This window comes from Rhodococcus sp. SJ-3, from assembly GCF_051918125.1.
GTDB lineage: Bacteria > Actinomycetota > Actinomycetes > Mycobacteriales > Mycobacteriaceae > Rhodococcus.
In genome coordinates this window covers 2,063,339-2,118,941 of record NZ_CM123306.1, presented here as the reverse complement: position 1 = coordinate 2,118,941, position 55,603 = coordinate 2,063,339, and the positions used below count along the sequence as shown (strand labels likewise).

At 65.1% G+C, this 55,603-nt stretch carries 54 protein-coding genes, 1 tRNA gene and 1 pseudogene (2 of these 56 cut by a window edge); 22 read left to right on the top strand and 34 right to left on the bottom strand.

Translation table 11 applies throughout. From position 1 onward, the window contains the following. From ACTDXD_RS09665 to ACTDXD_RS09625, 9 genes are all read right to left on the bottom strand, one after another. On the bottom strand, window positions 1-675 hold the 5' portion of the coding sequence (locus ACTDXD_RS09665) for a benzoate/H(+) symporter BenE family transporter (RefSeq protein ID WP_440126827.1). 588 nt of this gene lie to the left of the window's left edge; the window shows 675 of its 1,263 coding nt (coding positions 1-675); its start codon is at window positions 673-675; its stop codon lies off the left edge, out of view. 15 nt (window positions 676-690) lie between these two features. After that, complete coding sequence (locus tag ACTDXD_RS09660) at window positions 691-3,378, bottom strand: AAA family ATPase (RefSeq protein WP_440127596.1); 2,688 nt, start codon at window positions 3,376-3,378, stop codon at window positions 691-693. Between the two features lie 11 nt (window positions 3,379-3,389). Beyond that, window positions 3,390-4,733, bottom strand: a complete 1,344-nt coding sequence (locus tag ACTDXD_RS09655; RefSeq protein WP_440126826.1) for an MFS transporter — start codon at window positions 4,731-4,733, stop codon at window positions 3,390-3,392. 101 nt (window positions 4,734-4,834) lie between these two features. Further along, window positions 4,835-5,632 (bottom strand): 1,6-dihydroxycyclohexa-2,4-diene-1-carboxylate dehydrogenase, encoded by a 798-nt coding sequence (locus ACTDXD_RS09650; RefSeq protein ID WP_440126825.1) that lies wholly within the window; start codon window positions 5,630-5,632, stop codon window positions 4,835-4,837. After that, window positions 5,629-7,248 (bottom strand): benzoate 1,2-dioxygenase electron transfer component BenC, encoded by a 1,620-nt coding sequence (gene benC, locus ACTDXD_RS09645; RefSeq protein WP_440126824.1) that lies wholly within the window; start codon window positions 7,246-7,248, stop codon window positions 5,629-5,631. The genes ACTDXD_RS09650 and benC overlap by 4 nt, the downstream gene beginning before the upstream one ends. A 32-nt stretch (window positions 7,249-7,280) precedes the next feature. After that, complete coding sequence (benB, locus tag ACTDXD_RS09640; protein ID WP_054717146.1) at window positions 7,281-7,784, bottom strand: benzoate 1,2-dioxygenase small subunit; 504 nt, start codon at window positions 7,782-7,784, stop codon at window positions 7,281-7,283. Between the two features lie 14 nt (window positions 7,785-7,798). Then, window positions 7,799-9,181, bottom strand: coding sequence for a benzoate 1,2-dioxygenase large subunit (gene benA, locus ACTDXD_RS09635; RefSeq protein WP_440126823.1), 1,383 nt, complete (start codon window positions 9,179-9,181; stop codon window positions 7,799-7,801). A 304-nt stretch (window positions 9,182-9,485) separates the two neighbouring features. Continuing rightward, a complete protein-coding gene (locus ACTDXD_RS09630; RefSeq protein WP_440126822.1) occupies window positions 9,486-10,478 on the bottom strand; it encodes an FAD-binding oxidoreductase in 993 nt (330 codons plus the stop codon). Between the two features lies 1 nt (window position 10,479). Next, on the bottom strand, window positions 10,480-11,691 hold the full coding sequence (locus tag ACTDXD_RS09625) for a cytochrome P450 (protein WP_440126821.1): 1,212 nt from the start codon (window positions 11,689-11,691) through the stop codon (window positions 10,480-10,482). 161 nt (window positions 11,692-11,852) lie between these two features. Here ACTDXD_RS09625 and ACTDXD_RS09620 point away from each other — a divergent pair, with 161 nt between their 5' ends. Next, window positions 11,853-12,779 (top strand): AraC family transcriptional regulator, encoded by a 927-nt coding sequence (locus ACTDXD_RS09620; RefSeq protein WP_440126820.1) that lies wholly within the window; start codon window positions 11,853-11,855, stop codon window positions 12,777-12,779. An 85-nt stretch (window positions 12,780-12,864) separates the two neighbouring features. Here the strand turns inward: ACTDXD_RS09620 and ACTDXD_RS09615 are convergent, their stop codons facing one another. The 3 genes from ACTDXD_RS09615 to ACTDXD_RS09605 all read right to left on the bottom strand — a co-directional run bounded on the left by ACTDXD_RS09615 (window position 12,865) and on the right by ACTDXD_RS09605 (window position 15,677). After that, window positions 12,865-13,356, bottom strand: coding sequence for a hypothetical protein (locus ACTDXD_RS09615; protein WP_440126819.1), 492 nt, complete (start codon window positions 13,354-13,356; stop codon window positions 12,865-12,867). Window positions 13,357-13,453: 97 nt separating this feature from the next. Then, the gene (locus tag ACTDXD_RS09610) at window positions 13,454-15,064 is read right to left on the bottom strand and encodes a 4-hydroxyphenylacetate 3-hydroxylase family protein (RefSeq protein ID WP_440126818.1); all 1,611 of its coding nucleotides are present in this window, start codon (window positions 15,062-15,064) and stop codon (window positions 13,454-13,456) included. 49 nt (window positions 15,065-15,113) lie between these two features. Next, window positions 15,114-15,677 carry a flavin reductase family protein gene (locus ACTDXD_RS09605; protein ID WP_440126817.1) on the bottom strand — a complete coding sequence of 188 codons (564 nt, stop codon included), beginning with the start codon at window positions 15,675-15,677 and terminating at the stop codon, window positions 15,114-15,116. A 200-nt stretch (window positions 15,678-15,877) separates the two neighbouring features. On the opposite strand from ACTDXD_RS09605, the gene ACTDXD_RS09600 reads away from it, so the two are divergent. Beyond that, window positions 15,878-16,813 carry an AraC family transcriptional regulator gene (locus tag ACTDXD_RS09600; RefSeq protein WP_440126816.1) on the top strand — a complete coding sequence of 312 codons (936 nt, stop codon included), beginning with the start codon at window positions 15,878-15,880 and terminating at the stop codon, window positions 16,811-16,813. Window positions 16,814-16,828: 15 nt separating this feature from the next. On the opposite strand, the gene ACTDXD_RS09595 is transcribed toward ACTDXD_RS09600, so the two are convergent. Further along, window positions 16,829-17,626, bottom strand: a complete 798-nt coding sequence (locus tag ACTDXD_RS09595; RefSeq protein WP_440126815.1) for an IclR family transcriptional regulator domain-containing protein — start codon at window positions 17,624-17,626, stop codon at window positions 16,829-16,831. Between the two features lie 206 nt (window positions 17,627-17,832). Here ACTDXD_RS09595 and catA point away from each other — a divergent pair, with 206 nt between their 5' ends. The 7 genes from catA (at window position 17,833) to ACTDXD_RS09560 (ending at window position 25,282) form a co-directional block, all read left to right on the top strand. Further along, window positions 17,833-18,684: a catechol 1,2-dioxygenase gene (catA, locus tag ACTDXD_RS09590; protein ID WP_440126814.1), complete on the top strand. Its 852-nt coding sequence runs from the start codon at window positions 17,833-17,835 to the stop codon at window positions 18,682-18,684. Window positions 18,685-18,795: 111 nt separating this feature from the next. Beyond that, window positions 18,796-19,923 (top strand): muconate/chloromuconate family cycloisomerase, encoded by a 1,128-nt coding sequence (locus ACTDXD_RS09585; protein WP_440126813.1) that lies wholly within the window; start codon window positions 18,796-18,798, stop codon window positions 19,921-19,923. A gap of 30 nt (window positions 19,924-19,953) precedes the next feature. Then, window positions 19,954-20,235 carry a muconolactone Delta-isomerase gene (catC, locus tag ACTDXD_RS09580; RefSeq protein WP_440126812.1) on the top strand — a complete coding sequence of 94 codons (282 nt, stop codon included), beginning with the start codon at window positions 19,954-19,956 and terminating at the stop codon, window positions 20,233-20,235. A 234-nt stretch (window positions 20,236-20,469) separates the two neighbouring features. Further along, a complete protein-coding gene (locus tag ACTDXD_RS09575; RefSeq protein WP_440126811.1) occupies window positions 20,470-21,021 on the top strand; it encodes an NADPH-dependent FMN reductase in 552 nt (183 codons plus the stop codon). A gap of 561 nt (window positions 21,022-21,582) precedes the next feature. After that, window positions 21,583-22,719, top strand: a complete 1,137-nt coding sequence (locus tag ACTDXD_RS09570) for an alkaline phosphatase family protein (protein ID WP_440126810.1) — start codon at window positions 21,583-21,585, stop codon at window positions 22,717-22,719. 105 nt (window positions 22,720-22,824) lie between these two features. After that, entirely contained in the window at window positions 22,825-23,808 is a 984-nt protein-coding gene (locus ACTDXD_RS09565) for an alpha/beta hydrolase (RefSeq protein ID WP_440126809.1), read from the top strand. Between the two features lie 241 nt (window positions 23,809-24,049). Next, a complete protein-coding gene (locus ACTDXD_RS09560; protein ID WP_440127509.1) occupies window positions 24,050-25,282 on the top strand; it encodes an IS110 family transposase in 1,233 nt (410 codons plus the stop codon). 28 nt (window positions 25,283-25,310) lie between these two features. Here ACTDXD_RS09560 and ygiD read toward each other — a convergent pair whose 3' ends face one another. Further along, window positions 25,311-26,156 carry a 4,5-DOPA dioxygenase extradiol gene (ygiD, locus tag ACTDXD_RS09555; protein WP_440127595.1) on the bottom strand — a complete coding sequence of 282 codons (846 nt, stop codon included), beginning with the start codon at window positions 26,154-26,156 and terminating at the stop codon, window positions 25,311-25,313. A 21-nt stretch (window positions 26,157-26,177) separates the two neighbouring features. Continuing rightward, window positions 26,178-27,026, bottom strand: a complete 849-nt coding sequence (locus ACTDXD_RS09550) for a lysophospholipase (RefSeq protein WP_440126808.1) — start codon at window positions 27,024-27,026, stop codon at window positions 26,178-26,180. Between the two features lie 127 nt (window positions 27,027-27,153). On the opposite strand from ACTDXD_RS09550, the gene ACTDXD_RS09545 reads away from it, so the two are divergent. After that, window positions 27,154-27,891 (top strand): MBL fold metallo-hydrolase, encoded by a 738-nt coding sequence (locus tag ACTDXD_RS09545; protein ID WP_440126807.1) that lies wholly within the window; start codon window positions 27,154-27,156, stop codon window positions 27,889-27,891. Window positions 27,892-28,090: 199 nt separating this feature from the next. Further along, window positions 28,091-29,740 carry an ABC-F family ATP-binding cassette domain-containing protein gene (locus ACTDXD_RS09540; RefSeq protein WP_440126806.1) on the top strand — a complete coding sequence of 550 codons (1,650 nt, stop codon included), beginning with the start codon at window positions 28,091-28,093 and terminating at the stop codon, window positions 29,738-29,740. Between the two features lie 49 nt (window positions 29,741-29,789). Here the strand turns inward: ACTDXD_RS09540 and ACTDXD_RS09535 are convergent, their stop codons facing one another. From ACTDXD_RS09535 to ACTDXD_RS09520, 4 genes are all read right to left on the bottom strand, one after another. Beyond that, window positions 29,790-30,950 (bottom strand): iron-containing alcohol dehydrogenase, encoded by a 1,161-nt coding sequence (locus ACTDXD_RS09535; protein WP_440126805.1) that lies wholly within the window; start codon window positions 30,948-30,950, stop codon window positions 29,790-29,792. Window positions 30,951-31,055: 105 nt separating this feature from the next. After that, window positions 31,056-31,256 carry a hypothetical protein gene (locus tag ACTDXD_RS09530; protein ID WP_440126804.1) on the bottom strand — a complete coding sequence of 67 codons (201 nt, stop codon included), beginning with the start codon at window positions 31,254-31,256 and terminating at the stop codon, window positions 31,056-31,058. Window positions 31,257-31,359: 103 nt separating this feature from the next. Then, window positions 31,360-32,574, bottom strand: a complete 1,215-nt coding sequence (locus ACTDXD_RS09525) for an oxygenase MpaB family protein (RefSeq protein WP_440126803.1) — start codon at window positions 32,572-32,574, stop codon at window positions 31,360-31,362. Between the two features lie 104 nt (window positions 32,575-32,678). Further along, window positions 32,679-33,596: a LysR family transcriptional regulator gene (locus ACTDXD_RS09520; protein ID WP_440126802.1), complete on the bottom strand. Its 918-nt coding sequence runs from the start codon at window positions 33,594-33,596 to the stop codon at window positions 32,679-32,681. Between the two features lie 124 nt (window positions 33,597-33,720). On the opposite strand from ACTDXD_RS09520, the gene ACTDXD_RS09515 reads away from it, so the two are divergent. From ACTDXD_RS09515 to ACTDXD_RS09505, 3 genes are all read left to right on the top strand, one after another. Continuing rightward, entirely contained in the window at window positions 33,721-35,172 is a 1,452-nt protein-coding gene (locus tag ACTDXD_RS09515) for an NAD(P)/FAD-dependent oxidoreductase (RefSeq protein WP_440126801.1), read from the top strand. A gap of 200 nt (window positions 35,173-35,372) precedes the next feature. Further along, on the top strand, window positions 35,373-35,537 hold the full coding sequence (locus tag ACTDXD_RS09510; RefSeq protein ID WP_440126800.1) for a hypothetical protein: 165 nt from the start codon (window positions 35,373-35,375) through the stop codon (window positions 35,535-35,537). Between the two features lie 33 nt (window positions 35,538-35,570). Continuing rightward, window positions 35,571-36,608 carry an NADP-dependent oxidoreductase gene (locus ACTDXD_RS09505; RefSeq protein ID WP_440126799.1) on the top strand — a complete coding sequence of 346 codons (1,038 nt, stop codon included), beginning with the start codon at window positions 35,571-35,573 and terminating at the stop codon, window positions 36,606-36,608. 4 nt (window positions 36,609-36,612) lie between these two features. On the opposite strand, the gene ACTDXD_RS09500 is transcribed toward ACTDXD_RS09505, so the two are convergent. From ACTDXD_RS09500 to pcaD, 4 genes and pseudogenes are all read right to left on the bottom strand, one after another. Continuing rightward, on the bottom strand, window positions 36,613-37,029 hold the full coding sequence (locus ACTDXD_RS09500; RefSeq protein ID WP_132476880.1) for a DoxX family protein: 417 nt from the start codon (window positions 37,027-37,029) through the stop codon (window positions 36,613-36,615). A 72-nt stretch (window positions 37,030-37,101) separates the two neighbouring features. Beyond that, the gene (locus tag ACTDXD_RS09495) at window positions 37,102-38,313 is read right to left on the bottom strand and encodes an acetyl-CoA C-acetyltransferase (RefSeq protein WP_440126798.1); all 1,212 of its coding nucleotides are present in this window, start codon (window positions 38,311-38,313) and stop codon (window positions 37,102-37,104) included. 15 nt (window positions 38,314-38,328) lie between these two features. Beyond that, window positions 38,329-39,132, bottom strand: a complete 804-nt coding sequence (locus ACTDXD_RS09490; protein ID WP_440126797.1) for an IclR family transcriptional regulator — start codon at window positions 39,130-39,132, stop codon at window positions 38,329-38,331. A gap of 14 nt (window positions 39,133-39,146) precedes the next feature. Next, a pseudogene (gene pcaD / locus ACTDXD_RS09485) lies at window positions 39,147-39,902 on the bottom strand (3-oxoadipate enol-lactonase); the annotation flags it as partial. 150 nt (window positions 39,903-40,052) lie between these two features. On the opposite strand from pcaD, the gene ACTDXD_RS09480 reads away from it, so the two are divergent. Both ACTDXD_RS09480 and ACTDXD_RS09475 read left to right on the top strand, forming a co-directional pair. Continuing rightward, on the top strand, window positions 40,053-40,799 hold the full coding sequence (locus tag ACTDXD_RS09480) for a CoA transferase subunit A (RefSeq protein WP_169689512.1): 747 nt from the start codon (window positions 40,053-40,055) through the stop codon (window positions 40,797-40,799). Further along, window positions 40,796-41,440, top strand: a complete 645-nt coding sequence (locus ACTDXD_RS09475) for a CoA transferase subunit B (protein ID WP_440126796.1) — start codon at window positions 40,796-40,798, stop codon at window positions 41,438-41,440. Before ACTDXD_RS09480 ends, ACTDXD_RS09475 begins: the two co-directional genes overlap by 4 nt. An 18-nt stretch (window positions 41,441-41,458) precedes the next feature. Here ACTDXD_RS09475 and ACTDXD_RS09470 read toward each other — a convergent pair whose 3' ends face one another. The 7 genes from ACTDXD_RS09470 to ACTDXD_RS09440 form a co-directional block, all read right to left on the bottom strand. Then, window positions 41,459-42,598 carry an AI-2E family transporter gene (locus ACTDXD_RS09470; protein ID WP_440126795.1) on the bottom strand — a complete coding sequence of 380 codons (1,140 nt, stop codon included), beginning with the start codon at window positions 42,596-42,598 and terminating at the stop codon, window positions 41,459-41,461. Between the two features lie 35 nt (window positions 42,599-42,633). Beyond that, window positions 42,634-43,539 carry an alpha/beta fold hydrolase gene (locus ACTDXD_RS09465; RefSeq protein ID WP_440126794.1) on the bottom strand — a complete coding sequence of 302 codons (906 nt, stop codon included), beginning with the start codon at window positions 43,537-43,539 and terminating at the stop codon, window positions 42,634-42,636. An 8-nt stretch (window positions 43,540-43,547) separates the two neighbouring features. Then, window positions 43,548-44,630, bottom strand: a complete 1,083-nt coding sequence (locus tag ACTDXD_RS09460) for a PDR/VanB family oxidoreductase (protein ID WP_440126793.1) — start codon at window positions 44,628-44,630, stop codon at window positions 43,548-43,550. Next, window positions 44,627-45,559, bottom strand: a complete 933-nt coding sequence (locus ACTDXD_RS09455; RefSeq protein WP_440126792.1) for a metal-dependent hydrolase — start codon at window positions 45,557-45,559, stop codon at window positions 44,627-44,629. Before ACTDXD_RS09455 ends, ACTDXD_RS09460 begins: the two co-directional genes overlap by 4 nt. Window positions 45,560-45,682: 123 nt before the next feature. Further along, window positions 45,683-45,759: transfer RNA gene (locus tag ACTDXD_RS09450), tRNA-Met, on the bottom strand. A 51-nt stretch (window positions 45,760-45,810) separates the two neighbouring features. Then, on the bottom strand, window positions 45,811-46,524 hold the full coding sequence (locus ACTDXD_RS09445; RefSeq protein ID WP_440126791.1) for a FadR/GntR family transcriptional regulator: 714 nt from the start codon (window positions 46,522-46,524) through the stop codon (window positions 45,811-45,813). A gap of 28 nt (window positions 46,525-46,552) precedes the next feature. Then, a complete protein-coding gene (locus ACTDXD_RS09440; RefSeq protein ID WP_440126790.1) occupies window positions 46,553-48,220 on the bottom strand; it encodes an L-lactate permease in 1,668 nt (555 codons plus the stop codon). Between the two features lie 207 nt (window positions 48,221-48,427). Here ACTDXD_RS09440 and ACTDXD_RS09435 point away from each other — a divergent pair, with 207 nt between their 5' ends. From ACTDXD_RS09435 to ACTDXD_RS09425, 3 genes are read left to right on the top strand one after another with little or no spacing between them, the layout of a single operon-like run. Then, entirely contained in the window at window positions 48,428-49,180 is a 753-nt protein-coding gene (locus tag ACTDXD_RS09435; RefSeq protein ID WP_440126789.1) for a (Fe-S)-binding protein, read from the top strand. Next, window positions 49,177-50,715 carry a LutB/LldF family L-lactate oxidation iron-sulfur protein gene (locus tag ACTDXD_RS09430; RefSeq protein ID WP_440126788.1) on the top strand — a complete coding sequence of 513 codons (1,539 nt, stop codon included), beginning with the start codon at window positions 49,177-49,179 and terminating at the stop codon, window positions 50,713-50,715. The genes ACTDXD_RS09435 and ACTDXD_RS09430 overlap by 4 nt, the downstream gene beginning before the upstream one ends. Further along, window positions 50,712-51,332, top strand: a complete 621-nt coding sequence (locus ACTDXD_RS09425; protein ID WP_440126787.1) for a LutC/YkgG family protein — start codon at window positions 50,712-50,714, stop codon at window positions 51,330-51,332. Before ACTDXD_RS09430 ends, ACTDXD_RS09425 begins: the two co-directional genes overlap by 4 nt. Window positions 51,333-51,336: 4 nt before the next feature. On the opposite strand, the gene ACTDXD_RS09420 is transcribed toward ACTDXD_RS09425, so the two are convergent. Further along, window positions 51,337-51,948 carry a maleylpyruvate isomerase family mycothiol-dependent enzyme gene (locus ACTDXD_RS09420; protein ID WP_440126786.1) on the bottom strand — a complete coding sequence of 204 codons (612 nt, stop codon included), beginning with the start codon at window positions 51,946-51,948 and terminating at the stop codon, window positions 51,337-51,339. A gap of 123 nt (window positions 51,949-52,071) precedes the next feature. Here ACTDXD_RS09420 and ACTDXD_RS09415 point away from each other — a divergent pair, with 123 nt between their 5' ends. Further along, window positions 52,072-52,434 (top strand): MmcQ/YjbR family DNA-binding protein, encoded by a 363-nt coding sequence (locus tag ACTDXD_RS09415; protein ID WP_440127594.1) that lies wholly within the window; start codon window positions 52,072-52,074, stop codon window positions 52,432-52,434. Window positions 52,435-52,448: 14 nt separating this feature from the next. Here the strand turns inward: ACTDXD_RS09415 and ACTDXD_RS09410 are convergent, their stop codons facing one another. Genes ACTDXD_RS09410 through ACTDXD_RS09400 form a run of 3 tightly spaced genes read right to left on the bottom strand, consistent with a single transcriptional unit; the run spans window position 52,449 to window position 54,199 of the window. Further along, complete coding sequence (locus ACTDXD_RS09410) at window positions 52,449-53,066, bottom strand: LON peptidase substrate-binding domain-containing protein (RefSeq protein WP_440126785.1); 618 nt, start codon at window positions 53,064-53,066, stop codon at window positions 52,449-52,451. Continuing rightward, on the bottom strand, window positions 53,066-53,539 hold the full coding sequence (locus ACTDXD_RS09405) for a DUF309 domain-containing protein (protein ID WP_440126784.1): 474 nt from the start codon (window positions 53,537-53,539) through the stop codon (window positions 53,066-53,068). Before ACTDXD_RS09405 ends, ACTDXD_RS09410 begins: the two co-directional genes overlap by 1 nt. Before the next feature lie 9 nt (window positions 53,540-53,548). Next, on the bottom strand, window positions 53,549-54,199 hold the full coding sequence (locus ACTDXD_RS09400; RefSeq protein WP_440126783.1) for a TetR/AcrR family transcriptional regulator: 651 nt from the start codon (window positions 54,197-54,199) through the stop codon (window positions 53,549-53,551). Between the two features lie 127 nt (window positions 54,200-54,326). On the opposite strand from ACTDXD_RS09400, the gene ACTDXD_RS09395 reads away from it, so the two are divergent. Further along, window positions 54,327-55,502, top strand: a complete 1,176-nt coding sequence (locus ACTDXD_RS09395; protein WP_440126782.1) for an acyl-CoA dehydrogenase family protein — start codon at window positions 54,327-54,329, stop codon at window positions 55,500-55,502. Window positions 55,503-55,551: 49 nt separating this feature from the next. Next, on the top strand, window positions 55,552-55,603 hold the start of the coding sequence (locus ACTDXD_RS09390; RefSeq protein ID WP_440126781.1) for an acyl-CoA synthetase. The gene runs 1,484 nt beyond the window's last position; the window shows 52 of its 1,536 coding nt (coding positions 1-52); the start codon lies at window positions 55,552-55,554; the stop codon falls past the right edge of the window.

Here is a 55,603-nt window from a genome sequence, read left to right as displayed (position 1 = left end):
ACTTCCACTGCCGGGCTGCGGTTCGAACCGGCCGGAGAATGCGACCGCGATCGCGCCGGCGAAGAGAGCCCCCAGGATCGGCGGCATCCACCGGCCCAGTGCTCCTACCGTGCTGAGCAGCAGGAACACCACAATCATGGGCACTGCGATCGCGAAATCGGAGCCCAGGGCCTTCACCAGGTTCGTCCCGAACGACAGGAACACACCCGCGACCATGGCCATCACGATGGGCATGGGGAGCGCTTCCATTGTGCGGCGGACGAGGCCCGTCACTCCCAGCACGGTGATCAATGCGGCCGTGGCGAAGAACGCCCCGACCACCTCGGCCCAGCTCAGGTGGGTGAGGGACCCGCCGACGAGAATCGTGCCGGGGATCGTCCAGAAGAAGCCGAGCGGCTGCCGGTAGGCGAGGCTCATGGCGATCGTGAGGATGCCGTTGAGCGCGAAGACCCCGAAGATCCACGACGCCAACTCCGCCTGTGACAGCCCCCCGGTGGCGCCTGCCGCGAGAATCACGGCGACAGGCCCTGTGCACGAGAAGATCAGTCCGATGAGCCCGTTCGATACGTACCTGGGTCCGAAGTCACGCAACACCTCCGCGGGCCGGAGCCATGGCCGAGGGGGCCGCTCGAACAGGTCGGTGTCGGGGCGTGTGACGTCGTCGACAGCTGTCATCGGGCTGCTTCTTCCTTACTCTTCTTGGCGGAAACGTGCTGCGAGTTCGCTGCGTGAGCGGATGCCGAACTTCGCATAGACGCGGGTCAGGTGGTACTGGACGGTCTTGACCGAGAGAAACAGTTCTCCCGCCACCTCCTTGTTGGTGTGGCCCGACGCGACGAGTGTGGCGACAGCACGTTCCTGCGGTGTCAACGCGGACACGTCGGTGTGATTCCGAATGCTCACCGCGTCGCCGGACTTCAACCCGCCCGCTTTGAGCTCGCGGTCGCAGCGCGCGACGATCGAGCCCGCGCCGAGCACGGCATACAGCTCCCGCGCGGTGCGGATCACACTGTCTGCGTCGCGTCGCCGTCCGGCGCGGCGCAAGGTCTGCCCGTACGCGAAATTGATGCGTGCGCGATCGTACGGCAATGGGAGGGCAGCGATTTCGGACAATGCACTCTCGAAGGAGTCGCGGGCCGAATCGATGTCACCCCGCGCGCCGTGAATGCGTCCGCGCACGTACCCGAGTCGTGCTTTCGCGGAACGGTGACCTCGCTCGGCGGCGCGTTCTTCGTGGGGGCGCAGGAAGACGTCGGCGTCGTCGACGCGTCCGGTCATCACCAGCGCGTTGCCGTAGAGGTCGGGCCACGGCCAGAATCCGGGTTCGTCGAGGGCTTCTCTGTGCCGCAGGGTCACGAGGGGGTCGAGCTGGCGGAGCACCCCGTCGTAATCTGCTGCTACCTCTGCGCATTGGGCTGCGGAGATGCAGGAGGGGACGAGCATGAGCGTGTAGTCGTTGCTCCCGGCGCGGCCGCGCCGAAGGTGCTCGCGCGCGGCATCCCAGTTGCCGCGCAGTGCATGTACCTGGGCTCCAGTCCAATGGACAAGTGGCCGCAGCAGATCCAGGCCGGTCGAATCGAGTTGTGCAGCGGCCCGGTCCACGGTGCGCAGGGCATCGCTCCACGCCCCCAAGGTGAACTGTGTGCGGGCGAGCCACGCTTGCGCCCACAGTGAGATCCGGAGCGAGCCACCGCGGAACGTGGTGGGTTCGGAGGCTTCCAGTTCGGTACGGGCACGATCGGGCGCATCCAACGCCAACGCGAGCCAGCCTTCTGCCATGCGGATACGCTGGCTCTGCGCTCCGAGGCGGACGTGGTCGGCAAGGCCGGCGTATGAAGCGCGCGCCTCGTCGATGCGTCCTGTCATGCCCAGACCGAGGCCTCGGATGGCGTTGGACTCCACGACAGCGGGTGCATCGCCCGGGACCAGCGACGAGGCACGATCGGACCAGGCCACGAGTTCGTCGCCGCGCATCCTGGCCAGCGAGTGCAGAACCATCCGCTGGCAGATCATCGCTGCCAGTTCGGGGTCGGTATCCGACTCGTCGACCATGGTCCAGGCTTCGGACAGCAGATAGTGCGCCTCGGCGGCGCGGCCCCGCTGGATTGCGAGGTAGCCGAGGACGGCGTTGCGCATCGGGCCTCCGGGGGCGCTTTCGATCTCGGGAACGAAGGTCTGTGCCTGGGGGAGATCGGCGGCGCCGGTGAGTGCATCGACCCCGCGGATCAAACGTTGTGTGCGGAGGTCGCGTTCGGGCGTGATGCGGCCTGCCGTGATGAGCGCCTCGGCGGCCTGCGCCCATGCACCGTCGGCAGCGCGTTGCCGAGCGAACCGATCGAGTTTGTCCGCGAGAGTGCCGTCGGCGGCGGGTGTGGCCGACACCAGATGGAACAGCGCGTCGCCCTCGTCGTCGACAAGTGTGGCCGCTCGCGCATGCAGTTCGCGCCACCGCGCCGGCCCGATCTCGTCGGTGACGGCGGCGCTGGTCATCGGGTCGGGGAACAGCAGGGTGACGATGCCCTGCCGTTCCCGCATCGTCAGCAGACCGGCGGTGTGTGCTTCGTCGAGCAACGGTGTGGGGTCGTCGACTTCGGCAAGTGCGGCAGCCGGAGCGAGCGGCGATCCGGTGCCCAGGATCGCCGCTGCTTCGATGAGGGCGCGTGTGTCGGGTGAGCAGGCGGTGAGGGCTCGCCGTACTGCTGCGGCGTGTTGCGCAGGTGCGGGGAACCGCGCCTGCCACCGCTGCCATTGGGCGCGCGGGATCTCGTCGAGGAGCTGTAACACCGGCCGGGGACTCCCGAGTGTGTGCTCGTGCAGGCGTTGAGCCGTCCAGGGCGAGAGGTCCACGCCCGCGCGGAGAAGCGCGAGCTGGGCGACATCGCCGGAGGTGAGGGCGCGGACATGGATGGTGTCGGCCCGATGCGACGACAGGATTCGTGCGGTGGTGTCGTCGATGCCGTCGGGCAGGACGTCGGGGATCACCCACAACATCAGGATCGGGCGTTGGTGTGCGCGGCGGATCATCGACGAAAGCGACTGCAACGACTCGATATCCGACCAGTGGGCGTCATCGACGACGATGATCGTGGTGCTGTGGATCGTGTCCAGGTACGCATGCGCAGCATCGATGGGGTCGGCCCCCGGCTCAGGGGCGTGAGTCAACTGTTCGAGCACCGCCCACGGATGGTCCGACTCCCACGGCGCCCCTGATGCGAACTGTGCGTGTATATCACGGTGCCTGCTCGTGAAAGCTCGGACGAGAGCGCTTTTTCCGATGCCGGGTGGACCCTCGACGAGGGCGAGCACGGGAGACCCGGCGCGCGCCCCGTCGAGTAGTCGGTCGAGCTGAGAGAGCTCGGTTTCACGTCCTACCAGCATCGAATTGTCCGTCACGCATCCACGGTAGTCCCGGTCGAGGCGTCCGGGACGTCGATCCGCGTGTTGTGCTGCAGCGGTCGGGGAACGAAGAACGTGACGAGGCCACCGGCGAGAGCGATCACCGCGAAGATGTAGAAGTTCACGTTGTTCGCGAAGCCGGCGCCGATCAACAGGCCACCGATGATCGGGCCGAAGATCCCGCCGAGTCGGCCGAATCCGGCGCACCACGCGACACCGGCTGCGCGAGCGGGGGTGTCGTAGTAGTTCGACACGAAGCCGTAGACGAGCACCTGCGTACCGATCGTGCCGACGCCGGCGATCGCGACGGCGGTGAGGAGCACGGGCAGCGGGAACCCGAGGGTGAGCATCACCAATGCGACGGCAGCGAGGAAGAAAGTGGTGACGATGACGGACTGCGGACCGCGACCGTCGGCGATCTTCGATGCGATGAGGCCGCCGATGATGGCACCGCCGTTGAGGACGAGGAGAAATGCGAGCGAACCGTCGGCGTTGTAGCCGGCGTCGGCCATGATTTTCGGCAACCATGTGTTCAGGCCGTAGGTCAGGAGCAGGCCGGCGAAGCTCATCAGGCCGAGCAGACCGGTGCCGAGCGCGTACTTCCTGGTGGCGAGCGCAGCGAAACCGACCTTCTCGGTGGGTGCGGCAGGCGCGGCCGTGGGCATCGGGAAGCCGAACTTGTCGCAGGTGGATTTCGCTTCGTCGAGGCGCCCGCGGGAGGCCAGCCACGCGGGCGATTCGGGGAGCTTGGCCAGCGCGAGTGGGAACAGGATGACGAGCGGCAGAGCGCCGATCAGGAACAGTCCACGCCATCCGATGACGTCACGCAGCAGGATCGCGAGCAGCGATGCGAGGACACCGCCTGCGGGGACGCCGCTGTAGACGATGGCGTTGAACAGGTTGCGCTTGCCGGGTGGGGCGAACTCCGCGACGACGGCACCGGCGGTGGCGACCAGGCCGCCGACACCGATACCGGTGAAGAACCGGAGGCCACCGAACATCGCGATGCTGGTCGAGAACGCTGCTGCGCCCATACCGACCGAGAACCACACGATGTTGATCAGCATCATCTTGCGGCGGCCGACGCGGTCGCCGAACGCGCCGGTGACGAGAGCACCGACCATGACACCGATCAGGGCGTAGGAGCCGAGTGCCCCGGCCTGCTGCGCGGAGATCTCGCCGAGCTGGGTGGGGTCGCCCATGAGTGTCGGAAGAACAGTTCCGTACACGACGAGGTCGTATCCGTCGAAGATGATCGCGACGGTGGCGAGAGCGACGATCCAGATGACGCTTCGTTTGTGCTGTGGACTGGCCCAGGTCTGTGTGGTTCGGGTCATGACTTGCTCCGGTTTGTGTGAGGGGTCACAAATGAATTCGGGCAGAAAAGTGGCCTCACCAGCAGGGAAAGGCCCACTGGTGAGGCCCGGTCGAACGGCTGTCAGCCTTGATCGCCTCCGGCTACGGGAAGTACCGAACCGGTGATGTACGAGGCCTCATCGGAGGCCAGGAAAGTAATCGCCGCGGCTTGCTCCTCGAGCGTGCCGTACCGCTTGAGCAGCGAAGAATCGACGGTCTGGTCCACGATCTGCTGGTACCAGGCCTTCTCCTGCTCGGTCTGCGGGGCAGGCCCCCGCGCGACCCGCCGCTCCGGCGCGACGGTCCCGCCCGGCGCGGTGGCGACGACGCGAACGCCGTACTGCGACAGCTCGAGCGCAAGCGCGGAGGTGATGGCGTTGACGCCACCTTTCGCGGCGGCATACGGAACACGGTTCACCCCGCTCGTCGCCACGGACGACACGTTCACGATCGTGCCGGAACGCTGGTCTATCAGGTACGGCGCAGCCGCGCGGCACGACCACAACGTGGGGAACAGCGACCGGCGGATCTCCTTCTCGATCTCATCGGGCGCGTAGTGCTCGTACGGCTTGGCCCAGATCGTTCCGCCGACCACATTGATGAGCACGTCGAGTCGTCCGGCAGATCGGGTCGCGAACGCGAGCGCCTCCTCCGCTCCCTCGAAGGTCTCGAGATCCGCAGTCACCGAGTGGGCCTTACCGCCCTCGGCGCGCAGCGTCTCGGCGACTTCGTGGACGATCTCGGCACGGTCGACGAGGACGACCTCGCCGCCTTCCGCCGCGACACGGGACGCAACCGCGAGACCGATGCCCTGTGCGGCGCCGGTGATCGTCAGGCACTGGCCGTCGAACCGCCCGGGGAAGAACTTCGCTTCGCTCATCGTGCACCCGCTGCCGCGCCCTCGGCGATCGCTCGCCGCATCGTCTCCTTGGCGTGGCCGGAATGCGCGACCATCAGTTCGCGGGCTGCGGCCTTGTCGCCCTTCTCGAACGCCTCGACGAGCTGCAGGTGTTCGTCGATGATGTGTCCCTCGATCCAGTGCGCGTCGCGGAGCACCTGGTACATCAGCTGTGTCACCTCGAGGCGGTTGTAGGCCTCGAGCAGTACCGGATTGGTGCAGCAGCGGAACAGGTACTCGTGGAACGCCGCGGTGGTGTCTGTGAACGCGGCGGCGTCCGTGAAGTGGTCACCTTCGACGGACGCGCCGGATGCCTCGGCGAGAATCCGGAACTCCACGAGCTGCTCGGGGGTGAGCCGGCCGATGGTGAGCTCGAGGACACCGAGTTCGAGCGCCATGCGGGCGTCGAACTGCTCGTCGGACTCGGCGACAGGCGGGTGCTCCTCACCGATCTCGTAGTTTCCGGGGTCGGCGGGTGTCTCGAGCGCAACGGGACGGCCGGTCTCGGCAGCGGCCTTCTCGGCAGCAGCCTTCTCCGCGTCGGTGGGGGCCGGGGTGGTCGCCCCGCCCGGAGTGGCGGAGGTGTTGAACTTCTCGAAGTAGAAGTTCACGGGTGTGATGCTGTTCTCCGACAGGTGATTACGCACCGCTTCCACCATCGGCGGTGGGCCGCACAGGTAGATGTCGACGTCGCCGTCGTTGAGGTGCTGCGGCTCGAACAGTCCGGTCACGTAGCCCTTGTTCGGGGCCGACGAATCCTTGTCGGCGACACAGTAGTCGAACGTGAAGTTCGGCAGAGACTCCGCATAGGCCTGGAGCTTCTCGAGTTCGACGAGGTCGTGGTCGAACGTGACGCCGTAGATGAGGTGCACCGGATGATCGGTGCCCTCGCTCTGAATCTTCGACAGGATCGACAACAGCGGGGCGAGTCCGGTCCCGCCTGCCAGCAGCAGCGACGGGCGCTTGCGCTCGCGGAGGAAGAAGCTACCGAAGGGGCCGGTGAATTCGAGAGTGTCGCCCACCTGAGCGCGGTCGCGCAGATATTCCGACATCAGGCCGCCCTCGGTGATCTTCACCAGGAACGCCAGCGAATTGTCGTGGGGGCCGGTGCTGAACGAGTACGACCTGCTCGCCTGCTTGCCGGTGCCGTCGTCGCTACCGGGAACCCCGATGTTGACGTACTGCCCGGGCAGGAACACCAGGTCGTCCCGGTTGTCGATCTCGACGGTGAAGCCGACGACGCTCTCGGAGAAGCGATTGAGTTCGGTGATCGTCGCGGTGTACGAGGCCGCGGCGGTCTTCGCGACATCCGACGTGCTGGCGATCTGCACCACCAGATCCGACTCGGGCATCATCTGACACGGCAGGCAGTAACCCTGTTCTGCTTCCTCGTCGGTCAGCGCATCCTCGATGTAGTCGCCGCCGTCGTAAGTGCCCGATTCGCAGAACGCCTTGCAGGTGCCGCACGCGCCGTCGCGGCAGTCGAGGGGGATGTTGATCCGCGCCTTGTACGACGCGTCTGCGACGGTCTCGTTCGGCTTGACCTTGATGAAGCGGGTGACCCCGTCCTCGAAGCTCAATGCCACCTGGAATGTCATGGTGCCCAAGCCTCCTCTCGTGATTCCGGGTATTAGACGACGTAGACGTCGACGATGTGGTGGATGTAGTCGTTCTTCAGAACGATCTTCTTCTTCTTGATCACCGGCTGATCACCCGAGACATCGAGAGTGAGGAATGTGGTGCCGAAGTAGGTATCCGTCGTGTTGTAGCGGAAGTACAGCGAGAACCAGTTGTGGCGCAGGTCGATTTCGGTGCCGCGGCGCTCGAGGATCTCGACGTTGGTGATGTTGTGTCCGGTGCGAGGTTCGGGCAGTGACGTCGACGACGACCGGTCGGTGCGGATTCGGAACACACGGTCTTCGAGCCCACCGCGGTTCGGATAGTAGATCAATGAGATCTCGGACTGCGGATCTTCGGTGAGCTTGCCGTCGTCGTCCCATGCCGGCATCCAGTACTCGGCGTCGGGGTGGTAGCACTCGATCCACTTCTCGAATTCCCGATCGTCGAGCAGGCGTGCTTCCCTGTAGAGGAACTGTTCGATGTCGGTCTGCGTCAACTCTGTTGCAGTAGTCATGGTTTCGGTTCCTCTCAGAGCGCGGTGGGTTCGCCGGCGGCGGCAGCTGCGGCTTCGGCGTCGACGGCATTGCGCATCGTGTCGAGCCAGTAGCCGTGCTGGATCGGGTACAGGCCCTCGTCCTCGGTCTTCACACCACTGGACAGGACACCATCCATGCCCAGATCTTTCGCGACCTGATCCGGCCCGTTGAGCACGTGAGTGGCGCCGCGGCTCATGTCGTTCCACGGTGCAGACGACGCCATGTACGTCTTCTGGCAGGAGCGGAACTCTTCGAGGTCGTCGGGGGTTGCCATGCCGGTGGCATTGAAGAAGTCCTCGTACTGGCGGATTCGGTTGGCGCGGGCCTCGGCGCTCTCGCCCTTCGGGGCGATGCAGTAGATCGTCACCTCGGTCTTGTCGACCGAGATCGGGCGCAGGTGCCGAATTTGCGACGAGAACTGATCCATGATGTACACGTTCGGGTACAGGCACAGGTTGCGCGACGCACCGACCATGAACTCGGCCTTCTTCTCGCCGTGCTCCTTCATGAGCTCTTCTTTGCGCGGGTAGAGCGGGCGGTCTTCGGGGTTGCCCCACCACATCCACAGCAACAGGTGCCCGTGGTCGAACGAGTAGTAGCCGCCGCCCTGCTTGCCCCACGTGCCGGCGTCCATTGCCTTGGTCTCGTTTGCGGACTCACCGGCGCCGCGGCGTGCCGTGGTCGCGGCGTAGTTCCAGTGGGTCGCCGACACGTGGTATCCGTCAGCCCCGTTCTCCGCCTGGAGCTTCCAGTTTCCGTCATAGGTGTAGGTGGACGAGCCGCGCAGCACCTCGAGTCCTTCGGGGGACTGGTCGACGAGCATGTCGATCATCTTCGTGGTGTCGCCGAGGTGTTCGTCCAGCGACTTGACGTCGGGGTTGAGCGAGCCGAACAGGAACCCGCGGTAGCTCTCGAACCGGGCGACCTTCGTCAGATCGTGGCTGCCGTCGGTGTTGAACTGTTCCGGGTAACCGGCGTCGCGGGGGTCCTTGACCTTGAGCAGCTTGCCGTTGTTCCGGAAGGTCCAGCCGTGGAAGGGGCACGTGAAGGTCGTGCGGTTATCGGTCTTGCGGCGGCACAGCATCGCGCCGCGGTGGCTGCACGCGTTGATCAGGGCGTGAAGTTCACCCTCTTTGTCGCGGCTGATCACGACGGGGGAACGGCCGATGTTGGTGGTGAAGTAGTCGCCGACATTCGGGATCTGGCTCTCGTGAGCGAGGTACACCCAGTTGCCCTCGAAGATGTACTTCATCTCCAGTTCGAAGATCTCTTCGTCGGTGAAGACATCGCGACGGACCTGATGCCGTCCGGTCGCGGGGTCTTCGACGAGAGCTCCGTCGAGGTGGGTGCGCACGTGTTCCACGATGTCGGTCATAGGGATCCTCCAGTGTCGGCGTAGTTCCCGGGACGAACAGCGTCGGTGTCCGATTCCGGTCCGAACACAGTTGCCGTGGCGGCGGTCGGACAGGCTGTGTCGGGGTGGGGCTCGGACGGGCTGTGTCCGGCATTACTACTACCCTGACAGCCTGTGTTTGCGGTCACACCGGGTAAATGCCTAGTGATACCTAGGACCCGAGGCTCGAGGGACGAAGTGCTCTGGACGAGCGGAATGGCCGAATGTCACCTTCATGAGCTCGAGCTGCATGAAGGTGACATTCGGTCAACCGGCGAGCGGGACCCTACCCGGCTGCGGTGAACTTTTCGCGCCGGATCCGACGCGGCGACATCCGGCGTCGTTTGAACGACTTCACCGCGGCTTCGACGAACTTCTCCGACCCGCAGACGTAACCGGTGAATTCCTTCGCCGAGGCAACGTCCTCGGCGAAGGCATCGGTGACATAGCCCTCCCGGTCGCCCCCGTTCTCACGGCTTACGCAGGTGACGTACCGCAGCCCGGAGTGCTTGTCCTCCAGTTCACGGAAGAAGTCGGCGTCGTACACATCAGCGCAGGTCCGCACCCCGTGGTACAGCAGGATCTCCCGCTGCGGATCCAACGCGAGCGCATGACGGACGATGCCCTTGAGCGGTGCGAGTCCGGTGCCGCCACCGAGCAGCGCCATCGGTCCCGTCGACTTCTCGTCGAACGTGAAATCGCCGTAGGGACCTGTCATATCGATCCGGTTACCCACCTCGATCGATCCGAATAACCATTCGGAGGACACTCCGCCGGGGTGTCGTCGTACGTGCAGTTCGAGCAGTTTCGGCTCGGTCGGCGGGTTGGCCAGGGAGTACTGACGTCTCGTCGATGTTCCCGGAACGGTGACGTCGACATACTGGCCCGCGGAGAACGTGAGAGGAACATCGAGGGTCAGCAGCACACGTCGGGTATCGGAGGCGATATCACGCACCTCGGAGACCGTGGCGAGGAAGTCGTGCAACACATGCGTAGGCGTGATTTTTTCGGCGATCGGTGGGTCGATCGTGGTGTCACTGCACGGCGTGGCCTGGCAGGCCAGTGCAAAGCCCGCGATGCGTTCGTGCTGCGGAAGCGTGTTCTCGGGGGAGTTTCGGTGGTCGACCGAACCCGAGCAGACCTTGATCTTGCATGTGCCGCAGGTTCCCTGGTTGCACGAGTTGGGCATCCACACACCGCTGCGCAGGAACGCGTCGAGAACCGGTTGATCGGGACCGCAGTCGACGGCCGTCGAGCCGGTGGTGACGGTGTACGACATGTCAGACCTCCCAGGTCGCGTGCAGTGAGGTGGGACCGCGGAAGCCCCAGCCCCAGAACTCGACGTCTGCGCCGGTGTCACGTTCGAGGTTGGGGATGGTTTCGAGCAGTTCCTCGAGCCCGATACGGCAGACGTGGTTCGCGAAGTAGATTCCGGCGCATGCGTGGTTGCCGGTGCCGAACGCGAGGTGCGGAAGCGGTGGTCGCGTCATGTCGTACTCGGTAGGTGCGTCGAACGTGTCGGTGTCGTGATTGGCCGATCCGTAGGAGAGGATGACCACCGATCCCGCGGTGACCTCTATTCCGGATACCACTGTGTCGCACTTGGCGATTCGTGCGGTCCCTGACCAGATCGGCGACGTCCAGCGCATTCCCTCGGCGATGGCACGGGGAATCAGATCGGGCTCGTCGACGATGGCCTCGAACTGCTCCGGGCGGCTGAACAGACCGGCCAGTGTCGACGACATTGCGTGCCCCGGCTCCTGCATGGCGCCGAGGAGGAATACGTACAGGGTGGGGTAGATGTAGTCGCGGTCGCGGGTCTGCCCATCGGGCATGCCGTCGTGCAGCCAGTGCGAGATGGCGCTGTCGTCCGGATGTTCGATCCAATGGTCGATCAGCGGGTCGACGATCGACTGGATCTCGGCTTTCGCAGCGTCACCCTCGTCGAACCGTTGCTGATCGGTGAAATTGCCGTCGGCGTCGACTGCGGCATTCGTGAACGAGTCGGACAGCTTGTGGAACCAATCGCGAAGCATGTCCGAGCTGACATCTTTCAGGCCGAGCAGATCTCCGAGCGCGCGGACACTGAGCGGTTCGCAGTACTGGGTGACGAGGTCGGCCTTACCGTCCGATTCGAATTCTTCGAGGTAACGCCGGGCGATCGGTCGGACGAGGTCCTCGATCCACCGGTCCACTTCGCTGGGCTGCAGAGCCGGCTCGACCATCGATCGCAAGTCTTTGTGGATATCGCCGTTTACCCCGATAATCGCGGGATGCCCGAATGTGCGGCCACCGGCAGGGGTGATGATCCCCTCGAAGTCGTCGCTGTTCGCAATCGTGCGGCACGCCTCCGTTGTCGACGCCACGAACGCCCCCAACACGGGCAGGAAAGCGACAGGCGCCTCGGCTCGAAGACGCTCGTAGATCGGGTACGGATTGCGCTCGAGCTCGGTCATGGTGACTTCGTCGATCCAGGAGAGAGTGCTTGTCATGGGATGCTCCTCGGGTGGGTCGTGGGGCCCGTCTCGCGCGGACCTTCCGTACTCTGTGAAGAGGACCATATGATCCAGGTCACTCAGGTTCTATGCCGATTGCGCGGAGTCGATACGAATCGCGCGGAAATGTGGCCTGGTAGGGGTCGCGGAGGTGGAAGGTGTCAGGATTCGAGGGCTGGGAGCACGCCTCCCGAGTGGTCGCCGACGTGTACTTCCCGCACGAATTGACCGTGCTGTCGGGAGCTGAAAAGCCCGAATTACAATTGTCCTCGGTGGATTTCGGCCCGGTCATGATCGGCAGACTCGCCTGGGGCGTCGACGTGGCCATCGAGTGCGAGTATCCGGCGGCCTACGAGATCAACATCCCTCTCGCAGGCAGTCTCGAATCCCGGGGCCGCGGCGGTGACGTCATCTCCGGGCCGGGGCAGGCCACCGTGTTCAGTGCAGATACTCCGAATCGCATCACACGCTGGGACGCAACATGTTCTGTTCTCGGCGTAAAGTTCGAACGCGACCACCTCGAGCGAGAGGCCGACCGGATTCTGGGTGCGCCGCTGCGTTCCCGGCTCGTGCTGCCTGATCAGATCGATCTCACCGGGTCGGCCGATGATTGGCGCCGCCTGGTTGCCTCATTATCGGACCAGTTCTCCGGGGGCACCGGCTCGCTTTCCAACCCACTTGTGTCGCAGCAACTTGCGGGCGCGGTCACGGCCGCGTTCGTGCTGGCGGTGGCGCCCCCGGTCGAGGATGCTGCTCCGGCGCCGAGGCCGGGGATGGTCCGCCGCGTCCTCGATGTCTTGCACGACGATCCCTCACGTCCATGGACCGCAGCCGATATGGCAGAGATTGCAGGCACCAGCGTGCGGCGGATGCAAGAGACATTTGCAGAGTATGTCGGAAGCAGTCCTTCCGCAGTGCTTCTCGATATCCGGCTGGATCGCGCACGCGTCGAACTCGCGGCAGGCGACTCCGGCCTCACGGTGGCCGATGTTGCGTTCCGATGGGGATTCAGCAGCCCCGGCCGATTCGCGGCGGCGTTCAAGAAGAGATACGGGACGACGCCCTCGGCGATGTTGCGGCAGTGATGAAAGCGGAACTTCAGCTGCAACGGAATTGGACAGATACACACCGTTTGACGGTGTGCATCTGTCCAATAGGTGTGTATCTGCGTTACCCGACCCACATGACCGGGGTCGGACGGTCGAACGACAACTCGGGATAGTCGTCATCGGCGACCGGTGTGCGTAGCCGCCGTTCGACGTAGTCGTGGCCGTGCGTGCGCATGTACTCGATGCACGCCACCGTGTAACCGAGGGAATCGATTCGGTCGGTGCCTACCGGGCGGAACAGGTTGGGAAATCCGTGCGCGGTCACGGCGGCAGGATCGATGGCGGTGGCCTCACGCCCAAGCAGGTGGATCGTCCCGTCGCCATCGATCACGAACTTGGCGCGCGCGATGACGAACCTTCCTACGTGGAATTCCCAGCGATTGTCGATGTCGTCGTATGTGGCCGAGGTTGCGCTGACCAGCTCACAGACCGACAGACGTAAGTCGTCACGAAGGCGGCCTGCCGCGCGCTGGGATGCGAAGGAACGCCCGAGGATCACGGCGTCGAACTCCGGAATGGGGGCAGGGGCACCGGAATTCGAAGCGGCGGACATCTCGGACGCTCCTTCGCGTGGGGTGGATGATTGGGTACCGCGCGCAGGCGGGGTAGGTGGGGGGTCGTCCGCCCGCGCGCGGTGGTGTGGGGTGTCGTTACTTGTAGAACGCGGAGACGTCGGCGTTGCTGATCAGGTCGGGCACGGTCCAGCCGTCGAGGTCGTACTCGCTCATGAACTGCTCGGCGAAGCCCTTCATGGAGGCCACGTCACCGCGGGTCTCGGCTGCGAACAGCAGTTCGGCCTTGACGTTCTCGTGGTTGCCTGCGTAGTTCCGCTCGTACAACTCGTGACGGCCACCGAACTCGGATCCGATCGAATCCCACAGTGCCTTCATGACCTTGACACGGTCGACGGCCTGAATGCCGTCGGATCCGCGGACGTACTTGTCCAGGTAGGGGCGCACCTCGGGGTTCTTGAAGTCGGCGGCGGACGAGGGAAGGTAGATCAGGCCCGAGGCGACGTCCTGCTCGATGATCTCCTTGATGCGCGGGTAGCCCTGCATCGCGAACATCCGGTACGTCAGGCCGTATTCGAGCTTCGGGATGACGGTGTCGCCGATCCACGGTTCGGGATTGTTGACCATGGAGTCGGTCAGCGACCAGAACAGGTTGCGCCAGCCGATGACCTCACCGACGCGGGTCTGTACTCCTCGGAATCCACCGGCGCCGGTGGCGTCGAGTGCCTTCATGAGCAGGCCGGCGATGAAGTCGAGTTTCACGGCGAGGCGGGTGCAGCCCTGCAGCGTGAAGCGCTGCAGGAAACCGGAACCCGGCAGGAACTGGTTGATCTTCTCGACGTCCCCGTACATGAAGACGTTCTCCCACGGGACGAGGACCTTGTCGAAGATGAAGATGGCGTCGTTCTCGTCCATGCGGCTCGACAGCGGGTAGTCGAACGGCGAGCCGACGATGTTGGCGTTCTCCGAGTAGGAGGCGCGGGAGATCAGCTTGATGCCGGGTGCATCCATCGGCACCGTGCAGATCAGCGCGAATTCCTTCTTCTTGATCGGCAGGCCGTAGTGCGCGATGAAGTTGTAGTTGGTGATGGCCGAGCCGGTCGCGACGACCTTCGCGCCGGAGACGATGAGGCCGGCGTCGGTTTCCTTCTCCACCTTCATGAACACGTCGCCGACCTGGTCCGGGGGCAGCTGACGGTCGACAGGCGGGTTGATGATCGCATGGTTCCAGTACAGAACCTTCTCCTGCGATTCCCGGTACCAGCGCTTCGCGTTGTCCTGGAACGGGTTGTAGAACTCGTCGTTTGCGCCGAGTGTTCCGAGGAAAGAGGCCTTGTAGTCGGGGGAGCGGCCCATCCAGCCGTAGGTCAGACGTGCCCAGGTGGCGATGGCATCGCGGTCCTTGACCAGGTCGGCGGAGGATTTCGGGGTGCGGAAGAACGGCATCGTGACGCCGCCGTTGCCAGTGTCGGTCGGGGTGGTGAGTGCGTCGACGTGCTCACCGGTGTGCAGCGCGTCGTAGAGGCGCGCGGTCATCCGGATGGAGTTGCGGAACGCCGGGTGGTTCGTGAAGTCCTTGACCTTCTCGCCGTGCAGGAAGATCTCGCGGCCGTCGTCGATCGAGGCGATGTACTCGTCGCCGGTCATGGGGCGGGTCGCGAAATTCTTCGTCCGGTTCGCTTCGCACTCTGCGGCCACGTTGACCTTGGAGCGGTCGAGAGTGTCGGGGCGCGGTTCGGTGGTGGTCATGGAATTTCTCCTAGTCCGGTGGGGCAGGGATTCGCTGTGTCAAGGGATGTCAGGCCGGGGATGTGGCCAGGTGGAGCGGAGTGAACTTGGTCTGGGCGTCGAACCATCCGCTGTGCGGATCGTCCAGGCTGCCGTTCCATGCCGCAGACGCGCTGGGAGCGCCGAGGTCGTGGAAGGTGCTGCGGAAGAAGAGGAGGGGATCGACGTCGCGGCTGGAGGCATCGACGATCTCGCCGATGTAGATGACATGGTCACCGCCGTCGTATTCGCGCCACGGGATGCACGAGATCGTCGCGGCGGTGCCGGCGAGGACCGGGGCAGTGGGGCCGTCCTCCCATGTCGGTTCGGGCGACTGCGGCCTGCCCGCGAAGTGCATTGCGGTGTCGACCTGGTCGGCGGCGAGGACGTTCACGGCGAACGGTGCGCCCGACAGGAAGCCGCACGCCTTCGATGTGCGGGTCAAGGTGACCTGGCACAGTCGCGGCTCGAGCGACACTGCGGTGAACGCGGTGACGGTGGCGCCGTGCGGTTCGCCGTCCCGGTTGGCGCAGGTGATGACTGTAACGCCACTTGCGAACTGTCCGAAGATGTTTCGCAGGTCTCGCTGTTCCATGTCTGCGTCCTCCCTGTCCCGGTTCGATCTGGTGTGACACAAACCATATGGATGCGAAAGGGGGTCCGCGATCCAGTGAGCGCGGTCACTATCCGGTTAGCGCGGCGGGTAGGTATAAAGTCCTTGTTTGCCAGGGCGAGTGTCCCTGATCACACTGATATGAAGACCCCCGATATCCGGTGAAGGTGGGTGGATCGCAGATGGCAGAGGATTCGACTCGGCACCCGTCCGACTGGGGCGAGGTGGAAGAGGTGGTGTCGCATGCGTACTTCTCCCATGACCTCACCCCTCTCGAGAAGGTCGAGCCCCGCCTCAATCTGCGCACATTGCCTTTGGGGCCGGTCCGGCTGGCCAGGATCGGCTGGGGCGCCGAGGCATCGGTCCGCAGTTCGCACCCGGGCGCCTATGCCGTGAACATTCCTCTGTCGGGCACGATCGAGTCGATCGCCGGCGGCATCGAGACCGAGTCCGGGGTGGGGCAGGCCACCGTATTCGAGCCCGATATCGACGCGACGATCCGTCGGTGGAGCGGCGACTGCGAGATCGTCGGGGTCAAGCTGGAGCGCGACTACCTGCACCGGGAGATGGCCCGCATTCTCGGGCGCCCCGACCTGCACCTTCCCGCCAAGGTCGACCTGACGACCGACGCGGGACAGAGCTGGACGGCGCTATTGCGGTCGATCATTGAGCAGCTCAAGTCCGATGAGTCGCTCTGGGGTAACCCCCTGGTCGCCGATCAGCTCTCCGGTGCTCTGACCTCGTCGTTCATTCTCGCGGTGATGCCCGACGACGCTGATCCGACCGGAGGCGCGAGGCCGCGGATCATCAAGCGGGTCCTCGACCGGGTGCACAACGATCCGTCTCTGCCCTGGACGTCGGCGGACATGGCCGAGGTTGCCGGGGTGAGCGTACGTCGTCTGCAGGAGGGTTTTCGGGAGTATCTCGGCGTCTGCCCTCGCGACTACCTGCTCGATCTGCGGTTGTCGCGTATTCACGAGGAACTCTCTGCGGGATCCGGGTCGGAGATGTCGGTGACGGATGTGGCGTTGAGGTGGGGAATCACGCACACCGGCCGATTCTCGGCCGCGTACAAACGCAAGTACGGGGTAGCGCCCTCGGAAACTCTGCGTACCTGAGCGAGGGCGCCCTCGTCACCGGTGGCGGTATCCGAGTTCCTCGCTGAGCTTCTCCGCGCAGTCCACCACACGTTTCGCGCACAGATCCTGGAACGAATCGAGAGTGTGCCTGCCCGTCGACGTCGAACAGGCAAGCACGCCCACCGCATGCCCGGCGGGGTCGAACACGGGTGCCGCAAGCGAGATCAACCCGTCTTCGAGTTCGGCCGAGGCCATGGCGTAACCCTTGCTGCGCACGTGCGCGAGTTCGGTGCGGAATGCGTCGGCGTTGTCGATGGTGGTGGACGTGAGTTTCTCGAACCGGGTCTCCTCGATCACCGCGTCGACCAGTTCGCGTGGCGACCAGGCGAGCAGGGCGCGACCCATCGAGGTTGCGTATGCGGGTACGCGGGTACCGACCGAGACGTTGATGCTCATGATGCGTCGCACCGGCACGCGGGCCGCATACACGACCTCGGCTCCGTCGAGTACGCCGAGCGAGGCAGATTCGTGGGTGTGATCTGCGATTTCCACCAACTTGGGCAGTGCGGAGTCCACGAGGGTGTGTGAAGCTGTGTAGTGCTGCCCGATGCTCAGTACCCGCGGCGTCAGCGACCAGCGGGTTCCCGTGGCGGTGACGTAGCCGAGGCGCTGCAGTGTGAGCAGGATTCGACGAACTGCGGGCCGCGACAAGTCCGTCTTGGTGGCCACCTCGGCCAACGTCGGTTTCGGATCCTTGTCGTCGAAGGCGTGCAATACCGCAAAACCGCGTTCGATGCTCTGGATGAAGTCGCGGTCGTTACTCGGATTGTTGCCTAGGCCGGTGCTCGGCATCACATCTCCTACCTGCTCCTACCTGCGGGACCTGTCGATGTTGCCTCAATCGGGTGTTGACAAGCGATGTGACAACACGCACAGTATGTGTTGTACGCATTGCGATCCACAAGTACGCACAGCGTACATCCGGTAAGTCCACAGCCCACGGCACGGACAGGGCCGCTGCTTTCCACACCGTTTCTCAGCCCCGACGAGGAGAGTCCATGACCACCACCGAGAACCCGACCGCTCACGGTTCCGGCAACGCCGCCACCGACAAGTTCAAGTCCGAGCGGGTTTCGTCCGACACTTCCGTCGAGCGCGCGGCCGCGATCTACAAGGACGTGCTCGAGGCGCTGGCGGGGGTCGTCCACAAGCACGAGGTGACGTACGACGAGTACCGCGTCCTCAAGCAGTGGATGATCGACGTCGGTGAGTACGGCGAATGGCCGCTGTGGCTGGACGTCTTCGTCGAGCACGAGGTCGAGGAAGTCAACTACAGCCGCAAGCACTTCACCGGCACCAAGGGTTCCATCGAAGGCCCCTACTACGTTCCGAACGCTCCGAAACTGCCGTCCAAGTGCACCATGCCGATGCGCGAGAAGGACAAGGTCGCCCCGCCGCTGATCTTCAAGGGCAAGGTCACCGACCTCGAGGGCAACGGCATCGCCGGCGCCACCGTCGAACTCTGGCACGCCGACGAAGACGGCTACTACTCGCAGTTCGCTCCTGATATCCCGGAGTGGAACCTGCGCGGCACGATCGTGGCCGACGAGGACGGCAACTACGAGATCACCACACTCAAGCCGGCTCCCTACCAGATCCCGAACGACGGCCCCACCGGTTGGTTCATCAAGTCCTACGGCGGTCACCCGTGGCGTCCTGCTCACCTGCACCTGCTGGTGTCGGCGCCGGGTAAGCGCGCAATCACCACCCAGCTCTACTTCAAGGGCGGCGAGTGGGTCGAAGACGACGTCGCGACCGCTACCAAGCCGGAGCTCATCCTGGACCCGCAGCCGAACGCCGACGGTATCGCCGAGGTGAGCTACGACTTCGTGCTCGATCCCGAAGCGTGATTCACCTTTGACCTCGAATGCCGGTGTCCCACAGGGGCGCCGGCATTCGGCGCGTATGTACCTCTGCCGTATCGACCGTCACACCCAGAACCGATTGTGAGCTGACCGAAGATGTCCGACCCCGACCTGTTGATCGTTTCCGTCGAATCGACGATCGTCGACGTACCCCTGATTCGTCCGCACAAATTCGCGACCACGACCTCGGAAGTACAGCCGATCCTGTTCGTCGCCGTCACCACTGCCGGTGGAATCACCGGTTACGGCGAAGGTGTCGTGCCGGGAGGTCCGTGGTGGGGCGGCGAATCCGTCGAGACGATGAAGCAGATCGTCGATCGCTACATCGGTCCCTACATCATCGGTCGCGGCGTCGACGAGATCAGCGGCGTGATGCTCGACATCGAACGGATCGTCGCGAACGCCCGTTTCGCGAAGGCCGCGGTCGACGTCGCAATGCACGACGCCTGGGGTCGCAGCCTCGGCGTGCCGGTCGCGTCACTGCTCGGTGGCGCGTTCCGCACCGGAGTCGACGTACGCTGGGCGCTCGGCGCGGCACCTCTCGAGGAGATCGTCGAAGAGGTCACCCACAAGATGGAGCAGCGCCTCAACTTCTCGTTCAAGCTCAAGATGGGTGCGCTCGATCCCGTCGTCGATACCGACCGCGTGGTGAAGATCGTGGAGGCATTCGACGGCAAGGTCGGATTCAGCATCGATGTGAACGCGCGCTGGGATCGTTTCACCGCGCTGCGTCACGTTCCGCAGCTCGTCGACGGCGGTGTGGAACTCATCGAACAGCCGACCCCGGCCGACCAGCTCGATGTCCTCGCCGAGATCAATCGCCGCGTCTCCGCACCCGTCATGGCCGACGAATCCGTCCAGACCCCGCACGACGCATACGAGGTCGCCAAACTCGCCGCGGCCGACGTCATCGCCCTCAAGACCACCAAATGCGGTGGTCTGCAGCGCAGCAAGGAAGTGGTCGCGGTCGCCAAGGCCGCCGGTCTTCGCTGCCACGGCGCGACGTCCATCGAAGGCCCGATCGGTACCGCCGCGTCCATTCATTTCGCATGCTCCGAACCCGGAATCAACTACGGTACGGAACTGTTCGGCCCCCAGTTGTTCGCAGTCGAGCTGCTGAAGAAGCCCCTCGAGTACTCCGAAGGACAAGTGCACCTGCCGGAGGGTCCCGGCCTCGGTGTCGAACTCGACATGGACGTCGTCAAGAAGTACGCGCGAGACTGACCCCCCACACCCGAAGAAGGAGAAAACCCCATGGCACTGTTCCACGTTCGGATGGACGTCAACATCCCGCGCGACCTCGACCCCGAGGTGCGCGCCGAGACCATCGCGAAGGAGAAGGCCTACAGCCAGGAACTTCAGCGGGCGGGTAAGTGGCCCGAAATCTGGCGCATCGTCGGCAAGTACAGCAACATCTCCATCTTCGACGTGGACTCGGCCGATGAGTTGCACGAGATCCTGTTCAACCTGCCGTTGTTCCCGTACATGAACATCGAGGTCATGGCGCTGACGAAGCACGGATCGGACGTCAAGTAGCCGCCTCCCGCTGGTACGGCACTCGAATATCCCACCCTTCTCGAAGGGGTGCGGATATTCGCTTGTAGGAGAAAAGCGGAATTCTGTTCGAGTGCGCAGTTATTGACGCGTTCTCTCACTGAAACCGTCGATAACTGCACGGTCGATCGGGTTATCCGTCCATCCGGCGAGACACTTGCATCCAGAGAGCGTCAACGATGTCCGGAACGACTTGCGGGAATGTAGAGTCCGGGGATGACTGGTCCTCAGCTCCTCCTCATCTCCGGTTCCTTGCGTGACGGGTCGAGCAACAGCGCGGCGATCCGCACGGTGGCAGCCCAGCTGGAGTCCGACGCCGACGTCACCGTCTACGCCGAAATGGGACTGTTGCCGCACTTCAACCCCGACGTCGAGGCCACGGCGTTGCCGGACGTCGTCGCGTGTCTGCGCAGGAACATCGACGACGCCGTCGCGGTCTTGATCTGCACGCCCGAGTACGCCGGAGCGCTCCCGGGCTCGTTCAAGAATCTGCTGGACTGGACCGTCGGTGGAATGGAGATTGTCGACAAGCCCGTGGCGTGGATCAACGTGTCGGCGAACGCAACCAATGCGGCGGGCGCTCATGCGTCGCTCGAGACCGTCCTGAATTACACGGGAGCCGACATCGTCCACGATGCCTGCCGGCATGTTCCGGTGGCCGCCGCGGATCTGTCGAGCGACGGACTGGTGAGCACGTCGGCCGTGGTCGACGAGCTGCGATCGGCGGCGCTGACGCTCCTCGAGCGAGTGCGGCAGGAACGGGCCTGACGAAGTGGACGCCCTGCGGGCGGCTGCACCCAACCGTACGGAGACCCTGCGGGTCCCTGAGCTTGCCTTCGGCCCCTTCCACACAGCTGCCCGGTCCCCATGTCCCGATAGACCACTTGTCGTCGATCGCGACCGACGCGCCCGCAGTCTGGGATGCATAGATCGAACCGCGGTCGAAACGAGATCGCCGAGTTCACCGGACTTACCGGGGCTCAGGTGCGATATGCGCCAGGGAAGTTGACCGAGGTAGGACTGGTACGGGTCGACGGGCGACAGGGCGTGCGGACAACTCGCTATGTGCGGAACTCGTAGTGTTGGTGCTCGACAGCCACATAGAGAAAGAAGGCGCACTGTGGGGCCGTAAATGTCACGGTCCCGTGCAATGCTTTGCCTGCAGGTCGTCGACCTGCACATTCGCCCCTCCCACACTGACAATATTTCGAGTGAGTGAGCGCTGGAATCGCTCACTGCGTCGACGCGGAACGAGCCGTACGCGGCCGGAGAAATCGGCACGCCGAGCGGTAAAGGACGGCCGGGGTGAGTCGGGGCCATACTCGAAGTATGAGCCTGCCGCTGCGCGACGTGTACGCCGAGCCCACCCTCGCCGACCTCCTGCCATCGGTGCTCGCTTCCGCGGGCGTCGCCGGTGAGATGAACCGTCTCGGGCTTGCCGAGTGCTCCCGGACGGTCGTGCTTCTCGTCGACGGTATGGGCTGGGAACTGCTGCAACGAAACAAGAAGGTTGCACCGTTTCTCACCTCCGCCCCCGGACACGCGATCCGCGCCGGCTTCCCCACGACCACCGCGGTGAGTATCGCGTCACTCGGAACCGGGCTGCCGTCGGGACGCCACGGCATCACCGGCTATCAGTCGTATGTCGACGAGATCGAAGCACCCCTCAATTGGCTGCGCTGGACACTCGCGGGCACCGCCATCGACAAGCGCGACGAACTGGTCCCCGAGGACGTGCAACCGCACCCGACGGCGTTCGAACGTGGCGCCGATGCGGGCATCGCCGTCACTACCGTCGTTCCGAAGCACTTCGACGGCAGTGGCCTGACCCGCGCTGTTCTGCGCGGCGGCGCATTCGTCGGGGTCTCCGCCTACGGTGATCTGCTCGCCCGTGTCGTGTCGGCAACCGGCGCCGACGAACGCAGCCTCGTCTACTGCTATCTCGGCGAGGTCGACACACTCGGCCACGTGTATGGGCCCGAATCCGATGCGTGGCTCGCGCAGCTCACTATCGTCGACCGGTTCGTCGAGCAACTCGCGGGTGCGCTTCCCCGCGGGACCCGGCTGCTCGTCACCGCCGATCACGGCATGATCGATGCTTCCCGCGGGCGACGCATCGACTTCGACCACACCCCAGGACTCGGTGAGGACGTGACCGTCATCGCCGGTGAGCCACGTTGTAGGCACGTCTACACCGACAGCGTCGGCGAGGTGCTCGAGCGCTGGCGAAACGAACTCGGCGAGCAGATGTGGGTCGGTACCCGCGACGAGGTGATCGCCGCCGGCCTGTTCGGTCCGGAGCCCGCGCCGTCGCTCGTCGGCCGCATCGGCGACATCGTCGCGATCGGAATGGGGGAGTCGTCGGTGATCCGCACGGACGGTGAACGGGTGATGTCGGAACTGCCCGGGCAACACGGCGCACTCACTGACGACGAACTACTCGTGCCACTGCTGTGTCTTCAGTGACAGGGCGTCTTCAGTGACAGGGTCGAGTGTGGTGAGCCGCAGAACTGGCCATGACGTGTGCAATGTCGCGTACCCGCGAACGCATTTGTCACATAGTGTGTGCACATGAGCTCCAGTGCTTCTGTGACCTGGCACGATCGAACGAGTCGGATCGCGCTGATCCTTCTCTGGATCGTCCGGATTCTCGTCAAGCCGATTCTGAGCATCTGGCCGAGCAACGACTTCGGAATCGGCCTCCTCGGCAGGCTTTCGTGGGTGGTCGACAAGGTCACCCCCAGGCCGCGGTCGGTGGAGATTGTCGACACCGATCTCGGCGGAGTGCCCGGCGAGTGCATCATCTCGCCCAAACCCGTCGATGACCCGCTCGAGGATGCCACCATCCTGTACTTCCACGGCGGCGGTTTCATCTTCTGCGGACCCTCGACACACCGGCAGTTGTGTGTGCAGCTTGCTCTCGATTCGGGTGCGCCCGTGTATTCGATGGACTATCGGCAGGTCCCGGCCGTCCCCATCGCGGGATCGGTCCACGACGCGATGAATGCGTACACCGCACTGGTCGAGACAGCAGTCGATCCCACCAGGATTATCGTCGGCGGCGACTCGGCCGGCGGATATCTCGCCGTCAAGGTCGCCGAACTCGCTGCGCGACGCGGTATCCAGCGGCCGGCCGCCGTCATCGGTTATTCGCCGTTGCTGAGCCTGGACCTCGACGACTCCGGTCACGATCTCGAGTACATGAAGAAGGATGCGTACCTGCCGATCGAGGCGCTCGAAAAGCTGCGCCCGCGCTGGCTCGCGGGTCAGGAAGCGATCGAAGGCGAGATGAACCCCGTCGACGCAGACCCGGCTCTCTTCCCTCCGATGTTCCTGTGTGCAGCCGAATTCGAACTCACCCGGCCCGACGTCGAGGACATGAGCGAGCGCCTCGCCGAGGCGGGAAACACGGTGGAGACGCACCTGTGGCGCGAGCAGATCCATGCGTGGCCGGTCCTCGCGCGAGCATTGCCCGAGGCGATGGAACTCATCGGGCTGAGCACCCGGTTCGCGCGGCATGCCGTCGTCGCCGTAGACAATGGACGCGCCGCCTAATGGGAGCTGTCGGGTCGTAGAGACTCGGTGCCGTAGCCGCCAGCAGGTGAGCACTTACGCCGCCGGAAGCATTCGACTTCTGAGGTCAGATCGTGCCCCTGCTGGTCGGCCGGGAGGCCAGACCGCTGATGGGGTGGCGTGCCCGCCGGGCAGTGGGGCGTGAGCACTGGATCCATTAGGCCGCGTGCCGCGCCTTCCGCAGGCTGCATGGGAAGCGAAGTGCCTGACCGAGGAGGATGAGTTGCTGCTGATCGGTGATGACTGGGCCGAGGACCACCACGACGTCGAGGTCCAGGACGCGACCGGCCGGAAGCTGGCCGCCGCGAGGCTGTCCGAGGGCGTAGAGGGGATCGCGAAGCTGCACGAGCTCGTCGCGAAGCACGGCGGCGCGGACCTGGACGCGGCCGTGGTGGTGATCGGGATCGAGACCGACCGCGGCTCGTGGGTGCAGGCCCTGATCGCCTCCGGCTACCAGGTGTACGCGATCAACCCCCGGCAGGTCGCACGGTTCAAGGAGCGGTACGGCACCTCGGGCGCCAAGAGCGACAAGGGTGACGCGCACGCGCTGGCCGACATGGTGCGCATCGACCGCGCCCAGCTGCGGCCGGTGGCCGGGGACAGCGAGCAGGCGCAGGCCGTCAAGGTCGTCGCCCGTGCCCACCAGACCCTCATCTGGGAACGCACCCGCACCTTCCAAAGGTTGCGCACCACTCTGCGCGAGTACTTCCCCGCCGCCCTGGCCGCCTACGCGGACCTGTCGCTGACCAGCACGGATGCGCTGGAACTGCTGACCAAGGCGCCCACCCCCGCGGCCGGTGCGAAGCTGACGCGCACCCAGATCACCGCCGTCCTGGCCCGTGCCCGCCGGCGCAACCGGGATGCGAAGGCGGCTACGATCCAGGCCGCGTTGCGCACGGAGCAACTCGGCCTGCCCGGGCCGGTCACGGCCGCCTATGCGGCCACGGCGGTGGCCCACGCGAAGCTGCTGATCGCACTGAACGAGCAGATAGCTCAGCTGGAGGGGCAGGTGAAGGCACATTTTCGAGCGCACCCGGACGCTGACATCTACCTCTCGATGCCCGGCATCGCGGAGATCACCGGTGCCCGGGTGCTCGCCGAGTTCGGAGACGACCCCACCCGCTACGCCTCCGCCAAGGCCCGCAAGAACTACGCCGGCACCAGCCCCATCACCCGGGCCTCCGGCAAGAGCCACACCGTCCAGGCCCGCTTCGTGCGCAACAACCGGCTCGCCGACGCCTTGCAGACCCAGGCGTTCTCCGCCCTGCGGGCCTCGCCCGGGGCTCGCCGCTACTACGACAAACAGCGTGCCCGCGAGGCCGGCTACAACCCCGCCCTGCGCCAGCTCGGCAATCGCCTCGTCGGCGTCCTCCACGGCTGCCTCAAGACCCGCACCCGCTATGACGAAGCGACCGCATGGTCGCACCACGCCCACCCGGAACCCCATGCGGCTTGACACCAAACGACATGGGGTGTCTGACCTGTCACAGGTTGGTGTTGAGTGGATCCGTCCAATCGGGAAGTCCGGCACTGTGGTCCTCGCTACCGGTAATCGAAAGATGCTGAGCACCAGCGGTGTACGACGTCATGGACAACGACCCGTAGTTCACCCCGGTGACGAGGGTGTCGGGCTGTTCTCCGGCGGCGGCGAGCAGACCTGCGAAATGCATCATCGGAATGAAGTGATCCGGTGTGGGAACAGCTTTCGCGAAATCGGCATGCTCGGCCAACGACGGTGTGTCGCCCGGTCGCTCGCGAAGTAGTTCGCCGGCGGCTTCGTCGAACCGCTTCGCCCAGTCGAAGCCCTCGTCCGGTTTACCTGCATCCAGCATGCGGAGGTTGTGCACGATATTGCCGCTGCCGACGATCAGAACACCCGAATCCCTCAGCGCCGCGAGTTTCGCACCGAGTTCCAGATGGTACTCGAGAGACTTGAATGCGTTGAGGCTCAGCTGCACCACCGGCACATCCGCGTTGGGAAACATATGGGTGAGCACAGACCACGTGCCGTGGTCGATGCCCCATGAATCGACGTCGCCACCCACCCATTTCGGACGGGCCAGGTCGGCGATCTCCTCTGTCAGCTCGGGCAGTCCGGGTGCGGGATACTCGACATCGAACAACTCCTGCGGGAATCCGAAGAAGTCGTGGATCGTGCGCGGCGACGGCATTGCCGTCACGGCTGTGGCATTGATGAACCAATGAGCCGAAATCGACAGGATCGCACGCGGCGTCGGCGCGGACTTCCCGAACGCGGCCCAGGCCTGCGTGTACCGATTCGATTCGAGAGCGTTGAGCGGGCTGCCGTGGCCGATGAACGCCACCGGCATGTGCGGGGTCATGAAACTCACTTACCTTTCCGGAGAGATACGAGGACGCAACCACTCGATGAGCTCTCCGAGCACCCGGTCGTTCTCGGGCTCATTGAACACCTCGTGGAACAACCCGTCGTAAAGCTTCAGAGTCAGATCTCGCGAGCCCGCGTGGTCGGCGATGAGCTGAGCACCTGCGGGGTCCGCCAGTGTGTCCGCGGTGCCGTGCAGCACCAGCACCGGCAACGTGAGCGACGGCAAACGCTGCGGCAGGCTCTGCTCGTTGTCGATCAGGACGCGCGCGATCCCGGCGGGAACCAATCCGTGGTGCACGAGCGGATCGGCCTGGTACGCCGCGACGACCGCGGGATCCCGCGACACGGCATTGCTGTCGAGTTTCTGCACCGGCAGGTCGGGGAGGAACCGGCCGATCACCTTGCCGATCTCCACGACGATGCCCGGCGTCCCGGACGTCACGATCACCGCCGGTCCGGACAGCGCAAGCGCCGTCAGACGATCCTGGTGGTCGAGCGCATACGCCAACGCGATAGCTCCACCCATCGAATGGCCGAGCAGGAAGACCGGCAAACCCGGATACGCCTGCGTTGCGATATCGACCAGCGAATCGAGGTCGTCGGTGAAATCCGACATTTGCCGTGCATGCAGTCGTTTGCCGCCCGAGCGGCCGTGGCCGCGATGGTCGGGAGCGAACACGACCAGCCCCAGCTCGGTAAGGCGCCGCGCGACGTGATCGTAGCGGCGTGCATGCTCACCGAGTCCGTGCGTGAGAACCAGCACGCCTGCGATCTCGACGTTGTCGGGCGACCACAGGTCGTACACGATCCGAGTGTCGTTGCCTCCGTTGAACGAGGACTCGGTGTGCTGCATGGGCATCTCCTACCGGCTGGTCGACGTGCTGTCCTCGCATCCTTGCACGAGTACCAGGTGCGGTCTTGTAAGTAAGCCGAGACCGGAGGAACCTCGGAAAAGGGGACTGTAAGCGAGAGGGACAGCGATGGACACCCTGATCACCGAAATTGCCCCCGACATCTACCGCCTGTCCACATTCGTCGACGAGGCGAACCTGACGATGAACCAATTCCTCATCGACGGCGATGAGCCACTGCTGTTCCACACTGGGTACCGCGCATTGTTCCCCCACGTTTCCGAGGCCCTCGCGCGAGTGGTCCCGCTGGATCGACTGCGGTGGATCACGTTCGGTCACGTCGAGGCCGACGAATGCGGCTCCATGAATTCCTGGCTGGAAGTCGCGCCGTCAGCGGAGGTTGCGCACGGAGCAATGGCTTGCTTCGTCCAGGTGAACGACCTCGCAGATAGACCTCCACGGCCCTTGCAGGACGGCGATGTTCTGGACACTGGCCGCCGCAGGGTCCGCCACATCGACACACCTCACGTTCCGCACGGGTGGGATGCCGGACTGATGTTCGAGGAGACGACCTCGACGCTGCTGTGCGGCGACCTGTTCACAGCATTCGGGAAGTATCCGGCGCAGACAGACCATGAGATGGTCGGTCCCGCACTGGCTGCTGAGGATCTGGGGCACGCGACGTGCTTGACGCCGGAATTGGCGCCCACCATCCGAGCTCTCGCCGATCTGCAGCCGCGTACACTTGCGCCGATGCACGCACCGGCATACGACGGAAACGGTGTCGCGGCCCTGGAGGAGCTGGCGATAGCCTACGAAACGCGCTTCACCGCTGCGGTCGATGCACTCCGCCACGACGGTGCGTAATTCGATTGACACGGCGCAGGACGAACGTACCCTGGACGACGTGATTCAAGCGCTTCTTTTCAACTGACGACGCAAGCCCCGCGACCCGTGATGTAGCCGGGCGGGGCCGACGCGTGTCCCCAGGCCGCCCACACGGCCGTTCGTCAGAAGCGCAGTCGTCCATATTGCCGTGGTCGACGCGCCTCCATCCGGAGGAAGAATGACCATCACTATCACCCTGCCTCGGCGCGCGCGTGCGCAGCTCGGAGCGACCGGCGTGCACATCGCTCGCGGTGGCCGTCCTGTACTGCAGGGCGTCGACCTCGCCTTGACGCCCGGTGCGAGGCTCGGTGTCGTCGGCGACAACGGTCGCGGCAAGACGACGCTGATCAACGTGCTGGCAGGCCGGCTCGAACCAGATGCGGGCACAGTGCGGTGCTTCGGGTCGCTTGGGTTCGCCGAGCAGGAGATGGCCGTCACCGAGACCCGCACGGTCGGTGACCTCATCGACATCGAGCTCGTCCATGTTCGTGAAGTGCTGCGCCTGCTCGACGAGGCAACAGTTGCCCTCGCCGAGCAGGAACCCGGTGCGGCGGAGTTGTATACCGACGTCCTCGATGCCGCCGAGCAGCTTGACGCGTGGGACGCCGACCGGCGCGTCGATTCCGCCCTCGATGCCCTGGGAGCGATAACCGATCGGTCGCGGCTGCTCACCGAAATGTCGGTGGGACAACGCTACCGCGTTCGGCTGGCTGCTCTGCTCGGCGCCGAGCACGATTTCCTGCTCCTCGACGAACCGACCAACCACCTCGATGCGTCAGGGCTCGAGTACCTCACCGAGCGGCTGCGTACCACCCGCAGTGGCGTCGTCCTCGTCAGTCACGATCGTGCTCTGCTCACTGACGTCGCGACGTCGATTCTCGACCTCGACCCCAGTGTCGACGGTCGTCCACGCCTGTACGGCGGCGGGTACGCCGGATATCGCAAGGGACGTGTCGCGGAGTACGAGCGATGGGTCGACGAGTACAACCGTCAGCAGGCGGAGCATGCGCGTCTGGCCGTGGATCTCGAGGCAGCCCGGAACCGGCTCGTCTCCGGCTGGCGCCCCGACAAGGGGACCGGCAAGCACCAGCGCGCCACCCGCGCCCCTGCCCTGGTGCAGTCGGTGCATCGACGGCAGGAGACGCTCGACGAGCATGCCGTCACCACTCCACCACCGCCGCTGAAATTCTCGATGCCCGCGCTCGGCGCGGAGCTCGACGGGATCGGTACCGACGCGCCGCTGATTCGAGCAGAGGACGTTGCCGTGTCGGGCCGTCTCCCCACGCCGGTCTCACTCACGCTCGGTGCGGGCAGCCGGCTCGCCGTGACCGGGCCCAACGGCGCAGGCAAGTCGTCGTTCCTTTGTGTGCTCGCAGGCGAATTACCACCCACCTCCGGAGATCTGGACATCGTCGAGCACGTACGGGTCGGGCGGCTCGCCCAGGAATCACCATCGCCGTCCGGGGCGTCCGTGAGGGACGTGTACGACAGGCACATCGGCGCGCTCGAATCCGCAGGTGTTGTGGGGGGTGCGGAGGTGGTGGCGCTCGAGGAGCTGGGTCTGTTCACCGATCATGATCTGGATCAACGAGTTCGGGATCTGTCGATGGGACAGCAACGCAGACTGGATCTCGCGATGGTACTCGCCGCACGGCCCCATGTGCTGTTGCTCGACGAGCCCACCAACCATCTGTCGATCACGCTCGTCGACGAGCTGACCGACGCGCTCGGGGTGACCGATGCGGTGGTCGTGCTCGCGACACATGACCGGCAGCTGCGACGAGATATCGCCGACTGGCCGCATCTCGAGCTGGAAAGGACTTCCTGAAGTCGTGTGGATTCGAGCCTGTCCAATCCGGACTCGAATCCACACTCTCTCAGCCGTACACCTGCGCGTAGAGATCCCGGATCTCGGCGTCGGTGGGAATGAGCGGATTGTTGTTCGGCGACCCGGAGGCCAGGGCCTGCTCGGCCATGAGGGGGATCAGCTCGTCCCACCGCGCTTTGTCGATGCCGTAGGCCTTGGGAGTCGGGACCTCGACATCGCGGCACAGTTCGTGTAGTGCCTCGACGAGGTTGTTCGCCGCGGCTGTGTCGTCGTCGCTGCTGGTGGCCACGCCCAGTGCTCGCGCGCAGTCGGCGTAGCGGGATTCTGCTGCTCCGGCAGAGAAGGCGGTGACGGCGGGGAAGAGCATCGCGTTCGACAGTCCGTGCGCGACATGGAAATGCGCACCGATGGGTCGGCTCATACCGTGCACGAGGGCGACGGACGAGTTGGAGAACGCGATCCCGGCCTGGGTGGCGGCAAGCATCATCTGCTCGCGTGCTTCGGCGTCGCTGCCGTCGACATACACACGTCGCAGCATGCGGCCGATCGTGCCGATGGCGATGAGCGCAAGGCTGTCGGAGAAGGGGTTGGCCTTGCGGCTGACGTAGGCCTCGATGGCGTGGGTGAGGGCGTCGACACCGGTGTCGGCGGTCAGTCGCGGCGGCATCGACAGGGTCAGTCGGTAATCGATCACCGCAGCCGTCGGCAGGAAGGCGAGGCCCGGGCAGAGCATCTTCTCGTCGCTCGAGCTGTCGGTGATCACGGTGAATTGGGTTGCCTCCGAACCGCTACCGGCGGTGGTGGGAACGGCGATGACCGGCAGGGCGGGGCCGACGTTGTTACGCGGGGCTTTGTAATCGCGCATCTGCCCGCCCTGTCGGCCGAGAATGCCGAGGGCCTTGGCTGTGTCCATCGGGCTGCCGCCGCCGAACCCGATCACCGAGTCGGCGTCGTGCTCGGTGAGCGCGACGACACCCGCAGCGAGTGAGTCGGTGGTCGGGTCGGGTACGGCGTCGGCGAACAGGCGTGGTGTGACGCCGGCTGCCTCGAGGTTGCCGAGCATCTTCTGGGCGGCGCCGGTACCCACTTGGAACGAATCGGTCACCACCAGTGGGCGTGACAGGCCGAGGCTCGAGACGACGTCGCCGATCTCGCCGACGGCGCCGCCACCGATACGCATGATGCGGGGCAGTGCGATGGGTGCAGTCATGGTCGGATCATGTCATCCGAAGGCTGAAGTGGGGTGTCATCATCTCGAAGTCGGTGCTGAGCAGGACGAGAGGATTACTCGCACTGAGCAGTGAAGCGGAAGGCTCTACAGGAACCCCGGCAGCGACGAGCCGGTTCCGAGTCGGCACTGGAGATCTGCGATGAAGCTACCGGTGGGTATGCACTGGTATGCGACCCCTGTAATCGACGGGCCCGTGGCCGACTCCGGTGGAGCGGCATTCGCGGTTCCGATCGTCACTGTGGTGAGCCCTGCTGCAAGTGCGAGAACGAAGATCGACTTACGCATGAGAGTCCTTTTTCGATGGTCGGACGGGATGCGAATCTAGCACGAACTTCCATTGAATAGCCCTGGGCTCCAAAGTGTTCGGTGAAATTTCCCAAATCAGCCCCTACGCGACTGGGTGGGCGAGGGTTGCCGAGTGGCCGATGGTGGCGTCGCCGTCGAGCATCGTCTTCATGAAGTGCTGCTGTTCGCGCACACCCCGCGCGGCGGCACGTTCGCGTCCGCCACGGCGTAGCGCAGCACACGACCGAAGGAGGTTGAGTGGCAGTTTGAGTACCGGGTACCAGGGCAGGACGAACATCGGCAGGCCGAGTTCCCGCATCGCGCCGGGGCCGAGGAAGGTCGCCGTGATCGACAGGTGCTGCGATCGCGCCAGCCTGCGCCGGAAACTCGGCCTGGTCGAATAGTTCCAGGCCAGTGGGTCGTCGGCCATGGGGACAGAAAGCTGCTTCGTGGTCTCATCCGGTGTCGAAAGTGCATACGACGTGTGGAGGAGCACGCGGACGCAGTCGCGGAAGCCGATGGGCAGGAACTCGTCGGCTACTCCCATCAGCGTCCCGACGTACCGGGTCAGGTGAGCAACGGCCTCGTACTCTCCGGGGCGGCTCACCATTCCCATGCCGATGCCGCCGATAACCGGTGCGACGAGCGCGCCGACGAGGGTGGCAGCCATGTCGGTCTGATTGATGGGTATACCCCACGTTTCGGTGCTCCAGTCGGGCATGGCCGAGACATGGCGCCGGACGATCGCGTGGATGAGCCGGACATGAACGGTCGAGCGGTAGCCGGCGCCTCCAGGGGCGAGTCCGCCGGGACTGATGACGTCGATCGCCCACTGTGATGTTTCGGCGAATCGCGCGTTCGACCCTTTCTCGAGCGCCCCGGTCCGCAGGAGTGTCTGGTTGAATCCGGAGAACATGTAGCCGCCGAGCAAGGCGACGTCGCGGGCTATGTACAGACCATCGGCTCCGCCGCTGCGCATCACACGCGCCCCGAGTTCGATCTTGTCCCAGTCGACCCAGTCGGGCACGGTTTCGACTTCGGTGAAGAAATCTCGGAGTGGCGGGGGCGCGTCGTCGAGGCTGTCGATGCCGTCGGCGAGCGCCTTCTCGAACAGCGGTCGGGTGTCTGCCGACCCGGCCGAGTACATCCAGTCGACGAGCCGGTCTGCGGGTGCGTCCCCGACGAGAAGGCATTCGCCCATGCGGCGAAATTCTGCCTCGTCGGGCTTGCGCAGCCCCATGATCAGGCCGAACGCTTTGATCCCTGCGGGAACAGCACACGGTGCTTCGGGGTGGCGCGACGGAATTGGAGTGGTCATGCACGGCCTTTCAGCGTCCGAACTATGACAATTGATGTTGTCAGATGTTCGGTCACTCGTCCAGAGCTGGAAGTCCCGTCTTCGGCGACGGACGGCCGGAGGAGTCAGCTACCGGCGTCGCGCGCGGGAGCAACACTGTTGCTCGCGGGCACGATCGAATGTGCGAGGGCCTGGACCAGGAACTCGAGTTCGGGGGTCGGGGCCGTGCCGCTCCGTACGACGCCGCATACCGGCACCCGCAGCAGACGACGGTTGTCGCGCATGAACTTCAGCCCTTTGCTGGGAGTCTCGGAGGCGGTGCTGGCGTACAGCACCGTCCAGGCGCGCGGATTGGTGAGGACTTCGAGGGTGGCCGTGTGGTCGCTCGCGATCGCCGGACCGAGGCGGACACGTCGCCCCACTTCGACGAACGCGTCCTCTATGACGCGGTGCAGCAGCACCTGGCTGTTCCGCGGCGGAAGCAACAGGGGAAAGTGGGCCAGCTCGCCGAGGTCGACGGTCGAGAATGCGGACAGCGGATGGTGGCCCGAGGTGACGATCACCAGATCCTCGATGCCGAGCCGCACGGTCTCGAGCCCCGGCCGATCCACCTCGCCGCGAATCAGGGCGAGGTCGGCTTCGCCGGAGGCGACAGCGTTGACACGGTCGGTGAAATCCTTGATGACGAACTCGACGTCGATGTGGGGGTAACGCTCGCGGACCTGGGAGATTGCGTCGAGGCTCTGCGTCGCGAAGCTCATGTTGGCGGTGATGCGGATGCTGTCGCGAGGCTCGGTGGCCACTTCGAAGGCGCGCGCTTCGAGGCTGAGTACTTCCGACGCGATCGGCATCAGCCGCAGGCCGGCAGCGGTGAGCTTGACCGATCGCGTGGAGCGGTCGAACAGACTCGTGCCCAGCTCATGCTCCAGTTTCGCGATCTGGTGGCTGATCGCGGACTGCGAGATGAAGCACCGCTCGGCCGCGCGGGAGAAGCTGGACTCCTCGCCCACCGCGAGGAAATAACGTAGCTGCCGGAAGTCCATCTCACCTCATTTATGAGCAGAACAGATAACAGTTTTTCGAATATCCCAGGTTACTGGATACCAAGGGAGGTAGATACCTAGGTTGGAGGTCATACATGAACTTCAATGTGGAGGTATCGACAGCATGGGTGGTGCAGACAAGGGAGTGACGACCGTCGTCGACCGGACCGAGGTAGTGATCGTCGGATCCGGATTCGGTGCTCTCGCCGTGGCGAAGAAGCTCGGTAAGGCAGGCACACCGTTCGTCCTCATCTCGGAGACCACCGAGCACCTGTTCCAGCCCTTGCTGTACCAGGTCGCGACGGGCGTCATTTCGCCCGGCGAGATCGCTCCCTCCGTGCGCGCCATCCTCGCGAAGTACCCGAACGCCGATGTGCGTCTCGGCCGCGTGGTCGATGTGAACCCCGACGACAACACCGTCGTGTACGAGGCGGGCGGCAAGCGTCACACGCTCGGCTACGAGCACCTCGTCGCCGCGACCGGCGCTCGGCAGGCCTACTTCGGCCGCGACGAGTTCGCCGACCTCACCTTCGCTCTCAAGACGGTCGACGACGCCGAACGCCTGCGTCGCCAGATCATCCGCTGCTTCGAGGAAGCACACATCACGACCGACCCGGAGCTCCGCAAGAACCTGCTCAGCTTCATCGTCGTGGGCGCAGGCCCGACGGGTGTCGAACTGGCCGGGCAGATCAAGGAACTCGCCCAGCGCTACTTCGCGGAGTCGATCGGCAACATCAAGGGCGAGGACGTCACCGTCACGCTCGTCGAGGGCGCCGACAAGGTACTCCCGCCGTTCGGCGGCAAGCTCAGCGAGTACTCGAAGGAATCGCTCGAGAAGGCAGGCGTCGACGTCGTCGTCAACACGATGGTCACCGACATCGACGAGCACGGCGCGACCCTGAAGACTGCGAACACCGACGAGACCCGTCGCCTCACGGCCGAGACGATCATCTGGTCGGCCGGGATCCAGGCCAACGATTTCGCCGGCGTGCTCGCTGAGCGCACGGGCTGCGAGACCGTCCGGGGCGGCCGTCTTCTCGTCGACAACGACTTCACCGTCGGACGCGCCGACAACATCTACGCCATCGGCGACATGGTCACGCTCGACAACCTGCCCGCGCAGTCGCCGTTCGCGATGCAGGGCGGCCGGCATGTCGCGAAGCTGATCCTCGGCAAGGCACCCGCGGGGACCGCGTTCCAATACCGCGACAAGGGCAGCATGGCGATCATCAACCGCTTCCGCGCGATCACCCGCGTCGGCAAGATCGAACTCACCGGGTTCATCGCGTGGGTCCTGTGGCTCGCTGTGCACCTGGTGTACCTCGTCGGATTCCGCAACCGGTACATCGCGGTGATGTCGTGGTGCGGTTCGTTCCTCGGCCACCGTCGCCCGCACTTCTACTACGCACAGGAACTCGAACCGGCAGCCCCTGCCGAGGCGGGGAAGCCGGCCGACGCGCCGAAGTCGGACGCATCGAAGGCCGATGCGCCCAAGACGGACGCGACCAGGAACCTGAGCAAACGGGCGAAGAAGAAGGCTGCGGCCGCTGCACGGGAACCCGTCCCGGTCTCGTAGAAATCGCGCATCCGCGCGGATGTTCACGCACGAGGTCCGACCGGCACATGCCGGCCGGACCTCGGTGCATTCGTGCCCCGGGACCGATGTGTGCGCCATGGGATCCGACCGGGTATATGTATGCGAAAGGGGGGCGCACACCAGGTCACGCATGGTGTGCGGTAGTCAGCACCCTCCTCCCATCACCGAGAGGAGTCGATGTGTCGATCCGATCCACGTCCAACGCCAAGGTCAGGTCCCAGACCCAGCATCAGCGTCCGCACCGCATCGTCGAGCACGATGGTCCTTCGTTCACCGAGGCCATCCATTCCCGTTTGTTCTCGAATTACGAGCCTCCGCGAGGTGATCGTCCCGGAGCGGCCTGACGTCGACGAGACAGTAGGGCAGACTGCGAGAGTATGAGCGCATCGTCGAAGATCCAGAGCACACGTATCGTCCTTGCGTCTCGCCCCGACGGGACGCCTACAACCGACAACTTCCGAACCGAGGTCGTCGACCTCCCCGCCCTGTCCGACGGGCAGATCTTGCTGCGGACCGTCTACCTTTCCCTCGATCCCTACATGCGCGGTCGCATGAGTACCGCAAAGTCGTATGCAGATCCTGTGGAACTCGACGACGTGATGGTCGGCGGCACGGTCGGGCAGGTCGTCGAATCGCGACACTCGAGTCTCGCTGTGGGCGACTATGTTCTCGCGGGCGCAGGCTGGCAGTCGCACGCCGTCATCAATGGTGACGAGGTGCGCAAGCTCGATCCCGACGCAGCACCGCTGTCCACAGCGCTCGGCGTGCTGGGAATGCCGGGCTTCACGGCCTATTCGGGACTGTTGAAGATCGGGCAGCCGAAGAAAGGCGAGACCGTTGTCGTGGCGGCGGCGACCGGACCTGTCGGATCTGCGGTCGGCCAGATCGCGAAACGCAAGGGTGCTCGCGCAGTCGGTATCGCGGGCGGACCGGAGAAATGCAAGGCGCTGCTCGACGAGTTCGGGTTCGACGCAGCCGTCGACCACCGCGACCCCGACTTCGCGCAGAAGCTTGCCGACGCGGTACCCGATGGCATCGACGTGTACTTCGAGAACGTCGGCGGGCACGTCGCCGATGCGGTGATGCCGCTGCTGAATCTCTACGCGCGGATACCGGTGTGCGGTCTGGTGGCGCAGTACAACGGCGCCGACCTCGAGCGCCGCGACCGGCTGCCCGGCTTCTTCTCGCTCGTTCTCGTCAAGAGCCTCACGATCCGGGGATTCATCCAATCGGAATTCGTGTCCGAGATGTACCGCGACTTCCTTCGCGAGGCCTCGGAGTGGGTACGCAGCGGTGACCTGAAGTATCGAGAGGACATCGTCGACGGTCTGGAAAACGCGCCGGAAGCGTTCATCGGCCTGCTCGAAGGGAAGAACTTCGGCAAACTGCTCGTGCAGGTCGCGCCGGAACAGTAATGCGTCAGCGACGTGGCGTGCCCGTCGACCACAGTGCCCACAGCACCAGCACGGGCTGGAAGAACAGTCGGATGAGACGCTTCCGGTCGGTGTCGAGGCCGAACGCGCTGCGGCGGTGGAGATACTGCGCAAGGTTGCCGGGGAAAACCGCGACGAAGAACAACGCGGCGATCCGGCCCACGCGGACGCGGTCCCGCGGGAGGACGGCGAGGCCGGCGCCGAGCATGATTTCCACCCCGCCCGACGCCATCACCACTCCGTCCTTGTCCATCGGGACCCAGTCCGGAACTTGCGCCTGAAAGTCCTTACGAGCCCAGAACAGGTGACTCATCCCCGCGAACACCAGGGCCGCGGCGAGGAGATACCGCGCAATCGTCCTCGGCCGAGTGGTAGGTGGCGTTTCCGTCTGCTGATCGGTCATGCTGCGATCGTACGGAGCAGACGGCCCCCGCGGCGGCATCTCGACATCTTCGCCGCGGGGCCGGGCAGCGGATCAGGCGATGCGCTCGAACACCGCGGCGAGACCCTGTCCGCCGCCGATGCACATCGTTTCGAGTCCGTAACGTCCTTCGCGGCGGTCCAATTCGCGCAGCAGTGTCGCGAGGATACGACCGCCGGTCGCGCCGACCGGATGACCGAGGGAGATGCCGGAGCCGTTGGGATTGAGCCGGCTGTCGTCGGCTTCGATGCCCCACGTGCGGGTCACCGCGAGGGCTTGGGCGGCGAACGCCTCGTTGAGTTCGATGATGTCCATATCGGCGAGCGTCAGGCCGAGACGGCCCAGCGCTTTCTCGCTGGCCGGCACCGGGCCGATTCCCATGGTGCGTGGAGGGACTCCGGCCACCGCCCAGCTCGCGAGCCGGGCGAGCGGGCGCAGGCCGAGCTGTGCGGCCTTGTCTGCGGTGGTGACGATCGCGAGTGCGGCGCCGTCGTTCTGGCCGCTCGCGTTGCCCGCGGTGACGGTGGACTCGGGATCGACCTTGCCGCGGATCGGACGCAGCTTCGCGAGTGTCTCGACGGTGGTGTCGGCGCGGGGATGTTCGTCGGTGTCGACGACCAGCGGATCACCTTTGCGCTGCGGCACTGTCACCGGCACGATCTCCTGTGCAAAGACACCGTTGTGCTGCGCGGCGACGGCGCGCTGGTGCGACTGCACCGCGAGTGCGTCCTGATCCTCTCGGCTGATGGAGAATTCGGCGCGCAGGTTCTCGGCCGTCTCGATCATGCCGCCGGGAACGGGGAAGTCGCGGCCTCCGGCGGTGACGCGTGCCCGGGCGAGGCGGTCGTCGAGTGAGACTGCTTCGCCTTTGACTCCCCAGCGCATCCCGGTCGCATAGAACTCGGCCCGGCTCATGGACTCGGCGCCGCCGGCAAGGATCAGGTCGCTGCCGCCGGTCTGGACCTGCATGACGGCCTGCACGATCGCCTGGAGGCCGGAGCCGCAGCGGCGGTCGACCTGGATGCCGGGAACGTCGACGCCGAGACCGGCGTTCAGTGCGGCGATGCGTCCGATCGCGGGGTTCTCACCGCTCGGGGAAGCTTGCCCGAGAATCACGTCGTCGACGTCGGAACCCGAGATGCCGGTGCGCGAGATGATTTCGCGGATGACGGTGGCGGCGAGGTCTTCCGGTGCGATGTCCTTCAGGACGCCGCCGAAGCGGCCCACCGGGGTACGAAGCGGTTCGCAGATCACTACATCGGTCATCAGTTCTCTCTCCGATCAATTCGTCTGGGTGCGGGCGTAATCCGACGAGATCTCGTCCGCGGTGGAAACCAGGGTGGGGACCAGCCGGTCGCGGAGGGTTCCGATCGGGTAGCGGGCGGCGTGGGTGGAGATGTTCACCGCGGCCACCACAGTGCCGGATGCGTCGCGGATCGGTGCGGCGAGCGACCGCAGTCCCTCTTCGAGTTCCTGGTCGACGATGCAGAATCCTTCGCGGCGCACCTTGTCGAGTTCGGCGCGCAACGTATCGCGGGTCTGCACGGTGGTACCGGTGATGGGTGCCAGGTCGGCGCGGGCGAGGTAATCGTCGAGTTCGACGTCGGGCAGGCCGGCGAGCAGGACGCGGCCCATCGACGTGGCATACGCGGGGAACCGGGTGCCGAGGGTGATCGTGACGGTCATGATGCGGTTGACCGGAACGCGGGCGACGTAGACGACGTCGTCGCGATCGAGCACCGACACCGACGTCGACTCGTGGATCTTCTGGGCGAGAGATTCGAGGTGGGGTCGCGCGATCTCGGGCAGCGAAAGCGCCGACAGGTAGCTGTATCCCAATTCGAGTACCCGCGGAGTGAGCCAGAATTGGGATCCGTCGGTGCGTACGTAACCGAGCTCGGTCAATGTGAGCAGGAAACGGCGCGCGGTCGCGCGGGTGAGGCCGGTGGCGCGTGCGACGTCGGACAGGGTGCGGCGCGGGTTCTCTGCGTCGAACGCTTTGATGACCGACAGTCCGCGGGCGAGCGATTGGACGTAGTCGGGCGAGGCGTCCTTCACGACCGGGCTCGAATCGGTATCGGTCACGACAGGTTCTTCTTCAGGTGCTCGGTGATCAGCTGCGTGACCGTGTCTGCCTGTTCGACGTTCGCGAGATGCGCGCCGGGTGCGACGACGTGGAACTCGGCGGTGGCGATGCCGTCGGCCATGGCCTGCATCACGGCGGGCGGGGTGGCGGGGTCTTCTTCGCCTGCGATCACGAGAGTGGGTGCGGTGATGCGGGCAAGACCGTCGCGGCCGTCCCAGGTCGCGAGGGCTTCGCAGCATGCGGCGTAGCCCTCATCGGTGGTGCCCTCGACCATCGCGACGTGCCTGCTGACGAGGTCTGGATCGCTCTCGGCGCGACCGGGACTGAACCAGCGCGACACGATGGATGCGGCGATGGAGGCCAATCCGTCGGTGCGCACGGTCTGGGCACGATCGAGCCACGGCTGGGCGGGCAGGAACGCCGAGGACGTGCACAACAGCGTGAGCGAGTCGACGCGCTCGGGATGGTTGGCCGCGAGCCACTGGCCCACGGCGCCCCCGAGGGAGAGTCCGACGTAGTGCACGGACTGCACGTCCAGGGAGTCGAGCAGCGCGAGGATGTCGGCTCCCAGTGCGCTCATCGTGTAAGGGCCGGGCGGTGTGGGCGACGAACCGTGCCCGCGGTGGTCGACAGCGACGACGTGCCAGGTCGAGGACAGTGCGTCGATCTGCGACTGCCACATCGACAGGTCGGATCCGAGTGAGCCGAGGAAGAGCACAGTCGGCGCGGACGGGTCTCCGTGCTGTTCGTAGTGCAGCGTGACAGTCAATGCATGCTCCATTTGTTCGCAATGAGGACGGATGGACGCTATGCGGACAGGCTAGTGCGGTCCTGAGCGTGAAGCAACGGCCTTTGGCGGATTTGTTCGTATTGCGGACGAGGGTTCACATTACGTACGTCGCCGGTTATTCTGGCATGCATGGACAAAGTCGTTGCCTCCGCCGCCGAGGCAGTAGCCGACATCCCCGACGGTGTGACCATCGCCGTCGGTGGATTCGGCCTGGTCGGCATCCCCGAGATCCTCATCGACGCGCTTCTCGAGCAGGGCGCGACCGACCTGGAGACTGTCAGCAACAACTGCGGTACCGACGGTTTCGGTCTGGGCCTGCTTCTCGAGAAGGGCCGTATCCGTCGCACGATTTCGTCGTACGTCGGTGCCAACAAAGAATTCGCCCGTCAGTACCTTTCGGGTGAGCTCGAAGTCGAGCTCACCCCGCAGGGCACACTCGCCGAGCGGATGCGGGCCGGTGGCGCGGGTATCCCCGCGTTCTTCACTCCCGCAGGTGTCGGTACCGCGGTCGAAGAAGGCGGCCTGCCGCTGCGCTACGACGGGCACGGCGGCATCAAGCTCGCCTCGCAGCCCAAGGAAACCCGCGAGTTCGACGGCCAGACCTACGTGATGGAACGGGGTATCGCCGCCGACTACGCACTCGTGCACGCCTGGAAGGGCGATCGGCACGGCAACCTCGTCTACCGGGCCTCGGCCCGCAACTTCAACCCGCCCGCCGCGGCCTCGGGGCGGATCACGATCGCTCAGGTCGAGCATCTCGTCGAGCCGGGCGAACTGGATCCCAACGAGATCCACACCCCCGGTATCCACGTGCAGCGAGTGGTGCACGTCGGCAAGATCGAGGTCGGAATCGAGAATCGGACGGTGCGCTCATGACACAGTCGGCAAAGGGCATGACCCGCGAGCAGATGGCCGCGCGCGTCGCCGGAGAACTGCGCGACGGTCAGTACGTCAACCTCGGTATCGGCATGCCCACGCTGGTGCCGAACTTCATCGAGCCCGGCATCGAGGTCATCCTGCACGCAGAGAACGGTGTGCTCGGCGTCGGCCCGTACCCCACCGAGGACGAGCTCGATCCCGAGCTCATCAACGCGGGTAAGGAAACGATCACCGCGATCCCCGGTGCCTCGTACTTCGACTCGTCGCAATCGTTCGGCATGATCCGCGGCGGTCAGATCGATGTCGCAGTGCTCGGTGCGATGCAGGTCTCGGCCAGGGGCGATATCGCCAACTGGATGATTCCGGGCGCCATGGTCAAGGGCATGGGCGGCGCGATGGACCTCGTGCACGGCGCCAAGCGCGTCATCGTGATGATGGATCACGTCACCAAGAAGGGCGACCCGAAGATCCTCGAGGAATGCGCACTTCCGCTCACCGGCAAACGGTGCGTCCAGCGGATCATCACCGATCTCGCCGTCATCGATGTCATCGACGAGGGGCTGAAGCTCGTCGAGACCGCGCCCGGTGTCACCACCGAAGAAGTGGTCGCTGCGACGGCCGCGAAGCTCATCGTCTGACGGTCCGGCCTTGCTACATCAGCGCGCCTCCGGGTCCTCTGGGCCCGGAGGCGCTGTGCTGTCCGGATCGGGCGGTGGCGACGTCGAGTCGGGTTGTTCGATCAGCGCGTACCGCGTCCCGTAGGACTCGACGAGAGCCTGCAGGATCGCGACCACCGGCACCGATACGAGTGCTCCGACCGCGCCGAACAGGGTCGCCCCGACGATCACCGAACCGAAGGCCACCGCAGGATGGATCGACACGGTGCGTGCCGTGATCCGGGGGTGCAGCACATAGTTCTCGACCTGTTGATAGAGCGTGCCGAACACGACCACCCACACCCCATCGAGTGGTTGCGATGCGGCAGCGATGATCGCGGGCAGTGCGATCGCCAGATACGTACCGAGCGTCGGGATGAACTGGGAGACGACTCCGGTCCAGATCGCGAGCGGTAACCAGTAGGGCACGCCGATGATCAGCAGGAAGATCCCGGTCGCGATGGTGCTCGCCGCCGCGAGGATCAACCGCGACACGACGTAGCCGCCTGCTTTCTCGACCGACGTTTCCCATACCTCCGCGATCACTTTCTGCTGCCGCGCGGGAAACCAACTCGAGATCGCCCGCCGCATCTTCGGGCCCTCTGCAGACATGTAGAACACGAACAGAAGAATCGTCAGCAACTGGAAGAGCGTGCCGACCAGGGTGCTCACGACGCCGAGCACGCCCGGTGTGAATCGCTGCGCGAGATCGCGGATCGTGTCCGGCGTGAGGTGGAGCAGGTCGTCGCCGGTCTTGAAGTTGGTGTCGAATGTGCGGTTCGCCCAATCGGTCACCCGCGACAGAGCGTCGGGAAGTGTGGTGAGCAACTGTGCCACCTGTTCGGCGAGGATGGTGCCGAACAGCGCGAAGAACCCGACGGTGAGCACGAACAGGCTCACCATGACCAACCCGGTGCCGGCCCCTCGCCGGAGGCCTCGACGCTCCAGCAGGTCGACGATCGGCTCGATGGTGACGCTGAACAGCCACGCCAGGAAGATCAGGCCGAGAAAGCCTTTCAGGTTGTGGAACAACCAACCCGACATCTGGTAGAACGCGATCGCAAAGAGCACTGCGATGATCGTCGGTCGTAACCACCGAGGCGCACGTGGACGGTCCGCAGTATCGGCGTCATTGCTCATCGCACCTCCTCGGGCGATCTGCTCTGACGCGAAATCTACTCGGCGTTCCTGCTTTGCGCGGCGGTACCGGCTTCGACAATCCGGAGGAAGCGGGTTGTGAGCTCCGCCAGTTCGCCTGCGTGCGACCGCGGCGACCAGTGCCCCGCGTCGAGCGGCTCGCGGTGCAGATCCGTCACCCACCGTTCGGTGTCCTCGTATCCGACAGGGCGTACTGCCAGGTCACGAAGATTCTGGACGAGCTGCACCGGAACGTCGGTTCGCCGTTCGCGCGGCCGGAGCAGATGCCGGCGCACGTTCGCCCGGTACAGCTTCAGTCCGTGCACCATGTCGTCGGCGACGGTGGGTGCGAGCGGCCCGATCGCCGCGGGATCGGTGCGATCGAAGGCACCGACGAAGCCCGGCCAGTGCCGGGAGAACCACCATCGAAGCGCGGGCACGGGTAGCCCCGGAATCTGGAAGAGAACGGTGTAGGCGGAGGCCAGTGCTTGCTCGAGTGGTCCGAGCGGGCGTGCTTGCCGGAGGCGTCGCCGCATCCACATCGCGAGATGGTCGAGATTGGGTCCCGACACCGAGGTGTACGACGCGATGCGTTCGGCGGCCCCCGGCTCGCACACCGCTTCCCAGCACAGCACTGCACCCCAGTCGTGTGCGAGCAGGTGAACGGGGGTATCGGGGCTCATCGCGTCGATCACCGCGAACAGGTCGGTGGCGAGGTGCGTCAGCCGGTAGGCGGCGACATCTCGGGGAACGGTGGAGGCGCCCGCACCGCGATTGTCGAATCGGATGATGCGAAATTCATCGGCCAGGTGGGGCACTACCCGGTCCCACAGCAGATGGGTGTCGGGCCAGCCGTGGACGAGGATCAGGACCGGCCCGTCGGGGTTTCCCTCTTCGACGGTGTGAAGGCGGATCGGCCCGTTGGTGACGATACGTGTGCGCATGCGGTTCCTCAGAGGTCGAGTACGAGCCGGCCATCGGCGCGGGAGACACAGACGAGCATCTCCTCGCGGCGTTCGTCTGCGGTGAGCCGGTTCTCGCGGTGGTCGGGACTGCCGGACAAGACGCGTGTGCGGCACGTGCCGCAGAAACCTTGCCTGCACGAGTAGGGGACATCGGGACGGTGTCGGCGGATCACATCGAGTGCAGATTCGTTTGCGGACACCGGAAGAACTGCCCCTGTGCTCGCCAGTTGCACCTCGAACGGGCGGCCGTCGACGATGGGAGGCGCGCCGAACCGTTCGAAGTGCAGCGCGTGGGCGCCGGTATTGCCGAATCCGGTTTGCACGGTGTCCAGCATCGGCGCGGGTCCGCAGCAGTAGACGGCGCCGCCGGCGGGCGCTGCGCCGAGGAGGTCGTCGACGGTGGGGACACCGTACTCGTCGTCGGGACGGATGAAAACCCGTTCACCGTAACGCTGTTCGAGTTCGCGGACGAACGGCATCGCGCTGCGGCTTCGGCCCGTGTATGTCAGGAGCCAGTCGATTCCGGTGAGCTCGGCAGCGCGCACCATCGCCAGGATCGGCGTGATCCCGATGCCGCCCGCCAGGAAGAGCACTCGTCCGTCGGCAACGAACGGAAATCCGTTGCGGGGCCCCCGCACCGACACTGTGTGTCCGGGTTCGAGCGCGTGCATTTCGAGTGAGCCGCCACCGCTGTCGGGCACACGGCGCACTGCAACGACGTAGCTGCCGGTGTCAGCGGGATCGCCGCACAGTGAATACTGCCTGCGCCGTCCGGACTTCAGGTGCACGTCGAGATGCGCGCCCGGGTGCCACATTGGCAGCGCGGCACCATCCGGTGCCTGCAGTGTCAGCTGCACCACATCCCCGTCCGCGGCTACGACCTCCTTGCGCGACACGGTGAGTCGCATCTCCGGGTCCGGTTGCGCAAGGTGTCCGGTCCCGCTGCCGAGTGGGGCGACCACGCCGACGTACCGGTCGACGAGCACTTTCAGGAGTCCCATCGCGCGGTCGGGGCGCCTGCGTCCACGGAGGTCGTGCGGACGTTCCTGCCGAACGGGCAGGCCGGTCACCGGTGTGCTCCGCGGGCTGCGGGGGAGGAGGCGAGGTAGCGGACGGCCTGGGCAGTCGACCCCTCCCGACTCGGGTGGTACATGCGATCGAAGTACCGGGACAGTCGCCTGACGAGGTCGGACGGCCCTGGCATGGTGCCGCGCCTGCTTGCGGCGAGCCAGTCCGAGACGTGCGGTGTGCGCGCCCTCGCGGAAGCATCGGTGAGCTCGGGGTCGTGCGACATGAGGAATCGGGTTCCGCGGATCCACAGCCAGGTGAGAATCGGGGCGACGATGATCTGCGTCCGCAGGCGGCGTGCTTCACTGGGGTCGAAGTAGCGCATCAGGTCGTAGGCGACGCTGCGGTGCTCGACTTCTTCCGCGCCGTGCCACCGCAGCAGATCGAGCATCCTGGGATCCGTTCCCGCTGCGTCGAGTCCTCGTGCGTTGAGGACCCAGTCGCCGAGGAACGCCGTGACGTGCTCGATTGCTGCGATGATGGCGAGCCGCTCTACGAGGTAGTTCTCGGCGCGCAAGCCGGTCAGGGGGCGTGGTCCGAGGAGGCGTCCGAACAGCCATTGGATCTGGTCGGTGAACGGTGTGGGATCGAGTCCTCGGGCATGAAGGTGCTCGAGAACGCCACGGTGTGCGTTGGCGTGGACCGCTTCCTGCCCGATGAACCCGAGGACGTCCTCGCGGAGTTCCTCGTCGTGGATGTGGGGGAGTGCTTCCTCGAAGGTCTCGACGAACCACTCCTCTCCGGCGGGAAGAAGTAGATGCAGCACGTTGAGCACGTGGGTGCTGAACGGATCACCGGGGACCCAATGCGCGGGGAGTGCGCTCCAATCGAAATGGACGTCGCGGGCGTGCAGGAGTACGCGATCGGGTGCGACGGGCGGCACAGTGCTCACGGAAGGGTCCGGACCGTGCGCGCGGCTGCGGTTGTTCATGTGAGCGAAGGTTACAGTAACTGCTGGTAATAAGTAATAGGGCGGACCGTTCGGATTCACCCGTCGGGATGGACGCAAAAAGACTTCAGGCCCGGCTTCCGTGGGAAGCCGGGCCTGAAGTCGTGGTAGCGGGGACAGGATTTGAACCTGCGACCTCTGGGTTATGAGCCCAGCGAGCTACCGAGCTGCTCCACCCCGCGTTGCCTGACCTACAGTACACGATGTTTCGGGGTGCAATTACCGGGGTTGTTCTACGCCTCGAACGCGGCGAGGGTTTCGGAGTAGTACCCGCGGATGTGACCTTCGATCCGGCGGCGCGCGAGTTCGGGGTCTCCCGCGCGTACCGCCTCGACCAGACCTCGGTGCTCGTGACGCAGCCGGCCGCACGTCGTCGGCCAGATTGCGAGCGGCGCCCCGGTCAGTACGTAGCCCTCGATGGATTCGCGCAGTCCCGCCATCATCGCCGCGATCACCTGGTTGCCCGCGGCGTCGGCCATTGCGATGTGGAACTGCGAGTCGAGCACCAGAAACTCGTTCGCCGCCAGCGCGGTGTCGTCCATCGCGTCGAGCAGCTCTTCGGCATTGCTCAGATCCGGAGTGGGGTTGCGGGTGGCGAGCAGCTGCATCACCTCGGTTTCGAGGACGAGGCGGGTCTGCACGACGTCGGCGACCGGGAAGTTCTGGGCCGCGACCTGCATCCGCATGAGCATCGTCATCCCGCCCGTCGGCCGCGAGACGATCATCGCTCCGGAGGTGGGCCCCGACCCGGTCTGCGACTTGAGTAGACCCAGCGCCTCCATCACGCGCAGCGCTTCCCGCACCGACGACCGCCCCACTCCGAGCTCGGCGGCGAGTACGCGTTCACCCGGCAGGCGCTGGCCCGGGGAGAGCTCCCCGGAGACCAGCATCTGCTCGAGATGGTTCAGCACGTGTTCCCACGCGCGTGGCTCGGACTGTGGCGACATGACTCGACAGCCTATGTGTCGGGGCAGGTCAGGGCAGCATCCAGGACAGCACTGGCGTCGACTGCAGGTACACAAGCACACACAGGACGGCGAGCATGCCGATGCTGTACCAGACCACCTTGCGCAGCAGTTCCGGCTCGCTACCGGGCCGGTCGACGGCGGTGGCCGCGATGGTGAGGTTCTGCGGACTGATCAACTTGCCGACCACGCCACCGGAGGTGTTGGCGGCAACCAGCAGTGTCGGGTCGATCCCGGCGGTCTGACCTGCAGCCTGCTGCAGGCGGGCGAACAGTGCGTTGGCCGAGGTGTCGGATCCGGTGACGGCGGTACCCAGCCAGCCGAGAATCGGTGAGAACAGTGCGAAGACGGCCCCTGTGCCCGCGAGCCACGTGCCGATCGCGACGGTCTGCCCGGACTGATTCATCACGTACGACAAGCCGAGCACGGTCGCGACCGTGGCGATGGCCAGGCGCATCTTCCATGCGGTGCTTCCGAGGGTGACCACGGCCAGGCGTGCGCCCATCGGGAACTTTCCGGCGTTGTTCCATATCGCGTAGACAACGGTGACGATGGCGCCCGAGATGAGCAGGAGCGTGCCCGGAGTGGACAGCCACGGCAGCGTGTAGATCGCGCCGGTCGATGCGGAGCCGTCCTCGTTCAACAGATTCCCGTACAGGCCGGGCCACTCGATCTTGATATCGGTCGATGCCAGCCACTTCGGGATGTCCACGCCGAGTGTCCACAGCTTGGCGATGCCGAACACCACGATCACCAGCAGGTACGGGAACAAGGCGAACATCGTGCGGGTGGGGCCGATGGCTTCGGCCGACGCCTGCGAGAGCTGGTCATCAGGGGTGCGAGGGCCCCAGAAGCGCAGCATGATCACTGCGGCGGCCAAGCCCACCAGGGAGGCGACGACGTCGGTCAGCTCGTACGAGAAGTGGCTCGAGCACCAGAACTGGGCAAGCGCGAACGCAGCGCCGGTGACCAGCGCGATCGGCCACACTTGACGGAAGCCGCGACGACCATCGACAAGGAAGAGCAGCAGCATCGGCACGAACAGCGCCAGCAGCGGGGTCTGGCGTCCGACGACGGCAGCGATCTCGGTGGCCGGGATACCGGTGAGGTTGCCGGCGGTGGTGATCGGAATAGCCATCGCGCCGAAGGCGACCGGCGCGGTGTTCGCGACAAGGACGGTGACCGCGGCGCGGATGGGAGGCATTCCGATGGCAATGAGCATGGCGCCGGTGATCGCCACGGGGGCGCCGAAACCGGCGAGTGCCTCGAGCATTCCGCCGAAGCAGAACGCGATGAGCATCGCCTGCACACGCATGTCGCCGCGGCCGACCGAATTGAATACTTGCCGGAGATCTTCGAACCGGCCGCTGACAACCGTGAGCTCGTAGAACCAGATCGCGGTGACCACGATCCACATCACGGGGAACAGGCCGAACGCAATGCCTTGCAGGGCCGATAGTCCGGCGAGCTGTGCGGGCATCCCGAACCCCAGTACCGCGACGACCAGTGCAACGGCGAGCGCGCCGAGGCCGGAATACCAGGCCTTGAGCTTGAATCCCGCGAGCAGGACGAAGAATGTCAGCAGCGGCACCAGGCCGAGCAGTGCAGAGGCGGTGAGGCTGCCGGCGACGGCGGTCGTCGACGGTGTGAAGGTCACCGCGAGCAGGTCGGTTTCCACAAGGGGGCTCCTGAGATCGCGGCCGCAGTGTGCGGCGACTGGCTGTGTGGTCGGACCACGTGGTCAGACCACAGGGGAAGCTACACCATGATGCGTGTCACAATCGAGCCCCGGGGGCGAAATCGTGAAAATCCGAAATCGCGTGACGGCATCCACGTTCATCCGCTAGGGTGTGGTCAGACCACACAAGCCGATGCGGAGTTTTCCATGCGAGTCGCGCTGTTCGCCACGTGTCTGGGCGACACATTGTTCCCGAACGCAGTCAAAGCCACTGCTCTTCTGTTGGCCAGGCTCGGGCACGAGATCGTGTTCCCCGACTCGCAGACCTGCTGCGGTCAGATGCACGTCAACACCGGTTACCAGCCCGACGCGCTGCCGCTGGTCGAAAACTACGCCGGTACGTTCGGCGACCCTTCCATCGATGCCGTGGTCGCGCCGTCCGGCTCCTGCGTCGGATCGGTGCGGCATCAGCATGAGATCGTCGCGTCGCGATACGGCAGCGCTGGCCTGTGCGGTCGCGTGGATACGGTCAAGACCAAGACGTACGAACTGTCGGAGTTCCTCGTCGATGTCCTCGGCGTCACCGATGTCGGTGCCTACTTCCCGCATCGCGTGACGTACCACCCGACATGTCACTCGTTGCGGATGCTGCGTGTCGGAGACAAACCACTGCAGCTTCTCCGCGCGGTTCGGGGAATCGACCTGGTCGAACTCCCCGAAGCCGACTCGTGCTGCGGCTTCGGGGGCACTTTCGCGCTCAAGAACGCGGAGACCTCCACCGCAATGCTGGCCGACAAGATCCGCAACGTCTCGACCACGGGTGCCGAGTTCTGCAGCGCGAGCGATTCGTCCTGCCTGATGCACATCGGCGGTGGTATGTCGCGATTGCAGACCGGAACCCGAACCATTCACCTTGCGGAGATACTCTGCGCCACCGAGTCGAAGGCGGTTCCAGCATGACAACCTCTCGACCCGCCCCCCTGACCCGCCCGGCCACAGCACTCGGATTGCCCTCGATCCCGCCGCGCGGATTCGGCAATCTACGCGGAACCGAGACGTTTCCGGCCGCGGCGCATCATGAGCTCGCGAACGGGCAGCTACGACGCAACATCGGCAAAGCGACGCACACCATCCGCGCCAAACGTCTCGCCGTCACCGGCGAGGTACCCGACTGGGAACAGCTGCGCGACGCCGGTGCTGCCGTCAAAACCGATGTGCTGAACCGACTTCCCGAGTTACTCGAACAGCTCGAAGCCGCAGTGACCGCGCGCGGCGGCATCGTGCACTGGGCTGCCGATGCCGCAGAAGCCAACGCCATCGTGACGAGGCTCGTCCGGGAGACCGGCTCCGACGAGGTCATCAAGGTCAAGTCGATGGCCACGCAGGAGATCGGGCTCAACGAGCATCTCGAAGACGAGGGGATCCACGCATACGAGACCGACCTCGCCGAGCTCATAGTCCAGCTCGGGCACGACAAGCCCTCGCACATCCTCGTGCCTGCCATCCATCGGAACCGCACCGAGATCCGCGAGATCTTCCTGCGCGAGATGGCCGATGTGGACCCGGATCTCGACGACAATCCCGCGCATCTTGCCGAAGCGGCCCGCAAGTTCCTGCGCCGGAAATTCATGACCGTTCCCGTCGCGGTGTCCGGTGCGAACTTCGGGATTGCGGAGACAGGCACCCTCGCCGTCGTCGAATCCGAAGGCAACGGCCGCATGTGTTTGACCCTGCCCGACACGCTGATCACCGTCATGGGTATCGAGAAGCTGCTGCCCACGTATCGGGATCTCGAAGTGTTCCTGCAGTTGCTGCCCCGTTCGTCCACCGGTGAGCGAATGAATCCCTACACCTCCATGTGGACGGGTGTCACCCCGGGCGACGGACCGCAGACCTTCCATCTCGTTCTTCTCGACAACGGTCGTACCGCAGCACTCGCCGACCGAGTGGGACGCGAAGCACTGCACTGTATCCGGTGCTCTGCGTGCCTGAACGTGTGCCCCGTGTACGAGCGCACCGGCGGACATGCCTACGGCTCCACGTACCCCGGCCCGATCGGTGCGGTGCTCAGCCCTCAACTGGCGGGGATGAGCGAACCCGGGGATCCCAACGCGACCTTGCCGTTCGCCTCGAGCCTGTGTGGCGCGTGCTTCGACGCCTGCCCGGTGAAGATCGACATTCCCTCGCTCCTGGTCGAATTGCGGCACCAGAAGGTCGAACATGCCAAGTTCGGTCCCGAAGCGGCAGCAATGAAGGCGGCTTCGATGGCAATGTCGTCGTCGGCTCGCTGGACCGCGGCGCAGAAGGCGGCTGGGGCGTTGCGGATCGTCGCAGGCAAGAAGGGCAAGATCTCGAATCTGCCCGGACCGCTCGCGGGGTGGACGGCAGCCCGCGACATCCCGGCACCTCCGAAACAGACCTTCCGGCAATGGTGGCAGTCCGACGAGGGCGCAGCAGCGATCGCGCAGGCGCGCGAGAACGGAGACGCGCAATGACGTCGCGCGAGACGATCCTCGGCCGCATCCGCGACGCGTCGGTGCTCGCGCCTCCTGAGTCCGTGGAGGTTCCGCGGGAGTACCGCACCGGTCGAACGCTTCCCGACGACGAACGCTACGAACTGTTCGTCGACAGACTCGTCGACTACAAAGCGAACGTGTACCGCAGTACCCTCGGGGAGCTACCCGCCACGATCGCGCGTGTGCTGGCCGCTCGAGGTGCCCGCCGAGTGGGAGTACCTGCGGGGCTGGACTCTTCGTGGTTGTCGCAGTTCGACGGCGAGGTGGTCGTCGACAGCGTCGACGTCCCGGCGCCGGCCCTCGAGGGTCTCGACGGTGTCGTGACGGCATCGACGGTCTCGTGTGCCGAGACGGGCACGATCTTCCTCGACGGCAGCCCCGATCAGGGGCGCCGCGCACTGACACTGGTGCCCGACCTGCACGTCTGCGTGGTGCAGATGGGCAGCGTCGAGGTCGGGGTTCCTGAGGCGCTCGCCAGGCTGGTGCCGGAGCGGCCCACCACCATGATCAGCGGCCCGTCGGCAACCTCCGACATCGAACTCGAACGTGTCGAGGGGGTGCACGGTCCGCGGACCCTCGATGTGGTGATCGTCTGAGTGCTCAGGACCGACCGATACGTAGGCGCAGCAGCTCGACGCCGTCGCCGTCCAATTCGTCGAGCACTGCGGCCCTGCCCACCATCGCCAGCGCGAGTGCCTCTCCGGGGCCTTGCACGAGGGGCCCGTCGCCGCGCTCCCACTCCAGGTCGGTCGCGATGAGCCGGAGTTCTCGAATGTAGCGCCGGGGCCGGGCGAACGGATCCGGGTGATCGAGCACGAGCCGGAGCCGGTCGGGGTCGATCGTTCGCGGAAGCCCCAGTGGCCTGCGGATGTCCTGCTGGTGCACAAGATGATCAGCGAGGCATAGTCGCGGGAAGTATCGGGCCATCCAACTACGGGAAGTCGAGGCCGACAACCTGTCGACGAGGCGGTCGACGGGGACATCACGTGCCGCGACGACGTAGTGCTCGTTGAGACGATCGGCGGAGGGATGGAGCAGACCGGCGAGGGCATAACGGTGCAGGGGCACGGCGTCGATCGTCAGATGGCCCGCGACGTCGCGCACCGACCACCCTTCGCAGAGTGATGGTGCAGCCCACTGGGCGGGCGTCAGTGAACGCAGGAGTTCGATGAGTTCCGCACGTTCGGCCACGATGTGCTCTCGAATGTCCACGCTCTCACCGTACGACTGCTGCGATACCGTTTCGCCCGTGAAATCTCACAATCGACGTACCCTGGACGTGGTGATCGTGTGACGAAGGCTCGGGTGGAGGACATCCACGACTTGGCGTCGGCCATGCCCGACGTCACGGTGGAAACGGGCCCGAGGGGCAATTCCGTGTATCAGGTGGGCCGGAAGTCTTTCGTGTTCTTCCGTACCCCGCGACCCGATGCGAAAGACCCCGACACCGGCGAGCGGTACACCGATGTAGTGGTGTTCTGGGTGCCGTCAGAGTCCGACAAACTCGCACTGATCCAGGACCCCGCCACGCCGTTCTTCACCACCCCGCATTTCGACGGTCATCCTTCGGTGCTCCTGCGCACGAGCCGGATCGGCGAGATCAGGCGGCAGGAACTGGCCGAGGTGATCGAGGACGCCTGGCTGGCGCAGGCATCACCGCGACGGCGTCAACGGTGGCTCGCGGAGCACGGTATGTGACGACGAGAGCTACGTCAGCCGTTCTTCAGCCGCCACTCCGCGAGGTCGATCGTGCTCGAGATGGATTCGATGAGCGCGGCGAGTCTCTCCTCGGGCCCGGGAGCGCTGAGTATCGCGTAACGATCGGCCTCCCCCATGGGGATGTACCGAGTGAGAGCGAAGAGCCGGGCCCCGGGATCGGTCGGAAGATCGTCCGGCGGGGGCGCCGCGCGCCCCTCGGTGAGCCTATCGAGCAGACCGTAGAGCCTGCCCAGATAGACGGTGAGTTCGCTCAGATCCACAGCACCGCAGCCGGTATCGGGCCACACCTCGACCTCTGCACGCGGGTACGGATCGTCGGGAAGCCATTTGATGATTCGAATACGTTCTTCGGCAATACATTCGAGTGTGTGGCGTCCACCACCGAGCTCGTTGTCGACCATGATGCGGGCCACGGTGCCGACGTCGGTGCGCTGGTCGCCGCCACCCACCTCGTGTCCGCGGGAAATCAGTACGACCCCGAAACGGGGACCGTCGGGTGCGGCCATGCAGTCGCGGACCAGTTCTTGATACCTCGGCTCGAACACGCGCAGGGGGAGGTGGTCGCCGGGAAGCAGTGCTGTACCGAGTGGAAACATGGGGAGAATCGGCATCAGGGCATCCTCAACCGGGGTGTCGGGGGTTCGGGGATCGGGTCGTCGCGTTCGATCTCGGTGAGCAGATGATCGGCCCACGCGGCCAGGCCGTCGATGTCGAGCCCGTGAGGCGGCACGTCCTCGTAATGGCGAATCCGCGCTTGCCCCTGTCGCAACAGCGACGTCGCGCCCTTCGGGTTGCCGCGCAGCAGGTGGGTGAGGCCGACGGACAGCTGAGCGAGTCCTTGCCACAGCGGGCGTTCCTCGGGTTCGCAGGACTTCCAGATCGACTCGAACACCTCGTGTGCGTGGAAGGGAAATCCATGGTCGAGGAGCCGTTGGCCCTCGGTGATCGCTTCGTCGGGGGTGAAGCTCGCGTCCTCGGGGATTCCCTCGACCCCCTCCTCGCCGTAAGGCAGGGGGCGACCAAGTGCGTCGCGAGGTCGTGCGTTCTGCGGTTTCCCGTCTGCGGTCCGGTCCCGATCCGACATGTTTCCAGGTTAGTCCACCGTGTGTGTCCGGCGAGGCCCTCGCGCGGAGCGGGATGCCGAAGTGGTCGATTCGACGATGACGACGAGGGTGTCGGTGAGCAGGGTGTGTACCTGCTCCCGGGTCAATGATCGGCGTTCGATCCATTCCCGTCCGGTGGATTTGATCAGGCCACCGTAGGCACGGATCATCGGGTGGAGCGCGACGGCTTCTTCTTCGGTGATGGTCGGGCCGAGAGCTTCGAGCAGCCGGTCTGCGGCGAGGTCGTCTGCGTCGCTGAGAATTTTGCCGACGTCCGGGTCGCTTGCCATTCCGCCGCCTGCGACGGCGACGAGCCAGGTCTTGCCGTGCCGTTCGAGGATTCCGAGGAACCAGCCGATGAAGGCGTCTGCGCGCTCGGCGAGGGTGCCGTCGGGAACGGTCACGCGCTCGGGTGGAGGGACGGTGACCATCGCCTTGATCACCTCGAGGTAGAGATCGCGCTTGCTTCCGAAGTAGTGGTTGATCAGGCCCCGCGCGACCCCGGCTTCCTTGGCCAGTTCAGTGGCGGACACCGACGCGTACGGGCGTTCGCCGAACAACCGGATCGCGCAATCGAGAATCTGGCGGCGGCGCGCGTCGGGTTCGAGGCGCTGCCGCCGAGGTTCGGCGTCCAAGCTCATGGTTTTACCTTCTCACTTCGCACGGCACTCACATTCGAGTGGGCAGAATTCGCTCCGAAACGTTATTGACAGTCTGCCAACAAGCTGATTACTTTAGGGGCACCCACGGGGCAGAAGCGAACCCGACATGCGCGACACCGGAGGCACCGTGTCCACAGCACTCACCACCACACCCGATTCGAGCGAACTGGCAGCGGTCCGGGAACTCGCACGCGACTTCTTCGCCAAGGAAGTGACACCGCTCGAACCGAAGTTCGTCGAACAGGGCTATCCCGACCGGTCTGTCTACCGAAAGGCCGGCGACCTCGGCCTTCTGTGTATGTCGATCCCCGAGGTGTACGGCGGTGGCGGCGGAAACTTCGCCTACGAGGCGATCCTGTTCGAGGAGCAGATCCGGTCCGGCGACAGTGCCATGCAGCTCGGCGTGCACACCGGGATCGTTCCGCACTACATCCTCGCCTACGGCACCGAAGAGCAGAAGCAGCGCTGGCTGCCGAAACTCGCTTCCGGCGAGTGGATCGGTGCCATTGCGATGACCGAACCAGGAACCGGATCCGACCTGCAGGCGATCAGCACCCGCGCCGTCAGGTCCGGAGACGACTACCTCGTATCCGGCGCAAAGACCTTCATCTCCAACGGCCGCAACTGTGACCTTCTGATCATCGCCGCGAAGACCGACCTCGAGGCACGCGCATCGGGCATCTCCCTGCTCGTCGCCGAGGTCGCCGACGACACACCGGGTTTCGAGCGCGGACGCGTGCTGGACAAGATAGGCCAGAAGGGTCAGGACACCGCCGAGCTGTTCTTCGACAACCTGCGTATCCCGGCAGAGAACCTCCTCGGTCCGGTCGAGGGGAAGGGCTTCATCCAGCTGATGGAGCAGCTCCCCAACGAACGACTGATCTGTGCGGTGGCCAGTGTCGCGATGATGGAGCACGCCGTCGAGCTGACCACCGCATACACCAAGGAACGCAACATCTTCGGCAAGCCACTCATGGCCATGCAGAACACGAGGTTCGAACTCGCCGAGTGCGCGACGGTCACGCGCATCGCCCGGACCTTCGTCGACGACTGCACCGAGAAGTTCCTGCGCGGTGAACTCGACGTGCCCACCGCAGCGATGGCCAAGTACTGGACCAGCGACCAGCAGTGCTCGATCGTCGACCGCTGCCTGCAGCTGTTCGGCGGTTACGGATACACCACCGAATTTCCGATCGCGCGGATGTTCACCGACAGTCGCGTGCAGAAGATCTACGCCGGAGCGAACGAAGTCATGAAGGACATCATCGCCCGCTCGCTGTAAGCCGCTCGCTGTACGACCCTCACCGTTCCCCCGGACCCTTGGAGCCTCGATGTACCTGACACAAGGCGTGCACCGTGCCCTGCAATGCACCCCCGACGCGC

Coding starts and splice junctions, on each gene's coding strand:
- ACTDXD_RS09660 (WP_440127596.1), bottom strand. CDS start 3,378: ATGCTGGTAGGACGTGAAACCGAGCTCTCTCAGCTCGACCGACTACTC.
- ACTDXD_RS09655 (WP_440126826.1), bottom strand. CDS start 4,733: ATGACCCGAACCACACAGACCTGGGCCAGTCCACAGCACAAACGAAGC.
- ACTDXD_RS09650 (WP_440126825.1), bottom strand. CDS start 5,632: ATGAGCGAAGCGAAGTTCTTCCCCGGGCGGTTCGACGGCCAGTGCCTG.
- benC (WP_440126824.1), bottom strand. CDS start 7,248: ATGACATTCCAGGTGGCATTGAGCTTCGAGGACGGGGTCACCCGCTTC.
- benB (WP_054717146.1), bottom strand. CDS start 7,784: ATGACTACTGCAACAGAGTTGACGCAGACCGACATCGAACAGTTCCTC.
- benA (WP_440126823.1), bottom strand. CDS start 9,181: ATGACCGACATCGTGGAACACGTGCGCACCCACCTCGACGGAGCTCTC.
- ACTDXD_RS09630 (WP_440126822.1), bottom strand. CDS start 10,478: ATGTCGTACACCGTCACCACCGGCTCGACGGCCGTCGACTGCGGTCCC.
- ACTDXD_RS09625 (WP_440126821.1), bottom strand. CDS start 11,691: ATGACAAGCACTCTCTCCTGGATCGACGAAGTCACCATGACCGAGCTC.
- ACTDXD_RS09615 (WP_440126819.1), bottom strand. CDS start 13,356: ATGTCCGCCGCTTCGAATTCCGGTGCCCCTGCCCCCATTCCGGAGTTC.
- ACTDXD_RS09610 (WP_440126818.1), bottom strand. CDS start 15,064: ATGACCACCACCGAACCGCGCCCCGACACTCTCGACCGCTCCAAGGTC.
- ACTDXD_RS09605 (WP_440126817.1), bottom strand. CDS start 15,677: ATGGAACAGCGAGACCTGCGAAACATCTTCGGACAGTTCGCAAGTGGC.
- ACTDXD_RS09600 (WP_440126816.1), top strand. CDS start 15,878: ATGGCAGAGGATTCGACTCGGCACCCGTCCGACTGGGGCGAGGTGGAA.
- ACTDXD_RS09595 (WP_440126815.1), bottom strand. CDS start 17,626: ATGCCGAGCACCGGCCTAGGCAACAATCCGAGTAACGACCGCGACTTC.
- catA (WP_440126814.1), top strand. CDS start 17,833: ATGACCACCACCGAGAACCCGACCGCTCACGGTTCCGGCAACGCCGCC.
- ACTDXD_RS09585 (WP_440126813.1), top strand. CDS start 18,796: ATGTCCGACCCCGACCTGTTGATCGTTTCCGTCGAATCGACGATCGTC.
- catC (WP_440126812.1), top strand. CDS start 19,954: ATGGCACTGTTCCACGTTCGGATGGACGTCAACATCCCGCGCGACCTC.
- ACTDXD_RS09575 (WP_440126811.1), top strand. CDS start 20,470: ATGACTGGTCCTCAGCTCCTCCTCATCTCCGGTTCCTTGCGTGACGGG.
- ACTDXD_RS09570 (WP_440126810.1), top strand. CDS start 21,583: ATGAGCCTGCCGCTGCGCGACGTGTACGCCGAGCCCACCCTCGCCGAC.
- ACTDXD_RS09565 (WP_440126809.1), top strand. CDS start 22,825: ATGAGCTCCAGTGCTTCTGTGACCTGGCACGATCGAACGAGTCGGATC.
- ygiD (WP_440127595.1), bottom strand. CDS start 26,156: ATGCCGGTGGCGTTCATCGGCCACGGCAGCCCGCTCAACGCTCTCGAA.
- ACTDXD_RS09550 (WP_440126808.1), bottom strand. CDS start 27,026: ATGCAGCACACCGAGTCCTCGTTCAACGGAGGCAACGACACTCGGATC.
- ACTDXD_RS09545 (WP_440126807.1), top strand. CDS start 27,154: ATGGACACCCTGATCACCGAAATTGCCCCCGACATCTACCGCCTGTCC.
- ACTDXD_RS09540 (WP_440126806.1), top strand. CDS start 28,091: ATGACCATCACTATCACCCTGCCTCGGCGCGCGCGTGCGCAGCTCGGA.
- ACTDXD_RS09535 (WP_440126805.1), bottom strand. CDS start 30,950: ATGACTGCACCCATCGCACTGCCCCGCATCATGCGTATCGGTGGCGGC.
- ACTDXD_RS09530 (WP_440126804.1), bottom strand. CDS start 31,256: ATGCGTAAGTCGATCTTCGTTCTCGCACTTGCAGCAGGGCTCACCACA.
- ACTDXD_RS09525 (WP_440126803.1), bottom strand. CDS start 32,574: ATGACCACTCCAATTCCGTCGCGCCACCCCGAAGCACCGTGTGCTGTT.
- ACTDXD_RS09520 (WP_440126802.1), bottom strand. CDS start 33,596: ATGGACTTCCGGCAGCTACGTTATTTCCTCGCGGTGGGCGAGGAGTCC.
- ACTDXD_RS09515 (WP_440126801.1), top strand. CDS start 33,721: ATGGGTGGTGCAGACAAGGGAGTGACGACCGTCGTCGACCGGACCGAG.
- ACTDXD_RS09505 (WP_440126799.1), top strand. CDS start 35,571: ATGAGCGCATCGTCGAAGATCCAGAGCACACGTATCGTCCTTGCGTCT.
- ACTDXD_RS09500 (WP_132476880.1), bottom strand. CDS start 37,029: ATGACCGATCAGCAGACGGAAACGCCACCTACCACTCGGCCGAGGACG.
- ACTDXD_RS09495 (WP_440126798.1), bottom strand. CDS start 38,313: ATGACCGATGTAGTGATCTGCGAACCGCTTCGTACCCCGGTGGGCCGC.
- ACTDXD_RS09480 (WP_169689512.1), top strand. CDS start 40,053: ATGGACAAAGTCGTTGCCTCCGCCGCCGAGGCAGTAGCCGACATCCCC.
- ACTDXD_RS09475 (WP_440126796.1), top strand. CDS start 40,796: ATGACACAGTCGGCAAAGGGCATGACCCGCGAGCAGATGGCCGCGCGC.
- ACTDXD_RS09470 (WP_440126795.1), bottom strand. CDS start 42,598: ATGAGCAATGACGCCGATACTGCGGACCGTCCACGTGCGCCTCGGTGG.
- ACTDXD_RS09465 (WP_440126794.1), bottom strand. CDS start 43,539: ATGCGCACACGTATCGTCACCAACGGGCCGATCCGCCTTCACACCGTC.
- ACTDXD_RS09455 (WP_440126792.1), bottom strand. CDS start 45,559: ATGAACAACCGCAGCCGCGCGCACGGTCCGGACCCTTCCGTGAGCACT.
- ACTDXD_RS09445 (WP_440126791.1), bottom strand. CDS start 46,524: ATGTCGCCACAGTCCGAGCCACGCGCGTGGGAACACGTGCTGAACCAT.
- ACTDXD_RS09435 (WP_440126789.1), top strand. CDS start 48,428: ATGCGAGTCGCGCTGTTCGCCACGTGTCTGGGCGACACATTGTTCCCG.
- ACTDXD_RS09430 (WP_440126788.1), top strand. CDS start 49,177: ATGACAACCTCTCGACCCGCCCCCCTGACCCGCCCGGCCACAGCACTC.
- ACTDXD_RS09425 (WP_440126787.1), top strand. CDS start 50,712: ATGACGTCGCGCGAGACGATCCTCGGCCGCATCCGCGACGCGTCGGTG.
- ACTDXD_RS09415 (WP_440127594.1), top strand. CDS start 52,072: ATGCCCGACGTCACGGTGGAAACGGGCCCGAGGGGCAATTCCGTGTAT.
- ACTDXD_RS09410 (WP_440126785.1), bottom strand. CDS start 53,066: ATGCCGATTCTCCCCATGTTTCCACTCGGTACAGCACTGCTTCCCGGC.
- ACTDXD_RS09405 (WP_440126784.1), bottom strand. CDS start 53,539: ATGTCGGATCGGGACCGGACCGCAGACGGGAAACCGCAGAACGCACGA.
- ACTDXD_RS09400 (WP_440126783.1), bottom strand. CDS start 54,199: ATGAGCTTGGACGCCGAACCTCGGCGGCAGCGCCTCGAACCCGACGCG.
- ACTDXD_RS09395 (WP_440126782.1), top strand. CDS start 54,327: ATGCGCGACACCGGAGGCACCGTGTCCACAGCACTCACCACCACACCC.